The following is a 57377-nucleotide window of genomic DNA, read 5'->3' as shown; positions in this document are numbered from 1 at the left end:
GGTCGACCCCGTGATGGCGCTGTGGAAGCGCACCATGGTCTTCGCCAACCCCCCGCTGCACACCCGGATGCGTCGCCCGGTGGCCGCCACGTTCACTCCCCGGCACGTCGACGAGCTTCGCGAACGCGTCGTGGCCCGGATCGAGGGACTGCTGTCCACGCTGGCCGAGGAGCCCGGGGCCGACTTCGTCAGCCGGTTCGCCTCCCCGCTCGGTGCGGACGTGGTCGGCGACATGCTCGGCGTCCCGCAGCCGGACCGGGCCGAGCTGGCCCGACTGTCACCGGAGTCGATGAAGGTGTTCGACCCGATGACCGCCAGCACCGACCTGCCGGCCGCCGCGCACGCCGCGATCGAGCTGGCAAACTACTTTGGCGACCTGGTCGACACGCGGCGGCGCGAGCCCGGCGCGGACGTGGTGACCCGGCTGGCCGGCGCGCTGGACCAGGGCGAACTGGAGCGGATCGAGGTGGTGGCCGCCTCCGCGAACCTGCTCAACGCCGGCAGCGACACCCTGGTCAACCTGCTCAGCAACGCCATGTACGCGCTGCTGACCAATCCGGATCAGCTCGCCGCGCTCCGGACCGACCCGGGGCACCTGTCCCGGGCCGTGGAGGAGCTGGCGCGCTGGGACCCGCCGCTGAACCTCAACCCGCGCACCGCGCTGGAGCCGTGCACGGTCGCCGGCGTCGACCTCGTCCCGGGTCAGATCGTCATCGGGGTGCAGGGCGCGGCGAACCGCGACCCCTCCCACTACACCGACCCGGACCGGCTCGACCTGGTCCGGGACGAGGGACCCTCCCTCTCCTTCGGCGGCGGGGTGCACTACTGCCTGGGCGCGCACCTCGGCCGGCTGGTGCTCGGGGAGGTGCTCCGCGTCCTGGCCACCTCCGGCACGTCCGTGGAGCTGGCCGGCACGCCGCGCCGCCGCCCCGGGCACAACCTGCGCGGATACCAGTACCTGCCCGTCGTCGTGACCCGGTAGAGGAGAGCGCCGTGCGCCTGCTGTTCCTGTCCACCCCGCTGGCCAGTCACGTCTACCCGATGGTCCCGCTGGCCTGGGCGCTGCGGGCCGCCGGCCACGACGTGCTGATCGGCACCACCGGCCCGGCGCTGGCCGTGGCCGACTGCGGGCTGGACGTCGTCGACTTCGATCCGGAGGGCCGCTGCCCGTCGCTGGCCCAGATCAACGCCACCCGCCCGGACATCGTCGCCACGCGCGCCAGCCACATCGACGACGGCATGGTGCTGCTCATCGAGGCGACCCGGCAGTACGTGGACCGGATGATCGAGCTGGCCCGGCTGTGGCGGCCCGACCTCGTGGTGCACTCCCAGTTGCAGGGCGGGGGGCCGCTCGCCGCCGCGGCCTGTGGCGTGCCGGCGGTGGAGCACGGGACGAGCCTGCTGCGCACCGGCGACTTCTACGACCGGCTCGACCGGCTCATCCCGGAGACCTTCGCGGCGCACGGCCTCACCGGCCTGCCACCGCGCCGGGCGCTGCTGGACGTCGCCCCACCGAGCCTGGTAACCGCCCAACCGGGGGCCTGGCCGATGCGGTACGTCCCGTTCAACGGCGGCGGGGTGCTTCCCGCCGAGCTGACCGTCCCGCCGGGCCGCCCACGGATCGCGGTCACCATCGGCACGAACATCATGGCTCCCAACATGGCCGAGCTGCTGTCCCGGCTGTACGCCGCCGCCGAGGGCGTGGACGCCGAGTTCGTCGTGCTGCTCAGCGGGATCGACGAGGGGGTGGAGGTCGGCGGTGGGGCGCCGGAGAACGTGCGGCTGGTCCGCGAGTGGCTGCCGCTGCGGGCGCTGCTGGGCACCTGCGGGCTGATCGTGCACCACGGCGGGGCCGGTTCCATCCTGGCCGCGCTGGACGCCGGCGTGGTCCAACTCGTCGTACCCTCCGGGGCGCCGAACTACATCCAGTCCGACGCGGTGCGCGAGCGCGGGGTGGGAATCACCGTGACGGCCGACGAGGTGGACGCCAGCCTGGTGGAGCGGACCCTCGCCGACGAGAAGCTGCGGGCGGCGGCGGTCCAGGTGCGCGACGAGATGACGGACCTGCCACCGCCGGCCGCCGTGGTGCCCCGGTTGGTGGAGCTGGCGTCCTGAGCCGGCCGTGACCGACTCACCGATGGTGCACGTCACGCCCGGCCTCGTGCCCCCACCCGCCGCCACCGGGCCGGAGCCGACCCTCGTCGGCCTCACCCTGTTCCAGGCGGGGGTGCGGGTCCGCGACCGGATCACCGTGGACGTGCACGGTGAGCCGTACCCGGTGTCGCCGGTGTCGGCGGGCTTCGTGGCGTTGCGGGCCGAGCGGCTCGCCGCCGACCAGCCGCTCGCCGCCGGTGCGCTGCGGCTGGGCCGGCCGGTCGTGCTGGTCGGCGCGGCGGCCGGGGCGGCCGCCGCGCTGGCCCGGGCGACCGGCAGCCACTGGTCGTGGACGGCGCAGCCGGAGGAGGTGCACTTCCTGACCCCGCCCGCCTTCGTCGCCGACCGGGCCGCCGCGATCCGCCGCCGGCAGGCCCCCCGACCGGAGGGTGACCTGCCCCCGCAGCGGGTCACCGCGGTGGGGGTCGGCCCCCGGCTGTACGGCACGGCCGGGGCGGTCCGGGCCGCGCTGGCGCGCGCCGGGGCGGTGGTGGGCACCGACTGGACCTTCGACACCACCCTGCCGGCGGCCGGCCTCCGGCTGCCCGCCGGGGCCGGACGACACGTCGTGCCGTACGACACCACCGACTACGACCGGACCATCCGGGGCGTCGACACGACGCTGACCGAGCTGCAACGCGACGGCGTCGGCGAGATCGCGCTGCTGGTCGAGGGCAACCCGGACACACTGGACGTGCTCGACGGCGTCCGTCTCGCCGGGCGCACGCTGGACCTGGTGCCGGGCATCCCGGTCGCGGTCGCGGCGGCCTGGGAGGTCGGCGCACGGCTGCGACCGCATCCCTTCGGCTCGGGGCTTGCCTACCTGTCGGGGCTGCCCGGACGACACGGGCAGAGCCAGACCCAGCTGCGCGACGAGCTCTCCCACCACCTCGACGGCGGGCTCTCCTGCGTGCTGGTGGAGATGACGTTCAGCGAGCTCGGCACGGCCGTCGAGGCGGTCCGCCGCGCGCCGGTGCCCAAAACGGTGGTGGTTTTGGCGGACTACTCGTCCCCGCGGGCACGGATGCGGGTGGCGCACGCCCTGTCGCCGGCCGAACTGCGCGAGGTCATCGTCCAGGGGCGTGGCGTGCTGAGCACCGTGCTGGTCTTCGACGACCCGGGCGGGGACCTGGCGAGAGCGCTGCGGTGACGGCCCCGGCCACGGTGGGCGAGGTCACCGGCCTACTCGAGCAGCGCCACCCCGCCGACCTGGCCGACCCGGCCGACCGGGTGGGCCTGCTGGCCGGCCGGTCCGACGCGCCGGTCCGCCAGGTTCTGCTCGCCGTCGACGCCGTCGACGCCACGGTCGCCGAGGCGCTCGCCTGCGGCGCGGACCTGTTGGTGACCCACCGCCCACCGGACCCGGCGACCCTCGCCCGGGCCGAGGCCGCCGGCCTCGCCCTGCACGTCGGGCACAGCAACGCGGCGGTCGCCCGGCCCGGGGCGTCCGACGCGCTGGCCGCGCGGCTCGGGGTGGGACCGACCGATCCCCTGGTGCCGGTCGCCCGCCGGCGCGACGTGCTGGTGGCGTTCGTTCCGCCGGCCGACACCGACCGGCTGATCGACGCGGTGGCCGCCGCCGGGGCCGGCGTCATCGGCGACTACCGCCGGTGCGCCTGGTGGGCCACGGGCACCGGCTCCTTCGTCCCGCACGCGGGGGCCCGGCCCGTCGCCGGCACCGTCGGCGTGGTCCACCTCGCCACCGAGGTACGCGTCGAGATGGTGCTGCCGAGGAGCCGCCGCGCGGACGTGCTGGCGGCGGCGCGGGCGGCGCACCCGTACGAGGAGCCGGCCTGTTACCTGTTCGAGTTGGCGGAGGTCCCGGACGGACACGGGCACGGGCGGGTGGGCGAGTTGCCCCGGGTGGCCACGGTCGCCGAGCTGGCCGCTCGGCTCGGGGGTTCCGGCCCGGCCGTGCGGGTGGCCGGCGACGTCGACCGTCCGGTTCGGACGCTGGCGGTGTGCGCGGGGGCGGGCGCGGCGTACGTCGAGGCGGCGGCGCGGCGCGGCGTCGACGCGTACCTCTCCGGTGACCTCGCCGCGACGGGCGGCGCACCGGTGCTGGTCGACGCGGGCCGGTGGGCCACGGTGCGGCCCTGGTTGGACGCGCTTGCCCGGGCGGTGTCCACCCGGTACCGCGGGCGGCTGCCGGTGCGCGTGTCGAGGCTCAACACCGACCCCTGGTTCACTTTAGAAACAGTTAGTAATATGGCCGCGGGGTTCCCGCCCGCGCCCTGTCCGGAACCGGGGGCTGACGCTTGGCGGCGCCCCGCCGTCGAAAAGGAGGCGCCATGCTGACCATCGGCATCGTCCAACAGGGGGCCTGGGACACCCCGCTGGAGTCCATGCCCCTCGCCGCCGGCTACCTGCGGGCCACCCTCCTCGCCGACCCCGACCTCGCTGGCGCGGTGGACGTGCGCATCCACAACTTCCGCGGCGGCGTGCCGCTGATCCGGATGGCCGCCACCCTCTTCGCCAGGCCGGCCCCCGACGTGCTGGCCTTCTCGGTGCTCGGCTGGAACTACCGCGCCTTCGGCAGCCTGGCCGAGACCTACAAGCAGCTGCGCCCGGACGGCTGCGTGGTGTTCGGCGGCAACCATGTCGCCTATCAGGCCGACCGGGTGCTGCGCGAGCACCCGGCGGTGGACGTGGTGGTCAACGGCGAGGGCGAAGCCACCTTCCGGGAGCTGACACGCGCCCTGCTCAACGGGGGGCATGCGGAGGGGCTCGCCGAGGTCGCCGGGTTGTCCTTCCGCTCGCCCGACGGGGGCGTGCGCACCACCGCCGACCGAGACCGCCTGACGGACCTGGACGCCATCGCCTCCCCCTTCCTCACCGGAGCCCTGCCGCTGGCCGACGCCACCGGGCGCTTCCGCTACGACGTGGCGCTGATGGAGACCAACCGAGGCTGCCCGTACAAGTGCTCGTTCTGCTACTGGGGCGGCGCGGTCGGGCAGCGGGTCCGGGCGTTCTCCCGGGAGCGGCTCGCCGCCGAGCTGGACTGTTTCGGCTTCCACCAGGTGCAGACCGTCGTGCTCTGCGACGCGAACTTCGGGCTGCTCGCGGGCGACGAGGAGTTCGTGGAGGACCTGATCCACACCCGGGAACGGCGCGGATATCCCCGGGCGCTGGAGACCTCCTGGGCGAAGAACAAGTCCGACCGGTTCCACCGGATCGTGCGGGACCTGCGCCGGCACGGCTTCCAGAGCTCCTTCACGCTGGCTCTGCAGAGCCTCTCCGACTCCGCCCTGACCGGCATGCGTCGGCGCAACATGCGGCTCAACGACTGGGAGGCCCTGGCCGCGTGGCTGGCCCGGGAGGGGCTGGACTGCTATGCCGAGCTGATCTGGGGCGCGCCGGGCGAGACCGTGGAGAGCTTCCTGGCCGGCTACGACCGGCTCGCCGAGAACGTCAGCCGGATCGTCGTCTATCCCATGCTGCTGCTGCCCAACACCGGCTACGCCACCGAGCGCGACCGCCACGGCCTGGTCACCGTGCGGGGCGAGCACGACGACTTCGAGTACGTCCTGTCCAGCGACGGGGCCGGCCTGGCCGAGCACCTGGCCATGCAGCGATTCATGTACTTCGCCCGGGTGCTGGGCGAGCACCAGTTCCTGCGGCACGTCTGGACGCCGGCCCGGGTGATCGCCGGGGTGCGCCAGTCGGAGCTGATCCGGTCCCTGGATGCCTGGCTGGAGGCGGCCGACGACCCGGAGGTCAACGCCTTCGCCCGGGACGTGCCGCCGGTCGCCGAGTCCGCGGCGGTCACCGCGGGGCTGCGCCGGCTGTACACCATTCCGGCGCTCGACCGGGCCCTCGCCGACTGGTGGTCGACCACCCTCGTGCCGCGCTTCCCGCCCGGGTGGCGTGCCTTCGCCGCCGAGCTGTACGAGTTCGAGCGGTGCAGCCGTCCGCGCTACCTGGCCCCCGGCGACCCGGTCCCGGCCGGCTGGACGCTGCGTCGCGGGGAGCACCCCCCGGCGTACGTGAGCACGCCGGTCGGCTTCGTCCACGACGTGCCCGCCGTCCTGGCCGACCTCCGCCGGGGCGTGGTCCGGGCGCCCGTGCCATGCCCCACTGCCATGGAGTTCGAGGCGCCGGTCGGCTTCTACGACCAGTGCGACAACCATGAGACGGCGGTGCACTTCGTCGCCCGACCCCGGGTCGTGCCGCCGCCCGCCGACGACCACCGCCCGAGGGCCGCCGGTCCCACCGTGGCCAGCGGTGCCGCCGTCGCACCGGGCTGAGCAGCGGCATCGGCACAAGGCGCCGGGCCGAGGTCTCCGACGGTTGGCCCGCGGTCCCACCGTCCACCGCTTGGGGGCGCGGGTGGGGTCAGCCGTCAGCCCGGGCCAGCCAGACACTGATCGCGTTGCGTCCGCAATAACTTACATAAGATATAGCAGTCGACACCGCGACACCATCGCCGCCATAGCGGGATCTTGACGCCACGTGGCGATGGCATCACAACGCGATGATCCCTGTTACTATCCCTTCGTGAACAGCCGCGTCGCGGTGGCGTCCATTGGTTGTCCCCCTCTTGCCGACGACCCGCCCGGCGCGGCCGGCGTGCGGCATGACAGAGAGGACGACCGTGGGCCCGAGCGCTGATCTGGCCATCGAGACGAGCCAACTCACCAAATCGTTCGGAGCAACCCGGGCGGTCGACGGCGTCGACCTAGCCGTCGAGACGGGCACCGTCCACGGGTTCCTCGGGCCCAACGGAGCCGGCAAGACCACCACCATCCGCATCCTGTCCACCCTGACCCGGCCCGACTCGGGAACGGCCCGGGTGTTCGGGCTGGACGTGGTGCGCCAGGCCGAGGCGGTCCGCGGCCGGATCAGCCTCACCGGTCAGTACGCCTCGATCGACGAGGACCTCACCGGCCAGGAGAATCTGGTCCTGTTGGCGCGCCTGCTGGGGCACGGCTGGTCCCGGGCGCGCTCACGCGCCGACGAGCTACTCACCGCCTTCGACCTGCTCGACGCGGCCGGCAAACCGGTCAAGTCCTACTCCGGCGGAATGCGCCGCCGGCTGGACATCGCCGCCAGCCTGGTAGTGACCCCCGATCTACTCTTCCTCGACGAGCCCACCACGGGGCTGGACCCGGCCAGCCGCAACCAGGTCTGGCAGGTCGTCCGGGCCCTGGTCCACGCCGGCACGACCGTGCTTCTCACCACCCAATACCTGTTGGAGGCGGACGTGCTGGCCAACCGGATGGCCGTCATCGATCACGGCCGGGTGATCGCCCAGGGCACGCCGGAGGAGCTCAAGTCCTCGGTGGGGTCGGCGACGTTCCAGGTCCGGCTGCGCGATCCGGAACAGCGGGCGGAGGCGGACCGGCTGATCGGCGGGGTATTCGCCGCGTCGACGCACCCGAGCAACGACCCGGCGACGCTCACCGTGTCGGTGACCGACCCGGACCTGGCCTCCCGGGCGTTGGCCGAGCTCTCCGCCGCCGGCATCCCGGTGGCCGACTTCTCCCTCGGCCAGCCGAGCCTGGACGAGGTGTTCCTGGCCCTCACCGGGCACCGACCGGAGACCGACCGGTCCGCCAAGGAGGAGACGGCATGAACCCGACCCACACGGCGACGACGGCACCGTCAGCGGTCGACAAGCCCCTGGGCGCGAGCCTGCTCTCGCGGGACCGGCCCGCCCGCCCCGGTCCCCTCGCGGCGTCACTCGCCTTCGGCTGGCGTGCGCTGTTGAAGGTCAAGCACAATCCCCAGCAGCTCTTCGACGCGGTCGGCTTCCCGGTGATGACCACGCTGGTCTTCACCTACCTTTTCGGCGGTGCGCTGGCCGGCTCCACCCGGGAATACCTCCAGTTCCTGCTACCGGGGATCGTGGTGCTGACCGTCGTGATGATCAGCATGAACACCGGCGTGGCGCTCAACGTGGACATCGCCAAGGGAGTCTCCGACCGGTTCCGTTCCATGCCGCTGTGGCAGCCGGCGGTGCTGGTGGGCGCCCTGCTCGGTGACATCCTGCGGTACGCGGTCGCGGCCACCGTGACCGTCCTGGTCGGGCTGGCGCTGGGCTTCCGCCCCGGCAACGGCGTCGGCGGGGTGCTGCTCGGGCTCGTGCTCGTCGTGGTGTTCGCGTTCAGCCTGGCGTGGGTGTGGACGGTGCTCGGCCTCGCCGCCAACAAGCCCGAGATCGTCATGAACGTCAGCGGGCTGGCCGTCTTCCCGCTGCTGTTCCTCAGCAACATCTTCGTCGGCCCGAACACCATGCCCGGATGGCTCGAGACCGCGGTCGAGGTCAACCCCGTCACCCGCGCGGTGACCGCAAGCCGGCACGCCATGGACGGCACCCTGACCGCGGGGGACCTCACCGCGTACGCCGTCACCTGCACGGTGCTCATCCTGGTCTTCGGCTCCATCACGGGGGTGCTCTACAACGGGCGACGCCACAGCTGACGTCGCCCACCCGGTCCGGCCGGGTCCCCGGCCGGCGGTCCCGAGGAGGTTGACGTTGTCCTCATCCATCACCGAGCCCGACCGGCCGCTCGCCACTCCCGCCGATCCCGATCCGACGGGCGAGCGCGCCCTGCTCCTGGCGTTCCTCGGAGACCTGCGGGGCCGGGCGGTGCTCGACATCGGCTGCGGCGATCCCGCCCTGACCGGCCACGCACTGCGCAGCGGGGTGCTCAGCTACACCGGCGTCGCGCCGGACGAGGGGACCGCCGACGGGGTGCGCCCCCTCCTCGACCCCGGCATCGGCCACCTCCGGGTCCGCGACCTCAACGCCTGGTCCGGCCGGGACGACTCCACCCGGGTCGACGTGGTGGTGTCCCGACGGGCGCTGCACCGGGTGCGCAACCTGCCGCGGTTGCTGGCGGCGGTGCAGCACGACCTGGTGCCCGGTGGGCGGCTGGTCTTCTCGGTGCCGCACCCGCTGGTGACGGCGGCCGTCGGCGGCGGGCACGGGCGCGGCTGGCTGCGCACCGCCGACTACTTCCGGGAGGGCGAGCGGCCGGTGAGCGACGCCCTGCCCGGGGGGGCACCCTGGCACCGGACGTTGGAGACGTACCTGCGCGAGCTGCGGCTGTGTGGCCTGCGGCTTGACGAGTTCGCCGAGGGCCTGACGGGGATGGACCACACCGCCGGCCCCACCGGCCCGGGCGACGGCCCGCGCTGGGCGTTGTTCCGCGCCGGGGGGGGGTGTGGTTGGGTGCCGCCGGCCCGGCGGGGGCGGGCCGGCCGACGTCTGTTCAGGACATCGCCTCGGTCAATTTGATCATCGAGTCGACGGCGTGGTCGATCTCCTCCCGGTTGTTGTAGAGATGCGGGGCGAGCCGGATCGCGAACCGCTCCGTGTCGGAGCCGCGCACCGGGAAGAACGTGAACCTCAGGTTCACCCCGTACTCGTCCTCCATCCGCTGCTCGAACTCGACGAACCGGTTCATGTCGAGGGCGTGCTCGGGGTTACGGAATGGCTGAAAGGCCACCATGCCGCAGTGCAGCCGCTCGTCGTGCAGCGGGCTGAACAGCGCCGACTCGCCCCAGTGCTCGGCGACGCGGTGCTTGAGGTGACGGCTGAGACCGTGCACGTACCGCTGGATGTTCTCCTGGCCGATGGTCTGGAAGATCTCGCAGGAGGCCTGGAGTGCCGGCCCACGCGACAGGTCGGCCGAGCCGGTCTTCTGGACGAACGTGCCAATGTCGTACGTCGGTTCGCGGGTGGTGGTCCGCGGCGGCAGCTCGCCCTCGATCGGATACCACAGCGAGATGATGGGCCAGAACGTGGGCAGCGGCAGCGGGTTGTGCTCGGGCAGCACCTTGTTGCGGGCGTAGAGGATGCCGGTGCCCATCGGCCCGCACTGGTACTTCGAGCCGGAGCCGCTGAGGAAGTCGACGCCCAGCCCGTGCAGGTTCAACGCGAACTGGCCGGGCAGGTGGGCACCGTCCACCACGCTGATCAGCCCGTGCCGCTGGGCCAGCTCCGCGAGGGCCCGGGTGGGCATCGTCGTGCCGACGGTGAAGGTCACGGCTGCCCACTGGAGCACCCGGGTCCGGGGGGTGATCGCCGCCTCGAACATCTCGACGATCTCCTCGACGCTCTGGTCCGGGCCGAGCTTCGGGGTCAGCTTGCGGACCACCACGCCCCGCCGGTTGTGCAGCAGGTTCAGCGGCGCCTGCATCGTGTAGCACTCGTGGGTGGTGGTGACGACCTCGTCGCCCTCGTCGAGGTCGAGGCCGTTGAGGATGCGGGAGTTGCCGTCCGTGGCGCCCTGGACGATCGCGATCTCGTCGGGGTCGCAGCCGTAGGCGGCGGCCAGCACGGCCCTCGGCTCGGTCATCGTGGTCGGTGGGTACGGGTCGCGCGGGTGGCGGGCGAAGTCGCCGTCGGCCGTCCTGAGCATGTCCAGCACCCGCTTCGGGACGGAGCCGATGGTGCCCACGTTGAGGTGGGTCAGCCGCGGGTCGATGGGGAACAGCTCGCGCACTCGCCGCCAGTTGGCCTCCTCGTCGAGGGGTCCACGGGGGACCTCGGGAAAGCCACGGCCGGGCGCGCCCACCGCGGCTGCCGCCCGGCGCGCCTCCGCCTCGGTGCGCTGGCGGGCCAGCACCGCGGCGATCGACTCGTTCTTCGCGCTGGTGTCCTGGGTCACGGGACTTCCCTCCGTCGTCGGGCTGGCGACCATGGGGCACTACGCCTTCCGATAGTCGCCAGGGGAACACTGCCGGGGGCCGGGCCGACCGGGCTGGACCGGTCCGCCGATATCGAGGCGCCCGCAGGGGCCGGGCAGGGGCATCCCGCCGCACCCTTGGTTCACTATCGTATAGCTATTACATCGATGGCCGCCTAGACTCGGTGACGGTCCGCTCGTCCCAAGCCGTCGTCCAGGCAGATGGAGGTCGACAGTCATGGCCCGCACAGTCCAGCCTCTCGCCCCCACGAAATCCGCGCCCTCCCCTGGCGGGGACGACCCCCGGTACGGGGGCACCCTGCGGCTCGTGGGCCCGGGCGGGGTCGACCACATCGACACGGCCAGCGCCTACTACGCCACCTCCGCCCAGATCCTGCGGGCGCTCTCCCGTCAGCTCTTCGCCTATCCGGCCACCGACGACCTCTCCGCCCCGGAGTTGTCCTTCACCCCGTCGCCCGACCTGGCCGTCGAGATCCCCACCCTGGACAACGGTGGCCTCAGCGCCGACCGGCGCACCGTCACGGTGCGGCTGCGCGAGGGCGTGCTCTGGGACTCCACCCCGCCGCGCGAGGTAACCGCGCACGACGTGGTCCGGGGGCTCAAGCGGCTGCCGAACCCGGTGGCCGGTGCGGGGGCCCTGCCCTACTTCACCAGCACGATCGTCGGCTTCCGGGAATACTGCGAGCAGTACCGGGCGGCGTTCGCCGACGCGGAGATCACGCCGGCGGCGCTGGCCGACTTCCAGAACGGTCACGACATCGCCGGCCTGCGGGCGGTCGACGAGCACACCCTCGCCTTCGAGCTCCTCCGCCCGGCCAACGACTTCCTGAACATCCTCGCCACCGGCTTCACCACGCCCGCCCCGGCGGAGTACGACGCGTACCTGCCCGACAGCATGGAGTTCCGCCGCAACACCCGGTCCTGCGCCCCGTACCGGCTGACCCGCTACGCCGAGCAGGGCCTGGAGATCCGGATGGAGCGCAACCCGGTCTGGCGCAAGGAGACCGACCCGATCCGCAACCAGTACGTCGAGGACATCCACATCACCGTCGCCTCGGACGTGCCGGTGACCGAGATGGAGCGCCGGATGGACGCCGGCGAGGTGGACCTGGCCTGGTCCTACACGGCCGTGTCATGGGACCGGCCGAAGCCCGGCCAGGATGCCGCCCCCCGCACCTACCCCGGGTTCGCGCTCAACCCGTACCTGGTGTTCAACCTGCGCAGCCCCAACCAGGGCCGCGCCACGTCCGACCTCAGGGTGCGCCAGGCCATCGCGTACGCCGTCGACAAGGTGGCCATCGGCGAGATCCTCGACGCGCTGGACGCCCCGAACGAGCCGCTCGGGTCGGTCATCCCCCGGGGCAGCGTCGGGCACCGCGACGACTTCGACCCGTATGCCACCCCGGGTCACCGGGGCGACCGGGAGCGCGCCCGCCGACTGCTGGCGGAGGCCGGGCACGGCGACGGGCTCACCCTGATCGCGGCGGTCCGCGAGATCGGCATTCACCGCAAGGTGATGGACTCCATCGCCGCAAACCTCGCGGAGATCGGCGTCGCCCTGGAGTGGCGGACCTTCAGCCAGGCGGAGTACTACGGCTCGGCGCTGTCGGACCCGGAGGCGGGCCGGCGCGGCGACTGGGACATCGCCGAGCCCGGGTTCACCCCCGATTGGTTCGGCAACAACGGCCGGGTGATCGTCCAGCCGCTGTTCGAGACCAACGACATGCCGGGCACCACGAACTACGGCGGGTACACCAACGCGGAGGTCGACGCCCTCATCGAGCGCGCCTTGGAGGAGCCCGACGAGCGGCGGGCCGAGAAGTTGTGGCACGAGATCGACGTACGGGTCATGCAGGACCTGCCGGTCGTGCCGATCCTGTCGTTCGCCGCGATGACCTCCCGGTACTACGGCAAACGGGTCCGCAACGCCGTGCACGTGCCGCAGATCGAGTTCTTCGACATCACCAACATCTGGCTCGAACCCGCGAACTGAACCACCCCGGCGGCCGGCACCCCGGTGTCGGCGTCGGCCCGTCGCGCCCGAACACCCTCTCGCCGGGCGCGACGGGCGGGCCAGGTCCGAACCCCCGGTCTGGCCCGGTCGCCCGGCCGTTACGGTGGGGTGATGGTTAACCCGACCCGCTGGGCCACCGACACCGGCCCCGAGCACTCGCAGTGGTACATCGACCGTTTCCGTCGGCTGGCGGCCGAGGGCGCCGACCTGGCCGGGGAGGCCCGACTGCTGGACGCGCTGGTGCCGCCGGGCTCCCGCGTCCTCGACGCCGGCTGCGGCACCGGGCGGGTCGGCGCGGCGCTGCACGCCCGCGGTCACACGGTGGTGGGCGTGGACGCTGACCCGGCGCTGGTCGAGGCCGCCCGCGCCGACCACCCCGGCCCGCACTGGCTGGTCGGCGACCTCGCCGAGCTGGACCTGGCGGCGGCCGGCGAGGCCGAGCCTTTCGACGCCGCCGTGGTCGCCGGCAACGTGATGGCGTTCGTCGCGCCCGGCACCGAGCGGGAGGTGCTCCGCCGCATCGCCGCCCACCTGCGCCCCGACGGCGTGCTGGCGGTCGGCTTCGGCACCGACCGGGGCTATCCGCTGGCCGACTTCGACGGCGACGCGGTCTCCGCCGGGCTGCGCCGGGAGCACCGATTCGCCACCTGGGACCTGCGCCCCTGGACCGACGACACCGACTTCGCGGTCACGGTCCTGCGCCGCCCCGCCGACCCGACCGTCGGCTGACCCGCCCCGACCGCGGATGGGCCGGCCACCTCAGCTGGCGGCTTCCGCAGGAGGGCGACGAGTAGCAGGGCTACGGGGCAATCGGGGCGGGCCGGCAGCGGCCCCTGGCCGGATCGAAGCGGGCGAACCGCAGTGCGCGCAGCCCTCCCGGTCGGGGTGCGGGCTGGGTATACCCCCGCCTCAGCCGGACGCGGCGACGGCGCGGGCGGCGGCCGGGTCGAGCGGGCTACCGGCGGGCACCAGGCTCACCAGGCCGGCCGGCAACCGGACGGGCCGCACGCCCTGGTACCCGAGCATGCCGAGCACCTCGGGGTCGGTCAGCGCGTACCGCCGGCCGAGGTCGGTGACCACGCAGAGCACGCCGCCGGTGGCGCCCGGCGCGGCGACCGACTCCACCACGGCACCGCGCCCCGGCTCGACCACCACGTGATCGGCGACCGGTGCCGCACCCACGATCCGCGGGCTGCCGGTCAGGTCGGGCACGGCCGCGCCGAGCCGCACGTCGCGCGCCTCACCGTCACCGCTGACACCGACGCAGAGCGCCCCACCGTCCGGGGCGGCCAACCGGGGCGGGCTGGTCGGCGGGGCCGCCGGCCCGGTCGGCACCAGATCCGGCTGCTTGGGCAACGCGGCGAACCGGCCGAGGGTCAGCGCCTCCGGCCCGCCCTGGCCGGTGCGGGCGAGCAGCAGATTGGCCTGCAACTCGGTGATGCCGGCGAGGCCGTCGGACAGGGCCACGGCGTACTGCCGGCCACCGCCGGAGTTGCGGATCAGAAAGACGTCGCCGACCACCGCGCCGGTCACCTGGGCCGAGGGCCGCCCGAGGCCGGGCAGCTCCGGCGGGGCGAGGTCGGCCCCGGCCGGAATGCTGTCGATCAGGGCGGGTGCGGCGGGCACCGCGCGTTGCGGGGTGGCGGCGAGGGCGGCGAGCGACCGGCCGGTGTCCCGCAGCGGATACCGGCGGGCGTGCCAGAGCAGGTGCAGGCCGCCGTCCGGGTGCCGGAGCAGGACCGCCTCGTCGCCCGACGCCCGGCCGCCACCGGCCGCCACCCCGATCAGCACCACCGAGCGGGGGTCGGCCCGCTCGGCCTCGGTGGTGGCGACCGAGCAGACGGACCACGCGGCGGTGGAGAGCCGGGCCCGGTCAGGCAACGAGTCGGGGGCGTCGGAGATGCCCAGTGGCAGCCCGCGCGGCACCCCGTCGATCGCGCGGCGGGACACCAGCACTGTCTGCGGGCGCTCACCGCCGATGATCAGCAGCGCGGAGGCATAGTTGAGCACCGGGTGCAGCTTGCCCTCCCGGTAGACGAAGCGGGCGCCGGACTCCTTCTCCACGATCACCGCGCCGGCGTCACGCCACGTGCTGCCACCGCCGGTGAAGAGCCCGTAGAGGGCGAAGCCGCCGAGGGCGATCGCCGCGACCAGCACGCTGGCCACGCCGGCCCCGGCGAGCCGCCGAAACGGCGAACGCACGGGGTCGGTCTCCCGCATGACCAGGGCGGCGACCGCCCGCTGGACGGTGAACTGGTACGAGTGCAGCTGGTCCTGCCGCGACGGCATACGGTCCCCTCCGACGAGTCGGTCGGGGCACAGGATAAGCGGCGCGTCGATGTTCCGGAGACCCTCCGTGGCGCGACGGCGGCCGAGCGGCCACTACGGTGCTCCGGTGGCGTACGCTGAGCCGAGTGCCGCTGCGGCGCCGGCCGGCGGGTCGGGTACCTGCTCAAGGACCGGGTGGTCGACGTCGAGGAGTTCGCCGGGGCGCTGCGCCGGGTGGTCGACGGCGGCGGCGGCTTCGCGTACCTGAATGGTGTTGCTTTCGTCTTCTGGGCGCTGCCAGTATCGCCGTCATGTCTGCCGCCGGTCTGTCCGCCGAGGACGCTCTCATCGCGTTGCACGAGTCGCTGGCCCAACGGCGCCGGCCGGAGGAAGCGGCGCACCTGGTTCTCCGGGCGGTCGGCAACCAACTCGGGATCTGGGAACGGATGCAGCTGGGTCGCGGCGCCCGTGCCACATCCCGCTGGAACGGGTGGAGTTCGATGTCGACGGACTTCGCCCATCCGGTCGGGGGCGGGCGGCAGGTCGACGCGGCGCGGCGGCTGTTCGACCTGCCGCCCGACGGTGTCGACCCGGACGATCCCACGTCGTTGCTGGACTTCACCCTCCGGCTCGGCGAGTCCCTCGGGGCGGTCGACCCGCACCGGTTGGACTTCCTCCGGGACCGCCTCAACCGGGAAGCCCGCTCGGCCGCCGGGATCGAGCTGTCGAAGCGCCAGTACAACCGGCGTTTCCGGGTCACACAGCGGGTGGCGGCGAAGGCTGGCCGGTTGACGACGGAGCAGACCAAGCGGCAGCTGACCATCGTCGCCCGGGCCGGCTTCGCCGCCGGCATCGACCGGGCGGCGTTCCTGGCCGATCCGTGGGCGGCGAGCTTCGTCGCCTACTTCACCGCCAAGCGCAAGCTGCGCCGGGAGTTCACCCTGTCCGGGCGGGACAACCCGTATGACGAGATCGCCGACCTGCTGTTCCGCCGCTGTCTCAGCAACCCGGCCACGGACTGGTGGATGATCGCGCAGGTCCACCCGACCCCGCAGGTCCTGGCCCGGCTGTCCGAGGGGCAGCGCGGCGAACTGCTGGGCCGGTGGTGGGCAACGATGCGGCAGGTCGCCGCCCTGCTGAAGCAGGTCTGGTCGGCCAGCAGGTTCGACCGGGCCACGATGGTCGTGCGGCGTGGCAACGACTCCTCGACGTGGAACCTGCTGTGCGGGGCATACAACACCGCCCGGGGGGCGTGGATCGCCACCCTGGAGGCGTCGGGCAGCATCGGCCTGCTGGAGGCGTCCTGCCCGGGGAAGGCGATGATGCTGATCGCCGCGGACCTCGCCGCGTGGCACCGGTCCACCGGCGGCGGGTTGCACCCCGACATGGGCGTCTGGGCGCGACTGCCGCTCCCCTGGGACGTCCTCGACGGCGCGGCCACCTGCACCCGGCCGGAGGTCGAGGCGGCGTGCGCGGATGCGGGTGTCGACCCGGTCGGCTCCGGCTGGGTGGCACCGCGACCGGCCGGGGCCGTCGGAGCGTTCCGGCCGACCCCGGAGCTGGTGCACGGGGTGTCGGTCGCCGACCCCGTGTGGGCCTCGGTCCTGCGCTCCGCGGGAGCCTTCTCCGGCAAGGCCATGAAGGGCGGGCTCGATCGTGCTCACATCCCCGCCGACGTCGTGGTCAGCGACCTCCCGGAACCCACTGGACAAGCCGAAGGGTGATCGGGCAGCATCCTCGGCGACCCGTCGTAGCTCAGTGGTAGAGCGCCCGGCTCTTTACCGGGTGGACGCTGGTTCGAGCCCAGCTGCCGGGACGCGCGGAGATCCGTTGTAGCTCAGTGGTAGAGCAGCCGGCTATGGACCGGCAGGACGCCGGTTCGAGCCCGGTCGACGGATCTCCGCTCTCCGGGTGCCGGCGACGCACGGGCCACCGGACCTCAGAGACGACGCGCCGCTGCCGCTCGCCCTGGTCGCGTTGTGGCACGGCGATCGGCTGCTGCTCTGGTGAACCGTCCTGCGGTCACACCAGGCGTCGGTGGGCGAGCACCCGTAGGGCCACGACTCCGGGGATGGTGGGCAGCCAGAACGTCGCGAGTCGGTAGATCAGGACCGCGGCGACGGCCGTCTCCACGGTCAGCCCGTAGAGCAGCAGCCCGGACACGAGAGCCGCCTCGGTGGCCCCGAGCCCACCGGGCGTGGGGGCTGCGGAGGAGACACCCTCGCCGACGACGCACACCAGAATCACCGGGGGCACCAGCCTGAGGTCGACCGGCGCGCCGACGGCGAGCACCGCAAGGTAAAGACTGGCGCCGTAGCAGAGGGTGAGAGCCAGCGAGGACACGACCAGCCGGACCAGCCGGTGCTGGTGGGTCAGGGTACGCAGGGCCGACAGCACCTGACCGGCTGCGGCGCGTCCCTGCCGGCGCAGCCGGGGAATGGTGAGGGCCACCGCGGCGACCAGCAGCACCGCCACGACGGTCAGCAGGATGGGCAGCGCCTTGGCGCTGGCCTCGTGGGTCAGGGTGCTGACGGGCTGACGGGCGAAGGGCAGCAGCACGGGCAGCAGCAGCGCGACGGAGACGACGCCCGCGACGCGGGACACGGCCACGGCGGTGGCCGCCTCTGCCGTGGGGATCGCCTTCTGGTGCAGGTAGCGAAGGCTCAGGGCGGCACCGCCGACGCTGCCCGGGGCCAGCCGGTTGGCGAAGGACGCGGCGACCTGCACGACGGTCGCCTCCCATAGCGGAATCCGATCGGCGGCGGCGATACGCAGCACGACGGCGCTGAGCACATAGGTGGCCACGGAGGCGAGCAGGGCGCCGGCGACGGCCGCCGGGTTCGCATGAGCCATCAGGTGCAGGGCGGTGCGTACCTGTCCGACCTGGGGAAGGAGAAGGTGTACGAGCAGGCCGAGGATGAGCAGCAGCCCGATGCTGCGTGGAGTTACCCGCACGACACGGGCCAGCCGGTCGTCGCGGTCCGGGCAGTGCCGGAGGATCTCGCCGCGTACCTGTTCCAGCAGGTCGGGGTAGCCGCGTAGCGTGCTCCGTCCCGCCCGGGAGAGCACCGGCTTCTGTAGGTACGGCAGGCTGTCGGCGACGTGCCCGCCGCCGAACTGCGCGACGGCCGCGTCGACTGCGGCCCGAGGGGTGATCCGACCGGCGAGGGTTACCAGCAGTTCGACGATGTCCCGGGACTGCTGGTCGGGCGTGGCGTCGTCGGCGCCGAAGCCGAAGTCGACGAGGTACGCGGTCCGGCCACGGATGAGGATGTTGGCCGCGCGCAGGTCGCGGTGCGCGATCCCGGCGCGGTGCAGCAGCGCCACCTGTCGACAGACGTCGGCCGCCGCGGCGAGCGGCAGCGGTCCGAGCGTCGCATCCAGCGAGGCGGCGTCGGCGAACTCCTGCACCAGCAGGGCGTCACCGCGCTCGGTGATGGCGGTGGCGACGACTGCGGGCACCCGCGCCCCGGCGCGCTGCGCCAGCAGGACCAGATATGTTTCGTGCTCGTTCTTCTGCTTCGCGGTGGCATATGGTGGTTCGTCGGCCACATGCCGGTAGCGCAGTCGCCGGTAGAACTTGTACGCCCAGTCCGCGTCGCGCTGTTCACCGCCGGTCACCTTCACGAACATCCGGCGGCCGTCGGCGGTGTCCGCCCGCCAGGGCCGTGAACCACGGGCGTCCCCGGTGATCGGCTCCAGCCGTACGGCGTCGATCCCGCGCCGCGCGAGCACCCGGCGCAGCCGCGAGATGGACTGCTCCGGGCCGACCTCGCCGACGACCAGACGGGTCAGGCACACCGCCAGCCAACCGGCCAGGAATCCGCCGACCGCGTCGGCGGGCAGGTGCGCCCCGACGTGCACGCGGGCCAGTGCAACCAGGACGATCACCGCCCACAGCGGTCGGCGCCAGCGCGGATCGACAGCGCGGGCGGTGACGAGGCACAGGGCGGAGGCGACCGCGACGTGCCCGGACGGGTAGCCGAACGCTCCGGTGATCGTGTCGTGCGTCCGTACGTCGGCCAGCAGCGCCGCGGGTCGCTGCCGGGCCACTGCGGCCTTGCCCAGCACCGCGAGCCAGTACGCCAGGTTGCCAGCCAGGAGCAGATCGCGGGCGACCGCGAAGCGCCGCATGAGCGCGGCCACGGCGGCGACGACGAAGACGGCCACGTACGACCCGAGCTGCATGACCACGACCAGCCCGGGAGTCAGCCCGGCCGGCAGGCGGTTGAGCAGGGTGAACAGGTCCCGCTCCCAGCGGGCGACCGGGTGGTGGCCCACCGCCAGGCTCACCGCGACCAGCAGGCCGGTCGAGGTGAGCAGGCTGACCAGCAGCGCCGGTGACGGGCGGTGCGTCCGGGCCATCACCAGTCCTCGACTCCGACGGTCGCTCCCCGGAACCGGCTCCGGGCCTGTGGATCGACCCTACGGCCCGGGTGGGCTCCGGCACGCCGTTTCCCCCGCTGCCGGTGTCGTCGGCGTACGCGACAGCAAGGACCCCGCCGGCCCGGCCCTCACCTTCACCCCGACCGCCTGGCGTGACTTCGTCGCCCGCGTCGCCTCCCGGAGCTGACGGGCCGAAACTCGGCGGCGGCGGCAGGAGCCCCGGAGGTACGGTCCACCGATGGACGACGGCGACGGGCACTTCGGGGAGCGGATCGCGGCGCGCTATGACGACCCGTCGGACGAGAGGTTCGACCCGGGCGTCGTGACGGCCACGGTGAACCTGCTCGCCGCGCTCGCCGGCGACGGCCGGGCGCTGGAGTTGGGCGTCGGTACCGGACGGATCGCGCTGCCGCTGGCCGGTCGCGGGGTTCCCGTCCACGGCGTCGACCTGTCCCGGGCGATGGTGGCCCGGCTACGCGCCAAGCCCGGCGGCGACGCGGTCGGCGTGACCATCGGCGACTTCGCCACGACCAGGGTGGACGGGGCGTTCACCCTGGCGTACCTGGTCTACAACACGATCATGAACCTGACCACCCAGGCGGAACAGGTGGCCTGCTTCCGCAACGTCGCGGCGCATCTCGAACCGGGCGGCTGCTTCGTCATCGAGGTCGAGATGCCGCTGCTGCGCAGGCTCCCGCCCGGGGAGAACGTCGTGCTGTGGCACACCGGCCCGACCAGTTGGGCGTACGACGTCTACGACACCGCGACCCAGGCGACCAGTTCGAACTACGTCACGGTGGTCGACGGGCGTGGCGAGTTCCGGTCGATCCCCTTCCGGTACGTGTGGCCCGCCGAACTCGACCTGATGGCCCAGCTCGCCGGCCTGCGCCTGCGTGACCGTTGGGCGGGCTGGGGCCGGCAGCCCTTCACCCACGAGAGCATCGGGCACATCTCGGTCTGGGAGAAGCCTGCGGACTGAGGCTCCCTATCATTCCCCAATTGCAGCTACGATGGGGAGCGATGAGGGAAGAAATGTACTCCGTCGAGCAAGTGGCCGACCTGCTCGGCCTGCATGTACGCACCGTGCGGGGCTACATCCGCTCCGGCCGACTCGCGGCGGTACGGATCGGCAAGCAGTACCGGATCGCCCGCGCCGACCTCGACGCGCTGACCGGGCGGCCCCCCGAGCCGACACCGGCCCGGCCCACCGGCGCCGCGTCGGTGGAGGTGTCGAGCATCGTGCAGATCGACGGCGTCGACCGGACAGCGGCCGACCGGCTGGGCACGCTCGTCCTGGCCGGGGCGAACACCGGCCACGACCCCGGGCGCCCGTTGCGCGTCCAGACCGTCCACGACGAGGAACGGAACCGAATGAAGATCGTGATCCTGGGCGACGCCGCCACCACCGCCGACCTGCTACGCCTGCTCGACGCCGTGCTCGACGGCGACAACGGCCTGCTCGCCGGGGAAACCGATCATGCCTGACGAGATGCGGGAGCTGGCCGGGGTACCGGTGCTAATCTGCGACCCGGCCGGCCCGCCGGTGGTGACCGTGCAGGACGCGCTCGACCTGATCGGCGCGGCCTTCCTCGGCGCGGAGGTGGTGGCGGTGCCCGCGAGCCGGCTGGACGAGACCTTCTTCTCCCTGGACACCCGCTTCGCAGGCGAGGTGATGCAGAAGTTCGTCAACTACCAGCTACGCCTGGTCGTCCTCGGCGACATCACCGACCACCTGTCGGCCAGTGCCGCCCTACGCGCCCTGGTCTACGAGTCCAACCGGGCCGACCACGTCTGGTTCCTCCCCGACCTGTCCACCCTCGAAGCCCGCCTACACCCCACCCCCTAACCCCCTCCCACCCCCACTCCACCCACCCCGGAGACGACCCGACTCCCGCACATTCACGGAAAGGGTGGTTATTCGGCGCTGGATAAGCGCACTTTCCGTGAATGTGCGCGCCCCCGCCCACGGGGTGGCGGGGCCCGCAGGTGGCTGGTGGCGTATCGGGGGCGTGGTGTTGCGGCGGCCCCGCGTGGGCGGGCGGTAGCATCCGCTCGGACCGGAACCGGCCGAAGTGAGGAACCCCGTGGGCGTGCGATTCGAGGAACTGGCCTGGCGGGAGACCCCGATCGGGGAGATCAGCCTGCGGCGGCGGCACGATCCCGCGCTGGACCGCGAGGTGTACGAGGTCAAGCTGGGCGACGAGTTTCTGATGTCCAGCCTCTTCCCGGTGGCGGAGATCGAGTTGGCCCGGCTGGGGCTGGCACCGCTACCCGGCGACGCCCTCGACGTCGTGGTCGGCGGCCTCGGCCTCGGCTACACGGCCCGCACCGCGCTGGAGGATCCCCGGGTCCGTTCGCTCGTGGTGGTGGAGGCGATCGAGGACGTCATCGACTGGCACCGGCGTGGCCTGCTGCCGTTCGCGTCGGGGCTGGCCGACGACGCGCGTACCCGGTTCGTCCGGGCGGACTTCTTCGCGGCGGTGGCCGACGGGGCGGGCTTCGACCCGGACGAGCCCGGCCGGCGGTTCCACGCGATCCTGCTGGACGTGGACCACTCCCCCCGGCACGTGCTGCACCCGAGCCACGCCCCGTTCTACACCGCCGACGGCCTGCGCCGGCTCGCCGACCTGCTGCACCCGGACGGGGTCTTCGCGCTCTGGTCCAACGACCCGCCGGACTCCGACTTCCAGCGGGTGCTGACCGGGGTGTTCCCGACCTCCCTGGCCCACGTCGTCCGCTTTCCCAACCCGTTGCAGGGCCGGGAGTCCGCCAACACCGTCTACGTCGCCCGCCGGTAGCCGGCCAGGCGCCGATCACCGGCCCGACCCCGATCAGCGGCGGGCGCCGGTGGCGCGGCGGCCGGTTGGGAAGGCATGGCGCCGACCGGACCGGGAAAGGCGTCGGGGCCGGGCCGCCAACGCGGCGGGCGTCCGGCCTACGGGAGGTGGACATGCGGGCCATACTCTGGGTCGTCGGCGTCGCCGCCGGCGTGCTCATTCTGCTCGGGCTGCTCCTCGAAGCGGTCCGCTGGTTGGTGATCATCGGGGCGATCGCGCTGATCGCGCTCATCGTGTTCGCGTTCGTGCGGGGCCGCCAGGTGCTGCGTCACCAGCAGTCCCGGCGACGCTGACCGGCCCGCGGTACCCGCGGCGGGTAACCTACGAGACCGTAGGTTACCGACCCGTAGGGCTAGGCTGACGGACGGCCGGCGATATCGCCGTGGGCCGTCCGGACGCCCGCCCGACGAGGAGCGGGCCACCAACGACCGCCCCGAGGAGAGCCGAGTGGACCTGACCGCCGAACGCCCCTGGCTGCGCAGTTACGCCCCCGGCGTGCCAGCCACCGTCGCCGAGCCCGACGGGTCGTTGGTCGACCTGCTCCGGGACGCGGTCCGCCGGTTCGGCCCCCGGGTGGCGCTCGACTTCTACGGCGCCACCACCACGTACGGAGAACTTATGGACCAGGTGGCCCGCGCGGCGGAGGCGCTGCGCGGGCTCGGCGTCGCCCGGGGCGACCGGGTGGCGCTGGTGCTGCCGAACTGCCCCCAGCATGTGGTCGCCTTCTACGCGGCGCTGCGGCTGGGCGCGGTGGTGGTCGAGCACAACCCGCTCTACACCGCCCAGGAGCTCGACCAGCAGCTCACCGACCACGGCGCCCGGGTGGCGGTGGTCTGGGACAAGATCGCCCCGCTGGTGCGCGGCCGGGGCGAGGTGCAGACCGTGGTGGCGGTGGACCTCACCGGCGCGCTGCCCCGGCTCAAGCGGTGGGCGCTGCGGTTGCCGCTGGCCAGCGCCCGCGCGACCCGGTCGGCGATGACCGGCCCGGCTCCGGGCACGAGACGCTGGGCGGACCTGATCGCCGCCGCCGGGCCGCTGCCGGCCGACCATCCCGCGCCCGGCCCGGACGACACCGCGCTGTTGCAGTACACCGGCGGCACCACCGGCACCCCGAAGGGCGCAGTCCTGACCCATCGGAACCTGCGGGCCAACGCCGCGCAGGGCCGCGCGTGGGTGCCGGGCCTGAACGACGGCGCGGAGACGGTGTACGCGGTGCTGCCGCTGTTCCACGCGTACGGGCTCACGCTCTGCCTGACCTTCTCGGTGGGCATCGGCGCGACGTTGGTGCTCTTCCCCCGCTTCGACGTCGACCAGGTCCTCGACGCAGCCCGGCGCCGCCCGCCAACGTTCCTGCCCGCCGTCCCGCCGATCTACGAACGGCTCGCCGCCCGGGCCCGGGAGCGCGGCATCGACCTGACCTCCGTCCGGTACGCCATCTCCGGTGCGATGGCCCTGCCGCCGGCCACCGTCGAGCTGTGGGAGTCGGTGACCGGCGGTCTGCTGGTCGAGGGGTACGGCATGACCGAGTCCTCGCCGATCACCCTGGGCAATCCGGTCTCCCCCGCCCGGCGGCCGGGCACGGTGGGGGTGCCGTTCCCCTCCACCGATGTGCGCATCGTCGACCCCGACGACCCGTCCCGCGACCGGGGCCCCGGTGAGGCCGGCGAGCTGCTGGTGCGTGGCCCGCAGGTCTTCGCCGGTTACTGGCGACGCCCCGAGGAGACCGCGAAGGCGCTGCTGCCCGAGGGCTGGCTGCGCACCGGCGACATCGTGGTGATGGACGAGGACGGTTTCGTCACCGTGGTCGACCGGATCAAGGAGCTGATCATCACCGGGGGCTTCAACGTCTACCCGTCGGAGGTGGAGGACGCGCTGCGCCGGCTACCCGGCGTACGCGACGCCGCCGCGGTGGGCCTGCCCGCCGCCCACGGCGGGGAGGAGGTCGTCGCGGTGGTGGTGCCGCACCCCGATGCGCACCTGGACGAGGCCGCCCTACGGGCCGGCTGTCGGGAGCGGTTGGCCGGCTACAAGGTCCCTCGCCGGGTGGTGCTGGTCGACGACCTGCCCCGCTCGCAGATCGGCAAGGTGCTGCGCCGGGAGGTCCGCGAACGGCTGCTCGCCGAGCGGCCGCCGACGGGGGCTTAGCCGCACTCGCGGCACGTCGCTCAGGGACTCCCCTTAGGACGGTGCCGCCGTAATCGCGGGTTTCCTCCGATGGAGGTCGGGTGGCGACGGTGGCAGCGTGAGGGCCATGGCAACTCGATCCGGGCGAGGCTGGCGTCAGCTCGCCGTGTGGCTGCACGTGACGACCTCGGTGGGCTGGATGGCGCAGGCCCTGGCCATCTTCGTGCTGGTCACCACCAGTCTGACCACCCCGAGTCGGGACGTCGCGGTCAGCGCCACGGCCATGGCGCAGGTGCTCGACGGCAGGCTGCTCGCGCCGCTGGCCAACGCCTCGGCGTTCACCGGCTTCATGCTCGCCGCCGCCACCCCGTGGGGGTTCTTCCGGCACCGCTGGGTGCTGGTGAAGTTCGTGATCACCCTGGTCCAGCTCTACCTGGGCATCTTCGTCCTCAGCGATGCCCTGGCCGAGACCGCCTCGGCCGCCGCCGAGGGCCGCTCCGGGCCGGCGGTGCCGCTGGCGGTCGGCTCCGCGCTGATGGCCGGGGCCGTCGCGTTCCAGGCCTGGGTGTCGGTGGCCAAGCCCTGGGCGACCACCCGGTGGATGCCGAGGGACCGTCGTCGGGTCTCCCACGACACCGCGCCCCGCTGGGTCTTCGTCGCCACCGTCGCCGCGGTGACGGCGGACCTGGCCGTCGCCGCGCTGCTCGGCCACCCGGCCCCGCTGGTCTCTCTGGCGGTACTCGGCACCTGGCTGGTGCTGCGCCGCCGTCGCGGCGCCCCGGCCGCCCCGACCAGGCCCGCGCCGACCAGGCCCGCGCTGGCCGGGCCCACCCCGGCCGGGCCCACCCCGGCCGGGACGCCAACCGGCCCAACCGGCGCAACCGTGCGGGCGGGGTGACGTCCGGAGCGACCGGGCCGGCACCGCCCCGGCCTACGCCCGCGCCACGGTGACCGCCGTGCCTCGCGCTGCCCCGCACCGGGCGCGGCAGCTTGGTTAACAAGGGGCCCCTGCTATACCGAATGCGTTAACAGGGTGCCCTTCCTTACACCAGGGCGGGGGTGGGGGTGGAGCGGTCGTCGGCCGGGCGCGGGGCGGAGGTGGAGCGGTTCGGCAGGGAGAGCCGGATGACCTTCCACCACGCGGAGGCGACCTGCTTCGGCAGCGACCCGACGGTGTACGTCAGCCCGTACTTCGCGAACAGCGCCCGCACCTCCGGGGCGACCTCCTGATACCGGTTGCTCGGCAGGTCCGGGAAGAGGTGGTGCTCAATCTGGAAGGACAGGTTGCCGGTCATGATGTGCATCAGCTTGCTGCCGCTGATGTTGGCCGAGCCGAGCATCTGCCGCAGGTACCACTCCCCGCGGGTCTCTCCCACGATGGACTTCCTCGAGAAGGTCTCCACCCCCTCCGGGAAGTGCCCGCACATGATCACCGAGTGGCTCCACAGGTTGCGGATCAGGTTCGCGGTGAAGGTGGCGGCCATGGTGTGCAGGAACGACGGGCCGGAGAGCAGCGGGTGGATGATGTAGTCCTTGAGGACCTGGCGACGGATCTTGCGGCCGACCGCGCGGGCCCGGGCCCGGAACTCGGGGGCCTTGTGTCGGCCCCTCCGCAGGTTGCGGCCCAGTTCCAGGTCGTACGCGGCGATGCCGTACTCGAAGAAGCAGGCGTTGATGAAGTTCCACAGCGGCTGGCCGAGGTGCATCGGGTACCACCGCTGGTCCTCGTCGACGCGCATGATGCCGTACCCGAGGTCGTTGTCCTTGCCGATCACGTTGGTGTACGTGTGGTGCAGCTCGTTGTGCGAGTGCTTCCACTGCTCGGCCGGGGAGACGTGGTCCCACTCCCAGGTGGTCGAGTGGATCTTCGGGTCGCGCATCCAGTCCCACTGGCCGTGCAGGACGTTGTGGCCGACCTCCATGTTCTCCAGGATCTTGGCCACCGCGAGGCCCGCGGTGCCGGCCACCCAGGCCGGTGGGAAGAGCGAGAAGAGCAGCACGGCCCGGCTGCCCAGCTCCAACCGGCGCTGGATCGAGATCACCTTGCGGATGTACGCGGCGTCGGACTCACCCCGGCTGGCGATCACCCGGGCGCGAATGGCGTCGAGCTCCTCGCCGAGGGTCTCGATGTCCTCGGCGGTAAGGTGCGCGATCGGGTTGTGGGCCTTCTTCTGGATGACGGTCATGTCCGGTTCTCCTGTCAGAGGTCGATGTCGCAGGTACCGGCCGCCGCCGACACGCAGGTCTGGATGAGCACGCCGTCGCCGGGGACGGCGGTGGTGACGTCCCCGTTGCGCAGGTCGCGGACCGCGCCCTCGCGCAGCGGCACCACGCAGCCGTAGCAGATGCCCATCCGGCACCCGGAGGGCATCAGCACTCCGGCCTCCTCGCCCGCGTCGAGCAGCGCGGTGCCGCCGTCGGCGACGACGGTGACCCCGGCCCGGGTGAAGGTGACCGTGCCCCCGGTGCCCTGGGAGATCACCGTCGGCCGGAACCGCTCGGTGTGCAGCCGGTCGGGCGCCCCGTGGGCCGCCCAGTGCGCCTCGATCGCGTCGAGCAGGCCGACCGGGCCGCACGCCCAGGTCTGCCGGTCGAGATGGTCGGGCACCAGGTCGGCCAGCTCGGCCACGCCGAGCACCCCGTCGGTGTCGGTGTGCCGCTCGACGAGACGGATCGTGCCCCGCCCGGCGAGGCCGCGCAGCTCGTCGGCGAAGATCACGTCGGCCGGGGTCGGCGCGGAGTGCACCAGCACAACGTCGGCGGTGTCGTGCGCGCCGGCGCGCAGCATCCCCATCACCGGGGTGACGCCGCTGCCTGCGGTGACGAAGAGGATCCGCTCCGGGGCGGTCGTCGGCTGGACGAAGTCGCCCTGGGCCTGGTCGAGCTGGACCAGCGTGCCGGGCTTCACCCGGCGGACCAGGTGGTTGCTGACCTTGCCGTCGGGGATCGCCTTCACGGTTACCGAGATCAGCCCGTCGGGGCGGCCGGGGACCGAGGTGAGCGAGTACGCCCGCCACTGGCGGACCCCGTCGACGTCGACGCCGAGGCGGACATACTGCCCGGGGGTGTGCCCACGCCAGCCGCGCCCCGGACGGATGGTCAACGTCGCCGCATCCCGGGTCTCGGGGCGGACCTCGACGATCCGTCCGCGCAGCGCCGCCCCGGAGCGCAGCGGCGCCACCAGGTCGAGGTAGTCCTCGGGCAGCAGGGGGGTGGTGACCGTCTCGGCGAGCCGGAACAGTTTGTCCCGTACGGTGAGCCGGCCGGGTGGGCGCGGGACGGTAGTGGTCATATGACCAGCCTGGCGGCCCGATCGCATAACATCTTGGCCAAGAAAGGTGAATAAGCCGCAGGGTCTTGTTCTGGGGGAACAATTAGATGTCGGACGGGTCCGGGACCAGCCACCGTGCTGCCCACCTCGAGCTGGACGAGCAGATGGCCGCCCGGCTGCGCGCCACGCTGCCGCTGGTCGCCGAGCGGACGGTGACCGCGATCACCGCCGAGGTGCCCGCCTACTCCGGCACCCTCACCGGGCAGATGCGGGAGAAGATCGAGAACGCGGTACGCATCGCGCTGGGCACGTTCCTCAAGCTCATCGGTCGCCCCGAGGCGGCTGACCCGAGCACCCCGCTGACCCCGGCGCTGGAGGCGGCGTACGCCCTGGGCAGCGGCGAGGCCCGCTCCGGCCGCAGCATGGACGCGCTGCTGGCCGCGTACCGGGTGGGGGCGCGGGTGTCCTGGCGGGAGGTCTCCACCACCACCGTGCGCAGCGGGCTGCCCGCCGAGACCGTTGCCGACTTCGCCGAGCTGATGTTCGCCTACATCGACGAGCTCTCCGCCGCCAGCGTGGCGGGCCACGCCGACGAGCTGGCCACCGTCGGTCGGGCCCGGCGACGGTACCTGGAGCGGCTCACCCAGCAACTGCTGGCCGGCGAGGCCGAGGACGTGCTGCGTCGCAGAGCCGAGCGGGCAGACTGGCCCGCGCCGCAGACGCTGACCGTCGTGCTGCTGCCCCGCAGCAGTCTGCGCACCGTCCTGACCGCACTGAGCCCGCACACCCTGGAGAGCGGGGAGGACCTACCCGGGGTGGGCCCGGCCGAGGAGTTGGCCGTGCTGCTCGTGCCGGACGTGCACGGCGGTCGGCGGCGGCAGCTCACCCGGGTACTCAAGGGGCACCGGGCGGTGCTGGGGCCGGCCCGGCCGTGGCACCGGGTGGCCGGGTCGTACGAGCGGGCCACCCGGGCGCTGTTGCTCGGGCTGCGAGGCGACGACGCGGACACCCCGCTGGACACTGAGCAGCACCTCGCCGAGCTGCTGCTCAGCACCGACCCGGAGGCCCTGGCCGACCTGCGCTCGCAGGTGCTGCGCCCGCTGGCATCGCTGCCGCCGGCCACCGCGCACCGGCTCGCCGAGACCTTGCGCGCCTGGCTGCTGCACCAGGGCCGCCGCGACGACGTGGCGGCGGCCCTCTTCGTGCACCCGCAGACGGTGCGCTATCGGATGGCGAAGGTGCGGGAGCTGTTCGGCGACCGCCTGCACGACCCGGCGACCGTGCTGGACCTGACGCTGGCCCTGGCGGTCCTCCCGACCCCGCAGGAACCGGACTGACCGCGCCGACGGGCCGGCGGGCCGGTGTGAGCGTCGGGATCACGGGGCGCGCAGGATGAGCGCGACCGCCTCCCGGACAGAGGTGTTCCGCGTCGGCGGCCCGACCAGGTGATCGAGGACCCGGGCCCAGGACGGCACCACCAGCAGGTGGCCGGCGTCCGGGACGACCTCCAGTCGCGCGTCGGGCAGCGCGTCGCGCCACCACCGGCCGTGCTCCGGACGGGCGAGGGCGTCATCGGCGCCGTACAGCAGCAAAGTGGCCGCGCCCACCTGGCCGGGGGTGAAGCCCCAGGGGCGCAGCGCGTACCCGGCGATGTCGTCGACTATCCCCCGCACACCCTGCGCGAACGCCTCGGCCAGCATGTCGCCGAGCCGGTGGGCGGCGCCGGGGGCGTCCAGCGCGGCCTGGTCGGCCGGACCCGCCCCGAGCAACGTCCGGTACCCCTGCGGGTGCTGCGGATCGGCCGGGACCACGCCGGCCAGCGCGGCGTCGAGCTGGGCGCGGACCTGGTCGAGCGGCTGGCCACGCAGCGCCGCCAGCGTGTCCCGCTGCCCCGGGTCGATCCAGGGGAGCTCCTCGTCGGGGGCGGGGGTGGCCAGCACCACGAGCCGGCTCACCAGGTCCGGCCGGCGGGCGGCCAGCGCGAGGGCCACCCGGCCCCCGCCCGACCAGCCGACGACCGGCACCGGGCCGAGTCCCCGCTGGTCGAGCACGTCGGCGAGGTCGTCGGCGGCGGCCGGCACGTCCGCCCAGCCGGTGGCCGGGTCGGAGCCGCCGTAGCCGGGCCGGTCGAGCGCGAGCAGGGTGACCCGGGCAGCGCGGGTGGCGGCCGGGTCCGGGTCGAAGGCGCCCGACCCCGGGGCGGCGTGGCAGAACACCACCACCCGGTCGCCGGCCTCCGTCCCGAGCCGATGCACCGCCGCCCGACGGCCGTCCCTGAGCGTGACGATCTCCCCGGTGCTGGACATGCGGCCGAGTCTGGCAGCGACCGTCCGTCGCTGAGGCGCAACACCCGGTGGTCACCCGATCGGATGAACCCGCCCCGGGGCGTCGCCCGGCGGGTCGGGGCGGGTCAGGCCGGGCCCGCCCGACGGACGGCGGTAAACAGAGCGGCGACGGCCACGACCAGGCAGCCGCCACCGGCCAGGGCGAACGTGAGCGAGGCCCCGTGCCGCTGGGCCAGCCAGGTGAACCCCGCCGCGCCGATGCCGCCGAGCGAGAAGTGAATCGTCCAGAACGCGGCGGTGACCCGGCCGAGCAGGTGCTCCGGCGTCACCTCCTGGCGCAGCGACAGCGAGCAGATGCCGCCGACGCTCAGGCAGCCGAAGTAGACCAGCATCAGCGCGCCGGCCTCGACGGGCCGACGGGTCAGCGCCAGGGCCGCGACGGCGACGCCGGTGACCGCGACCGCACCGATCCAGCACGCGCCGAATCCGAACCGCCGGCGCAGCCGCGCGACGAGCAGCGACCCGGTCACCGTCCCGGCCGCCCCGGCGGTGAGCACCAGGCCGACCGTGCCGTCGGGCTGGCCGAGACCGTGCTTGAGGTGGTAGATCAGCACGTCGTCCATGCCGTAGGTGAACAGGAGGAAGACGGTCAGCAACCCGGTCAGCGGGCGCAGCACCGGGTGGCGGAGCAGGAACCGCGCGCCGGCCAGGAACTCCGCCCACGGCCCCGCCCGGTCCTCGGCGCCGGCGAGCAGGGCGACCCGCCGGGGCAGCCGCACCAGCACCAGCAGCGCCGCGGAGAGCCCGAAGCTCGCGGCGTTGACGGCGATCGCGCCCGCCGGGCCGAGCCAACCCGACACCACGCCGGCCAGCGCCGGCCCCGCCACGGAGGCCAGAGCGGTGCCGGCGTGCAGTCGGCCGTTCGCCTGGGTCAGCTCCGCGTTGGTGACCAGGCCGCGCATCGCGGTGACGGCGGCGACCTGGAACAGCATCCCGACCGCCGCGGCCAGCGGCAGCAGCACGAACAACGGCCAGATCGGCGGGGCCGGTGCCAGCCACCACACCACAGGGATCGCCGCGAAGAGCAGCATCCGCACCACGTCGGCACCGATCAGCAGCGCCCGCCGGTCGAACCGGTCCACCACGACCCCGGCGAAGAGGCCGGCGACCACCGCCGCCGTGCCGGAGGCACCGGTGAGTAGGCCGGCCGTGGCGATCGAGCCGGTCGCGTCGAGCACCAGCAGCGGCACGGCGAGCTGTGAGAACGAGTCACCGAGCACGGAGAGGATCTGCGCGGACCAGAACGCGTTGAAGCCGCGGTTGCGCCACAGCGAGACGGGTGCGGCCGGCACCCCCGTAGTGACCGTCACCGCGCCGAGCCTAGCCGGCCGTCGCGTGGTGGGCGGGTCACGCGCGGGGGTCGCGCAGCCCCACGCATTCCAGGCCTCAGAAGGCCGACGCGTTTTCGAGCGGGCAGGACGGCGATTCCACTCCTCTTTCGACTCGTCTTACGGAGTCGCATTTCTTACACAGGTCAATTCCTGGACCCACCGAATGTGGATTGTGCGAATACGATACTTGGGGTGAAGGAGATTCACGGGCGTCAGCCATGGCCGGTCCGCATCCGCGGGCAGAGCGGCCAGATTCTCGGCAGCGGGACACTCCTGGGTGACCGGCACGTCCTCACCTGTGCTCACGTCGTCGACAGCGCGGCCGGCCGCCGGGGCGCGGCAGCCGACGCTCCGCCCGCCACCCGCGTCACGATCGACCTGGTCCGCGTTCCCGGCCTGCCATCGCGGCGAGCATGGGTGACGGCCGGCGGCTGGGTGCCGCTGAACGCGGACGGTCGGGGCGACGTCGCCCTGCTCGAGCTGGTGGAGCCCGTCCCCGGTCAGCTCGGCGCCGAGCTGCGGCGACGGGAACTGTGGATGAGGCGCGTCTATTCCTTCGGTTTTCCGAAGGACTTCAGCGAGGGCGAGACCGTCCACGCCCTCCTCGACGGCCAGGCCGGGCCGGGCGGCGAGCAGGTGCAGATGACCCGCACGAACCGGGGGCTCTGGGTGCGCGGCGGGTTCAGCGGTGCGGCGGTGGTCGACGAGCAGACCGGTCAGGTGGTGGGCATGGTGGTCAACCACTACACCGATCCCGACGCCGGCCGGTCATACATGATCCCGGTCGAGACGATTCTGCACCACGTGCCCGCGGTCGGGGCGTGGGTGGTCGGCGGCTCGTCGGTGGACGAGGAACTCGCCTCGATGAGCGCGACCCACCAGGACGACAGGGTTGCCCTCGGGATCGCCCAGCTCTACGAGCGCCGCACCGCCGAGAACGTCCTGGTGATCGTCACCGGCCCCCCCGACTCCGCGGTCTCGGCCACGGTGAAGCGGGCCGTGGTCCTCTCCAACCGGCAGCTGGTGCCGGTCTCCGCCGGCCCACTCGCCGCCGACGAGGACCCGACCCTGCCTCCGCTGGGCAGCATCGACCTGGCGCTGGAGGCCTCCGGCAAGCGGCCCGAGGAACTGGTCGAGCGGATCCTGACGTACGTCGACGCGGAGGAACCGACGGCGGGCCCGGTCGGTGACCTGCTCGGCGCGGCGGTGCCCCGGTCGGTGCTGATCGACGGTGTGGACGAGTCCACCGACCCCGAGCTGCTCCTCGCCGACGTGGTCGGGCCGATCGTCGACCGGGCTGCCGACCGCGACCTGCGGGTGGTGCTGGGCTTCCGGGGTCCGGCGGTGGCCTTCCGGCTCGCCCTGCTCGCGCGCCGGATCGCAGGGCTGCGCGTTGCCGAGGGCCGGGCCCGCGCGCACCGCCACGAGTTGGAGGCGCATCTCACCGGGCTGCCGCGGGGGCCCGCCCGGGCGACCCGGCTGCGGATCCGGCTGATCGCCCTGCGCGCCGCCGCCGGGCAGCCCGACCCCGGCTCGCTGCCGCAACACCTGGCCGTCGTGGAGCGGGAGACCGACCGGGCCCTGCACGACGTGACGGGGCTGCGGCGGTTGCTGGCCGCGCGGGCGTCGGAGCACCAGCAGCTGCGGGGGCTGCTGGATGCACAACGGGCCCGTGCCCTGGGTGCCGGGCTGACCGAACACCAGGTCCTCGGGGCGTCCTACCGGCGGGCCCACGACCTGCTCTGGGTCGGCCCCTGCGACCTCGCCGAGGCCACCGCCGTCGTGCACGCGTACGCCGACGAGGTCCGCAGTGCCCTCGGCGACCGCCAGGAAGGAGAGCCTTCCTGATGCGCTGCCCGCGTACCCCGGGATGTCCCGGCACCGTCGACGCCGACGGCTTCTGCGAGGTGTGCGGCCTCGCGGCCCGGCCCGTCCGGCCTGCCCCGTCGGAGGCTTCGGGGGCCGCAGAGCCGGTCGGGGACAGCTCCTGGACCGTGGCGAACCTGGTGCCCCTGCCGGTGCTCTCCTTCCCGAGGCGCGGCCAGGTCTCGGCCCCGATGTCGGTGCCCGAGCGGCATCGGTCCTGCGCCCAGTGCGGCGGACCGGTCGGTCGGGGCGGTGCCGACCGGCTCGACCACGGCTACTGCCCTGCCTGCGGCACGCCCTTCGCGTTCGTGCCCGCCCTGCACCCCGGCGACCTCGTCGCCGACCAGTACGAGGTGGTCGGTTACCTGGCCCAGGGCGGCCTGGGGCAGGTCTACCTCGCGGAGGACACCCACCTGGACCGCAACCCGGTCGCGTTGAAGCGGCTGATCAACAAGACCAGCGCGGAGGCGCTGACGATCGAGGTCAACGAGCGGCGGTTCCTCACCACGCTGGACCACCCCAACATCGTCCGGATCTACAACTTCGTCACGGCCGAGGACCGGCTCTTCGGCGGGCGGACCAGCTACATCGTGATGGAGTACCTGGCCGGGATGTCGCTGCACGAGCTGCGACGGGCCGCCGTTCAGGACCGGCCGGGCGCCTCGCTGTCCCTGGTGGAGATCCTCGCCTACGGCCACGAGCTGCTGACCGCGCTGGAATACCTGCACGGCAAGGGGCTGCTCTACACCGACCTGCACCCGGGCAACGTCATCCGCACCTCCGACCGGATCAAGCTGATCGACCTCGGCGGGGTGCGCCGGGCCGACGACGACGTCAGCCCACGGATCCGCACTCCCTACCCGTACCGGGTCAGCGAGGAGGAGATGGCGACGCACGGGTCGACGATGCGGTCGGACCTGTACTCGGTCGGGGTCCTGCTGGAGGAGCTGAGCGCGGTCCTCCCCCGCCCCCTCGCCCCCGATGAAGAGGGCGCGGTCGGGGCGGAGTCCTTCCAGCGGCTGGTCGGCCGGGCCAAGGCACCGTGGCGTCGCCGCTTCGCCTCCGCCACGGAAATGTCCGAGCAGCTCAGGGGGGTGCTGCGCGAACTGCTGCCGGCTCTGCCTGCGGACCGGCCCCAGGAGCCGTCCGCCGTGTTCGCGCCGACCCCGGCGCTGCTCGACGCAGGTCTCGGCGCGGTGCCACCGCTGGCCGCCTGGATCGACCCGGCCGCCGGTGGCCTGCCGCATCACGGCCGGCCGGACCCGGCCGCGGTGGCCGTCGGCCTGCCGGTGCCCCGGCCCGCGACCGGCGACCCGGCCACGCCGACCCTGGCCCTGATCGGCCCCCTGGACGCCCGCGGCCTGCTGGCCCGACTCGCGGCCGTCGAGGCGGACTCGGTCGAGCTGCACCTGGCCCGCTGCCGGGCCCACCTGGAGCTGGCTGAGCCGGGCCCGGCCGGTAGGGCACTGGCCGCCGCCCGCGCGCTGCTCGACGAGGACGCCGCAGCCGACTGGCGGCTGGTCTGGCACGAGGGACTGCTGTCGCTGGCCCGCGCCGACGTGGCCGAGGCCACGAAGATGTTCGACGGGGCGTACCGCGAACTGCCGGGCGAGGTGGCGCCGAAGCTGGTCCTCGGCTACTGCGCCGAGCAGCGGGGCGAGACGCAGCGGGCGGACCGCTACTACCGCGAGGTGTGGCGTCGGGACCGGTCGGCGGCCAGCGCCGCCTTCGGGCTGGCCCGGCTATGGCTGGCCAAGGGCGACCGCACGACGGCGGTGACGTGCCTCGACGGGGTGCCCCCCGTCTCCCGGCACTACGACGCCGCCCGGATCGCCGCCGTCCGGGTGCTCGGGACCTGGCTCGGCGGCGAACCGCCCGAGGCGGCCCAGCTCAACGAGGCGGTACGCCGCCTCGACGACCTACGGCTGGACGGGGGCACCCGGCACGGGGAGACGCGGGACCGAATGACGGCGGCGATCCGGCAGGCGGCACTGGACCGGCTGCTGGCCCATGGGGCCGGCGGGCTGGCCGGCGGCGCGACGCTTGGCGACAAGGTGTCGGAGCGGTCCGTACGGAGGTTGCTCGAAAGGTCGCTGCGCGCCCTCGCCCGCCAGTCGCGCACGCCCAACGACCACGGTCTCCTCGTCGACCGGGCGAACGCGGTCCGGCCACTGACCAGACTCTGACCCGGTGAGGAGCAACACGGTGCCCAGCAGACTCGACTTCGACCTGAGGGTCGACCACGACCGGTTCCTCTCCACGAAGGACCGCCACCTGCACGCGATCCTCACCGTCGCCGCCCGGGCCGGTGCGGCCGACGCCGGCGGGCGGGCGGCCGGGGCGGGCCACGCCGAGGTGATCGTCATCGACTGCTCCGAGTCGATGGCCTACCCACGCACCAAGATCACCGCAGCCCGACGGGCGACCGCCGCGGCGGTCGGCACGCTTACGGACGGGATCCACTTCGCCGTGGTCGAGGGGACCCACGAGGCGCGGACGATCTACCCCCGCCAAGGTGGCCTTGCCGTCTCCTCTCCCACCACCCGGGCCGAGGCGCGGCAGGCGGTGGGCCAGCTCGTCGCGGCTGGCGGCACGGCGATCGGCACCTGGTTGGAGTTGGCTCGGGAACTGCTGGCAACGCACCCGACGGCGATCCGGCATGCCCTGCTGCTCACCGACGGCCGTAACGAACACGAGACGCCGCAGCGTCTGGCGGAGGTGCTGGCGGGCTGCGCGGGGCAGTTCGTCTGCGACGCCCGGGGCGTCGGCGACGCCTGGGAGCCCCGCGAGCTGATGCGCGTGGCCGAGGCGTTGCACGGCACCGCCGACGCGGTACGCCGGCCCGCCGAGCTGGAGGCCGACTTCCGGGAGACCATGCGGGCTGCGATGGCCAAACAGGTGGCCCGGGTCCACCTGCGGATCGACCTCGTGCCGCCGGCCCGGGTGCTGTACTGCCGGCAGGCGCACCCCACGGTGATGGACCTGCCTATCATCCCGCTCGATGCCCGGACCGCGGAGTGCGCGACCGGTTCCTGGGGCGAGGAGAGCCGGGAGTACCACCTCTGCCTGGAGGTCGACGGGACGGACCGGCCGAAGGGCGAGGACCTGCGGGTCGGCCGGGTCGACCTGCGGGTGGACGACGTCCCGGCCGCGCGGCCGGTGAACATCCAGGCGCACTGGACCGACGACCTGATGCTGTCGAGCCGGATCGATCCCCGGGTCGCCCACTACACCGGGCAGGAGGAGCTCGGCCAGCTCATCGCCGACGGGTGCGACGAGTACGACCGGGGCGACCGGGAGGCCGCGCTCGGGCTGTTCGGCCGCGCGGTCGAGCTGGCCACCGCAGCCGGGGACGCCTTCCACCTGGAACAGCTCGGCCTGCTCGTCGACGGCATCGGCACCGGCACCATACGGCTGCGCGACAACCTGACCCGGCTCGACGTGATCAATGTGGCCGTCCAGTCGTCGGTCACGATGCACGACGGTGGGCCGGAGTCGGTGCCGTCGCCGCCCGCGCGCGCCGATTCCGGCCCCCGGCTCTGCCGCTGCGGCCACCGGTCGCCGCCGGTGGCCCGCTTCTGTGAGCGCTGCGGTGAGCGGCTCCCGACCGGCGACGAGGCCGGGCCGGTGCCGGCGTGAGCGCAGACGGGCCGACCAGCGCCACCCGGCGAACGCTGCTGGGGCTCCTCGCCGCGCTCCTCGTCGGCACCGTGGTCGCGCTCGCCGGCTGCCTCGCGGTCTTCCTCGGGGTGCACCGGACCACCGAAGCCGCCCACAATCGATCCGTACCGGCGGTTCTGGCCGTGGACGACGCCAAGGTCGCCCTCCGCGAGGCGCACGGTGCGGCCCTGACCAGCTTCTCCGGCGGCACCCGCCTGCTCGCCGATGCCGGGGAGGACTACCAGAACCAGATCGCCCGCGCTGGCCAGCACCTCGCCCAGGCTGCCGAGGACAACGCCGCGGGGGAAGACGGCAGCCGGGACATCCAGGTGGTCGAGGCGTCGGTGGTCACCTACACCGGGCTGGTCGAGCGGGCCCACGCGCACTTCGCGGACGGCCGCAGCGCGTTGGGCACCTCCAAGCTGTGGGACGCGTCGACGTTGCTCGAGGAGATCCTGCGCCGCCTCGACCAGCTCCGGACCACGCAGCTCGACGCCCTGGGCGGCCAGGTCGACGGCACGTGGACCAAGGGGAGGATGACGCTGCTCTGGCTGGTGCCGGTGCTCGTCCTGCTCGCGCTGCTCGGAATCGCGCAGGGCTTCCTGCGGCGACGGTTCCGGCGCAGGCTCAACGTCCCGCTGCTGCTGGCGACGCTCGCGACGGTGCTGATGGGGGCCACCGCGGCGCTGAGCCCGTGGTCGACGCACCAGCTCGCCGACGCCCGGTCCCAGACCCAGCAGGCCACCCGGGACCGTGATGCGCAGCTCGCGGCGCTGGCCGCCCGGAACGCCGACAGCCTGGCCACCCTGCTGCGGGACGTCTGCGGGACGCCGGGCTGCCCGGACACGATCGCACTGGTACGGGCCGTGCGGCCGATGCCGGCCCCGTCCGCGAGCGGTCTCACCGCGGCCGACGCGGAGCAGGCCGCCTCCAGGCACGGTGGGGACGCCACCAGATCCGCCGAGCGGGCCGCCGACAGCCGGGGCGGGGTGGTCGTCCTCCTCGCCACGGCCCTGTTCGCACTGGCGATGGTGGTCCTCGGCCTCCTGCACCGCCTAGGGGAATACAGGTATCGACGGCGATGAGACGTTTGGCATTCATCCTGGTACCGGTCATGCTGGCCGCCGCCGGCCTCGCCGCCTGCGCGCCGATCCGCAGCGTGAGCATCGTCGCGTCCTGGACCACGGGCGACGACGGCGCCACCGGTGAGGAGGCCGAGCGTCTGCGCCGCGACAGCGAGGCCGGGCCCTTCCTCTCGGTCCTGGACGCCTTCACGAAGGAGACCGGGATCACGTACGACTACAAGGGCACCCGGGACGTCAGTCAGGTCCTCCGGGCCGGAGTCGACCGGGGCCGACCGCCCGACGTCGCGGTGCTGCCCCGCCTCAACGACCTGCAGACGTACGTGCAGAGCGACGAACTACACACGCTCGACGACGTCCTCGCCCCGGCACTGGCCGACATCGCGCCGCAGTTGCTGCGCCTGCGGGGCCCGCAGGACCCGGGCGAGCGGGTCTACGGCCTCTCCATCGCCGTCCACGCCAAGAGCCTGGTCTGGTACGCGTCGGGCTCCCCCGCCGCCCCGTCCCCGGCCAACCCGCCGACGACCTGGGCGGAGCTGATCGGGCTCACCCGCGACATCCAGGGCCGCGGGGGCGTGCCGTGGTGCCTCGGGATGGCCGCGCCGCCGCTGTCCGGCTGGCCCGGCACCGACTGGATCGAGGACATCCTGCTGCACCGGTCCGGTTACGCCGTCTACCAGAGCTGGGCGGCGGGGGCGCTGCCGTGGCGGTCGGCGCAGGTGCGGGCGGCCTGGCAAGCGTGGGGCGAGCTGGTGGGGTCCGGCCGGCACACCGGCAACACCCTGCTGACCAACTTCGACGTGGCCGGGCTGGGCATGTTCACCTCGCCCCCGACGTGCTTCCTCGACCATCAGGCGTCGTTCCTCGTCCGGTCCTACAAGCAGGCGCAGAAGCCGCCCGCCGGCCTCGACTTCTTCCCGTTCCCACCGTTCGAGCCCACGGCAGCCAGGCCGGCGCGGGAGATCTCCGAGGACGTGATGGGGATGTTCCGGGACACGCCCGAGGCCCGGGAGCTGATCCGCTACCTGGCCGGCGAGCCGGCCCGCCAGGTGTGGCGGGAGGCAAGCGGCCACCTGGCCTTCACCCTCAACGCCAACGCCTACCCGACGCGGTACCCGGAGGGCCTTCCGCGCCGGATCGCGCAGACCCTCACCGGTGGCACGCTCTGCCGTGATGCCTCCGACATGATGCCGGCGACGATGACCACGGCGTTCCAGTCAGCCGCCATGCAGTACCTGGACGATCCCGGGCTGCTCGACAAGCTCTTGACCGAGCTCGATACCGTGCGAACCCGAACACCGAAGGACAAGTGGCTGACGCTGAGCTGTCTGCACGCGCGGCGGTAGTCGGCCGAGGAAAGGACCTGATCGATGAGCGAGGTGGTCGAGTTCGCCCTCGACGGCGGCGGCAGCGTGCGGGTGGCCGTGGACGACACGCCGGGTATTGCTCCGGCCTCCGCCGATGACGTGCTCCGCAAGGCCGGAATGAGCTTCAACCGGGCGATCGGCCAGGCGCGCGACGCCGCGTCCGCCGCGTTGACCGAGTTCCGGTCAATGGCCGACCGGCCGGACGAGGTGGAGATCACTTTCGGGGTGCAGCTCACTGCCGAGGCGGGCGCGCTGATCGCCCGCACCGGCGTGCAGGGGCAGCTCCAGGTGACCGTGCGGTGGCACCGGTCACCCGGTGCCTGATCGACGATTCCGCACGTCGACCCCGACAACCGGGCGGAACCTCCCTTACGGGGACGGCGCGTCGACGAGTTCGGCCGGATCGAGCCGTAGTGTCGCGAGCAGCCCGACGTGCTTCTCAGATTCCATCCACTCCGGCAGCGAGAGCTCGACCCAGTCGGCCCTGGCATGCTGATCCCGCCCGCGGAGGGCCTCGACGACCCGATCTCTTGCGATCTTCATGGTCTACTCCTTCGTGACGCCGTGGAGACGGCCCTGGCTCCCTCCCGGTTCGGAAGGGGTAGCGGTGTGGCCCGCCTCGGGCGGTCCGGGGAACTCCTGCGCCGGCCGACGGGCCGCGTGGTCGAAGTGCCGTCGTGGTCGCCGACGGAGCTGGCGAGCGCTCACTCTCCGTCAGGGGCCGGTGGCTGGCAGGCCACCGGGGCTCGGGCGACATCACCACCGTACGCCTGATCGGGTGGCGAGGCCGGTCAGGGCCCTCGTCCTCGGTCAGGCCCGCGTGCTGCGAGATCGCCGCCCGCCACCGTGTCGCCGTGCAACTCAACCGCGAGGTGACGGAAATCGGACACCCGGAACATGGCACCGCGTCCGATCCGGTCACGCGGTGGAAAGCGGCTCGGCCGATCCGGCGAGAACGGTGACCCGCACATCCGCGCAGGCTACTCGGTCCGCTGACGCCGATCCGGTTGGTGGAGCGGAGCTGGATGCGAAGGTGATCTGGCCCACCGGTGGGGCCGAAATTGATGTCGATCGGGCGGATTCCGGCCGGCCGGGCGTACACAAGGGACGGTCGCCTCCTACGGTGACTTCCGGCACGCCGGAGGATGGACGCTACCGGGAATCGACCCGGTAGCGCGGTTCGGGCGTCTACAGGGGGTTCTTTCGATGCACGTTCGGAGCCGCGTCATTGCGGGTCTGGTTGTCGGGACTGTCGTGTTGGTGGGTCAACCGGCGGCGGGCAATCCCGTCAACAACATCACGCGCACTGCCGTTCATCTGGGCGCACTCGCGACCCAACCGGCGCCGGGGCACACCCGGCTGGTTCCGAGCACGCCGCGCAACGACGTACCGAGGATCACCGACGGTGAGATCACGGACATCGAGCTGATCGGAAACCGGGTCTTCATCGCCGGCTCCTTCACCTCGATCGCCAACGTCGGCGCGACGCCGCTGGCGCAGCCGGCGCTGGCCGCGTACAACATCGACACGGGCCTGGTCGACACCGCCTTCCGGCCGACGTTCGACGGATCCGTCGAGGCCGTGGAGGCCTCACCGGACGGCTCGGCGCTCTACGTGGCGGGGTCGTTCAACACGGTCGGTGGTCTCACCAAGCGTAAGATCGTGCGGCTCGACCCAGCGACCGGTGCGCCGGTCGCGGCGTTCACCGCCCAGGGAAACGGACGCGCGACCGCGCTGGCCGTGAGCGACACCGCGGTGTACGTGGGCGGCCAGTTCACGAAGGTCAACAACGTGACCCGCAACGGGCTGGTCGCGCTCAACCCGACCACCGGGGCGGTTGACGGCGGGTTCGACCTGCCCCTGTCCGGCGGCATCGGCGTCGGCGGCATGCTCACCGTGCAGCAGCTCAAGCTGACGCACAACGCCAGCAGGCTGCTGGTCGTCCACACCGCGCGGCAGATCGCCGGTCAGGACCGTTACGGCGTCGGTCTGGTCGACACCGCCACCAAGGCCCTCCTGCCGTGGCGCACCCGCCTGTGGGAGGACAACCTCTCCTTCGTCGGCGGCATCCAGCGGGTCTTCGCCGGTGACATCGCACCGAACGACTCCTACTTCGTCGTCACCAGCGGCTCGGGCGGCGACCGCCCGCCGATCAACGACACCGCGATGGCGTTCCCGGTGGCCGGCAACGACAACGTCGAGCCGATCTGGGTGTCCCGCCACTTCGACAGCATCTACTCGGTCGCCATCACCGAGGCGGCCGTGTACGTCGGCGGCCACTTCAGTTGGCAGGAGTCACCGACGTCGAACGTCCCGTGGCCCGGCCTGGACAACGTCGGCTACGGCACGGGCCAGGGGCTGAGCGGTTACGGCCTCGGCGACCAGGTGGTCCGCCGTGACCACCTCGGCGCGCTCGACCCGACGACGGGCACGGCGCTCGAGTGGAACCCCGGTTCCAGCTCGTACGAGGGGGAGAAGGCGATGCTGGCCACCTCGCGGGGCCTCTTCGTCGGCGGCGACGGCAACACCAAGAACGGCCTGCCGGTGGGTCGGGTCGGGTTCTTCGACCTCAGCCAGGAGCCGGCGGCATCTCCGGTCGACACGACGATCGTCACGCCCATCGAGGGGAGGGTCGAGACCGCCAACGCGTCGTTCGTGATCGACGGTCAGGCCACCGCGCCCTCCGGCGTCTCCAAGGTGCAGCTCGAGATCCAGAACCGCGGCTCCAAGAAGTGGCTGCAGGACGACCTCGTGACGTGGGGTGCCGCCAACACCATCCTGACGACCCTCGCGGCCCCGAACGCCTCCTCGACCTCGTGGTCCCTGCCGGTCTCGTTCCCCGTGGGCGAGTACCAGCTCCAGGCCAAGACCTTCGGCGTCAACGGCACGAGCGACGCCACGAAGGCCATCAAGAAGATCGAGACGTTCAGCTTCGACGACCTCCCTCCGACCACGAAGATCAGCTCCCCGGCCGCCGGCCTGCTCGCCACCCGCACCTTCGTCGCCACCGGCACCGCCACTGACGACAAGGGCGTCAGCGCCATGACGTACTCGCTGCGCACCCCGGACAACCGCTACCTCCAGGACGACGGGACGCTCGCCCCGGTCTACAACACCTTCCGCGGCGAGCCGGACGTCATCGGCGCGGTGTCGACCACCTGGCAGTTCGAGGTGGCCCTCCCCGTCGAGGGCGAATGGCGGCTGACCGCCACCGCCATCGACACCACCGGCCAGAGCGACCTGCGCGGCGACACCCGGGACTGGATCGTCTCGGCCACGGGTGTCGCGCCGACGGTGACCGTGAGCACCCCCGTGCCCATGACGCCACCCGTCGCCGCCGCACCGATCACCGTCACGCCGGGCGGCGCGATCACCTTCTCGGGAACCGCCGGCGACGACGGCACCCTCAAGTCCGTCGAGGTCTACCTGCGCAACAACTCCACCCGCGAGGCGTTGGCCGCCGACGGCACGTGGGGCGCCGACTCGGTCGCGGCGTACCACCGGGTCTCACCGACGAACCTGAACGCCGCGTCGTACAACTGGTCCTATACCTCGGTGCCGCTCACTGCCGGCGTGTACGACTTCCGGGTCCGGGCCACCGACAACCTGGGCCTGACCACGACGACGGCGAACCTGGGCCGGCTCACCGTCACCGCCCAGGTGCCCGGGGACGCCTTCCCGAACGGTCGGTTGAACTTCACCGGTGTCGACCAGAACATCACCGGACTCCACCTCGACCTGGCCGGCACCGCGACCGACGATGTGGGCGTGCAGGCCGTGCGGGTCGCGCTGCGTGACCTGGACACCGGCCGGTACGTGCAGCCCAACGGCACCATGGCGGCGAGCTTCGCCACGGTGACCGCCACGCTCGCCTCGCCCGGCGCGACGAGCACCACCTTCACCCTCTCGATCGACCTGCCCACCAAGGGCGAGTACAGCGTCGAGGCGTGGGCCGTGGACACGGCCGGTCAGTGGGACGGTTCGACCTCCGGCGCCACCGCCCGGTACCTGGTGTACCCGGGCGACCTCGATCCACGGCTGGAGCCGAGCCTCGTCCCACAGAACGGGGAGGTCTACACCGACTCGCGAATCGTGGTCACCGGACGCGCCGTGGACGACGTCGGAATGCTGCGGGTGGACGCCCAAATCGTCAACAGCGCGGGCCAGGGGATGAACGCCTCCGGCGTGTTCAGCACGCCGAACGTCCCAGGCAACTCCCCCTGGATCTCGACCTTCCTCACCAGCCCGGGATCCCCGGGGTCGAACTTCGCGTACACGTCACCGGTGATCCCGGCGGGCACCTACACCGTCTCGATCAGGGGAACCGACATCTACGGGCAGGTGCAGCAGCCGCCAACGACGGTCTCCGTGACCGTCAGCTGAGCGATCGGCCGTGGACCGATCCGGGTGGGGAGTTGTCCCCCGCGGATCGGTCCGCGGTCAGCGGGCCGGAAGAGCCGTCACGGCGGGAAGCCGGGCGGCCGGGGCCGTTAAGAGGTCAGGCCGCGATCGACGAAGCCGATCAGCCACTCGAAGCTCTCGTCGACGTCAGTGTCCATCTCGAAGCCACCGGCAGCCTCGAGCACCACAAAGCCGTGCAACAGGCTCCGCAGCAGTCGCAGCGCGTGCACGGTGTCGGCCGGATCGAGCTGGTATCCCGCCAGCACCGCCGACAGGGAGTCGAGCACCCGCGCTCCCGCCGCCACGACCGGATCATCCGGCGAGTCGGCGTTGAGGCGGATCGTGGCGGAGTACCGCCCCGGATGCGCGATCACGTAGGCCCGGATCGTGCGCGCTGCGGCCGCGAGCGCGTCCCGCCCGGAACGCCCCTGGAGCGCGTCCCGCAGCGCGTCGCCCAGTTCCGTGAGAGCCAGCACGGCGATCCGCCGGTTGAGGTCGGCCTGGCTGCTGACGTGCTTGTAGAGCGACGGCGTGCGCACCCCGAGCCGCTCGGCCAGCAGGCCCATCGTCACGTTGGCGAGCCGGACCTCGTCGGCGAGCCCGGCGGCCGCGACGACCACGGCTGCCGGGTCGAGTCCGGCCCTAGGCACGGGCGTATGCCGTGAGGAACGGCAGCAGCAGCGCCACGGTCTCGTCGGGGAACTGGGTGTGCAGGTAGTGGCCCGCGCCCTCGATCACCTCGACCTTGCCGATCCCGGCCGGCATCGCCGCCACGATCGCCTCGCCCTCGGCGCGCGGGTCGGCCCAGTCGGGGTCGAGCGAGCCCTCGACGATCAGCGCGGGGCAACGGACGTTGCCGAGCTGCGCGCCTGCGTCGGCCGGCGCGGACCGGCCCATGCGCTGCATCGCCTTCATCCGGCCGGGCTCGCCGAGCACGGCCGCCATCCGCCGCAGTTGCTCGGCCCAGTCGTCCGGTCTGCGGCCCGGGAACGCGACGTCGAGATACCGGTGCCACCACTTCACGCTGCCCAGAGTGGCGGTCATCAACAGCCGGATCATGCCGGTGCGATAGCGCTTCACCCGCAGGTCGCCCAGGCGGATCGACTGCTTGCGGGTGAACGGCCCGAGTTCGATGACGCCCTCGATCAACTCCGGCGCCTGAGCCGCGGCGATGGTGACCGCGCCGCCCGAGAACGAATGCCCCACCAGCACGGCCGGGCCGCCGACGTGCCGCACCAGCGCGAGGAGGTCACCCGCGATGTCGGTGTGGGTGTAGGACAGCCACTCGGCGCTGGACTCGCCGCAGCCCCGCAGGTCGACGGCGGCCACGCGATAGCCGGCCGCGACCAGCAGGGGCACGACGAATCGGTAGGACGCGCGGCTGTCGCCTATGCCGTGTGCCAGGACGACCAGCGGACCGGCGCCGGTGACCTCGTACGCGATCGTGCCGCCGTGGACGGTGAGGAACTCGGACATGACAGCCCCCAGGATTGGCTAATTCGATTAGCTTTAAGCTAATGGCATTAGCCATACCTGTCAAGCTGCCTCGGCCGTCGGCGCACGAGCGGTTCCGCAACGCCGCACCGTCCAAGCCATCCAGCTAGGCCGCGTTTCAGCCGGTCGAGCCGAAGTAGACCTGCCGCATCTGCGGGCTCGCCAGGCACTCCTGGGGACCACCGTCGAAGACGACCCGGCCCCGGTCGAGCAACAGCACCCGGTCGACCAGCCGGGCGACCAGCTCCACGTTGTGGTCGACCAGGATCACCGCGTGACCCCGCCGCTTCACGGTCCGGATCACCTCGGCGATACCGGCCACACCCTGCGCGTCCGAGCCGGCGAAGGGCTCGTCGAGCAGTAGCACCACCGGATTCTGACCCAGTGCCCGACCGACCTCGACGAGTCGTTGCTCGCCCAGGGTCAGGTCGACCGCCTGACGGTCGAGATCCTCGATGCCCAGTTTGTGCGCCAACTGGCGGACGAACTCACGATCTGCCACCCGCTGCGGCCGCACCGCGCCGGCAAAAGCGCCGGCGACCATCCGCCACGGCGTCTGCTGCCGTGATGCCTGCCGACCAAGCAGCAGATTGTCCCGGACGCTCAGGCGCGGCGCCAGCTGCGGGTGCTGGAACGTGCGGCTGAGCCCGGCCCGGGCCCGACGGGAGGCCGGTCCGGTGAGCTGCTGCCCGCGCAGCAGCAGCTCACCGGAGGTCGCCGCCTGCGCCCCGGAGATCAGGTCCACCAGCGTTGTCTTGCCGGCGCCATTGGGCCCGACCAGCCCGAGAATCTCTCCGGCCCGCAGCTCGAACGAGACGTCCGCCAGGGCGGTCACCCCGTCGTACCGCTTGGCCAGACCCCGGCCGACCAGCAGCTTCGTCTCCTCCACCGGTACGCCTCCTTCGTGACAGCGCCAGCGCGCCCTGTCTCAACCTATCGGCGTAACCGATCACGCCCTTCGGCGCGGCCAGCATGATCACCAGTACCCCCACCACGAGCATCAGCGTGCCACCGGCCTGGATCGGCCCGAAGGCCGACGTCCCTGAGAAGGCCACCCGGCGTCCCGCCGCTCACCGACCGGTCGGCGTCCGTCCCAGGGCCCGCGCCGCGTTGTCGGTGGCCACCTGCCGGGCGTGGTCCGCGCCCCGGTGGGACACCGCAGCGGCCGGGTCGTCGGTGCCCATCGGAAACGGCCAGTCGCTGCCCAGCACCAGCCGGTCCGCGCCGAAGACCGACACCGCCAGGTCGACCACCGCCGGATCGTGGGCCAGGCTGTCGACGTAGAGCGCGCGTACCGCCTCGGCCGGGGTGGACAACAGCACCGGTACGCCGGGCCGGGCGCTGGTGTGCCCGCGCTCCCAGCGGCCGACCATCGCCGGCACGCAACCGCCGCAGTGCACCAGCACGAACCGGATTCCCGGGTAGCCGCCGAGCACCCCGCCGAAGACGAGTTGGGCCACCGCCACCGCCGTCTCCACCGGGTTGCCCAGCAGGTTGGCCAGGTAGTAGGGCGCCAACCGGGGGTCCGGCGAATGCCCGGGGTGCAGTTGCAGGGTGCGTCGGTCCGCGTCGAGACGCTGCCACAGCGGGCGCAGCGCTGGGCCGTCCAGCGCTGCGGCGTCCCCACCGGCGGCGCCGACCACCCCGGCGAAGCGGTCGTCGCCGGCGATCCGGTCGTACTCGGCGAGCGCCACCTCGGGATGTTCGAACGGCAGGTACGCCAGCGGGGTGAGCCGGGGCCGGTCGGCGACCACGGCGAGCAGGCCGTCGTTGACCGCGCGGACCCATGCCGCCGCCTCCGCCCCGGACAGACTCCGGCGGTAGAAGGGCGGCGGCACACTGACGATCGCCTCGTCCAGCCCGCCCCGGTCCAGGTGGTTCTCGAGCCGGTCCGGGTGGTACAGGTCGGTCGGGCCGACCCGTGCGCCGTCGAGAAGGGCCGCGCCGTCGCCATCGACCGCGACCCCGGGGAGGTTGGCCGGGCGCAGATCGGGGGCGAGGTGGGCGTGCATGTCGATGCGGGGCACTGGGGCTTCCTCACGGTCGACCCGACCGGCGGTCACGACGCGACGCGCCGACGGTACGGGATGGTCAATGGCGTGGCCGCCCACCCGCGCGGCGGGCTGCGGCGTACGGGAGAGCCGTCCCGCCGGGTGGCGGACGGCGTCAGGGCCGGCGGCGCTGGTACGGCGGCACGGTGCCACCGGCGGTCATCCGCCGGTACGCGCCCGCCCCGGTTCCCGGGCCGCGGGCACCGCTGCGGCGTCGGAGTTCATCTTGCCGATCACACGGTCGGCCGCGTGCTGGATGTGGACCCGCACCGCGGCGACCGCCGCCGCCACGTCGCCCGCCGCGCAGGCGTCGAGGATGGCCCGGTGCTCCCGGACCCGCTCCTCGTTCTGCCCGGTCGGGGTGACCGTGGCGAACCGGTACCGCTCGCTGTTCTCCCAGACCGGCTCCAGGCCGCGCAGCAGCCACCGCGACCCGGCCGCCCGGTAGATGGTGAAGTGGAACTGGGTGTGCGCCCGGCGGGCGGCCGTGGCGTCACCACGCGCGGACGCGGCGATGTGCTCGTCGAGTGCCGCCCCGGCCCGCCGGGCGTCCCCGGCGGTGAACCGGGTCGCCGCCCGCTCGATAAGCGCCGTCTCCATGGCGATGCGGGCCTCGTGGGTGTCGATCGCGTCCTCGACGGTCAGCGGCATGACCCAGGCGCCCTTGTGCTGGATCACCTCGACCAGGCCGATCGCGGCCAACCGCCGGATCGACTCCCGGACCGGGCTCATGCTCATGCCGAGCAGGTCGGCCATCTCGTTGAGCCGCAGCGGAGTGCCGGCGGGCAGCCGACCGGTGAGGATCGCCTCGTGCAGGATCGCGGTCGCCGAGTCGGCGAGGGTGCGATGCTGCCCGTCGGCTGCACCGGCACCGACCCGGCCCTCGTCGTCGGCGTCACTCAGGACGGTTCTCCGATGCGTTGTCGCCACGGTGTGCCTCCGGATCGAGCCGCTGGTGGATGCCGTCCGCGTCCCGTCATCGGGGCCGGGCTGGAGATGATCCTCGTTCGAGGGTGTCTCGGGTGATCCCACGAACGCACCGGCGCGCCCCGGAGAGGGTACCAATTTCGTCGCCGCGCGACGGCGCGGGCCGGTGCGCGCCACGCCACCGCGCGCCGCCGGCACGCCCTGACCGGGGATCAGTGCAGCTTCGTGAGCCGTACGCGGTTGCGCAACTCGCCCAGCCCTTCCACCCGGGTCACCACCAGGTCTCCGTCGTGGAGGAACACCTGCGGATCGCGGGCGTTCCCGATGCCGCTCGGCGTTCCGGTGAGGACCACGTCGCCGGCCCGCAGGGTCATCCCCCAACTCAGTTCGGCGATGATCCGGGCGAATGGGAACGCCATCTGCGCGGTCGACGCGTCCTGGAGCAGCACGCCGTTCACCTCGCACCGGATGCGCAGGTCCGCCGGGTCCGGCACCTCGTCGACGGTGGTCAGCCACGGCCCGAGCGGCATGGTGGCGTCGATGCTCTTGCCCTTGAGCCACTGACCGCCGTGCGCGCGCTGCAGGTCGCGCTGCGACACGTCGTTGGCGACGCAGAACGCCGCCACGTACGACATCGCGTCCGCCTCGCTCACCGAGCGGCAGTCCGCCCCGATGACCAGCGCCACCTCCGCCTCGTAGTCCCACTTCGCGGAGATCCGGGGGTCGTAGGCGATGTCGTCGTACGGGCCGATGACGGTGTCCGGGCCCTTGGTGAAGAAGGTCGGGTGCTCGGGGGGCGCCGCGGGGTCCTGCCCCTCCCGCTTGCCGTGCGACTCCTCGAAGTGGGCCCAGTAGTTCCAGCCGGTGCAGAGGATGTCGCGGTTGAACCGGCGCAGCGGCGCGTCGAGCCGGACTTCGGCCAGCGGCACCGTCGCGGCCTGCCGCGCCGCGGCGCGGACCGCGTCCAACGCCTCCGCGCCACCCCGAATCACCTCGTCGAGGCCGCCCAGCTCGGCGGGGAGCACGGCCACCGCGTCGCCGTCCACCACCCCGATCCGCCGGCCGCCCTCGGTGAGCACGCTGGCGAGCTTCATCGGGCGTCCCGCTCGTCGTCGATCACGGCGATCGCGTTGATCTCGATGAGGTAGTCCTTGTTCACGAACTTGGAGACCTCCACCATCGTCGAGGCCGGCGGCTCTCCGGTGAAGTACTGCCGGCGTACCTCGTGGATGGCCTGGAAGTCCTCCATGTTGCGGACGTAGACGTCCACCCGGGCAATGTCCTCCAGGGTCCCGCCGGCGGCCGTCATCGCGGCGCGCAGGTTCTGGCAGACCTGGTGGGTCTGGGCGGTGACGTCGCCGACGCCGGTGACCCCGCCGGAGCTGTTGCGGGCGGTCATGCCGGACACGAACACCATCCGGCCCCGGGCCCTGACCTGGGTGGCCTGGGCGAAGTGGCCGTTCGGCACGGCCAGCTCGGGGGAAACGATCTGCTGCTTGGGCATGGTCATCTTCTCTTCTGCGAGGGTGGGGCTAGTGGGCGTCCGCCGGGTCGGTGTACCACTGCGGCTGGGTCGGGTAGTGCGGCCCGTCGTAGATCTCCAGCAGGACGCTCTCCTCTTCGGCGAGCGTGGGCCCGTGCAGGCTGCCCTTCGGGTTCCAGTAGAAGGCGCCCGGGGTGAGGGTCAGCCCGGTGGACAGGTAGGTGTACCGGCCCGCGAGACAGAACATGAACTGGTTGGACGCGTGCGAGTGACGCAGCGGGATGCCGGCTCCCTTGCGGAACCGGATCAGCGAGATGGACGCCTCGGTCGACTCGTCGCGCCACAGCGCCTTGTGCGAGAGGCCGGCCAGGGTCTTGTCCGCCCAGTCCAGCTCGTCGGTCTGGAGCAGGATCTCGCGGAACCGGGCCAGCACCACCCCGCCCGGGGCGGGGACCAGCTCCTCGCGCGACCGGTCGGCCGCCTCCCCGCCGTAGTTCGACGGCTCGGAGAGGTTGTTGGCCCACTCCTGCGCGTCGACGCCGGCCGGCACCGGCGGGGCCGGCACGAGCGGCGGCAGGTCGCTCATCGGTCACCCTGCCCGGCCACGAGGTTCTCCCCCAGGCACTTCAGCTCGACGAGCCGGCTGTGGTAGCGGGTGGTGCCGTGGTTGGTGAGCATGTGGACCTCGCCCGGCTCGCGGTAGACCACCCCGCCGACGGCCTCGTGCACCAGGCGCGGGTCGCCGCCGGCCAGCGCGTCGATCCGGTTGTCGGCAGCCGCCAGTGCGATCACCAGGTACGGGTTGAGGTGGTGGTGCCAGGGCTGCTGCTCCCCCGGCTCCAGGCTGATCTCCCAGACCCGGACCTGGTCGTTCTCGAAGACCACCCGCTGTCCGACGGCGCCGAGCTCGACCTGGCTCCCGTCCGGGGCGGTGGCGTGACCATGGTTGCTCATTGTCATTCCTTTCGCGAAATGTGGGTGTGGTCGGGTCGGGTCACGCCGGCGGCGGGCAACCGGTGACCCGGGTGTAGAGCTGGGCTGCCGTGTCGACATCGGAGACCCGGTCGAACGGGACGATCGCCGCGACGTGCCCGTCCGGGCGGACCAGCACCAGGGTGTCGTCGGCGACGCCGAACCGGCGTCGTACCCGGTTCCCCGGGTCGAACAGCGCCCGGTCCCGCAGCCCGGAGTCGTGCGGCGCGTCCCACCGGCTCACCACGTAGTGTCGCAGCGCGGGCGAGGCCTGCGGCGGCAGCGCCGGTGCCCGGCGCGGGTCGGTGAAGTAGAGCGCCACGAACGCGTCGGCGGCCAGGTCGTGCAGGTGCACCGTGCCGGACTGGCCGAACAGCGGCAGGTCGGGGCTGCGCGCCCCGGCCAGCACCGGCAGCGGCTCGTCACCGGCGGCGACCATCGACCAGTCGCCCGTGCCGTCCACGTCGAGGCGTACTCCGAGCATGGCGCGGGTGAACGCGTTGCCCCAGTTGCCGGCGGTCATCACCCCCGGGTCGTCCGCCCGCCGGGCCATGTAGGCCCGGGCCGCGGCGGCCATCGACGCAGAGCCCTTGGTGGCGACCGGCTCCTGCTCGACCTGGTAGCCGTCGAGCAGGCTCTCCTCGGCCCAGCCGCGCAGCACCCAGGCCATCCGCCAGGGCAGGTTGGAGGCGTCCAGGACCCCGGTGTTCAGGCCCAGCGCCCACATCGGCGTGATCAGGTGCGCGGCGTCGCCGAGCAGGAAGACCCGTCCGTCCTGCCAGCGGTCGGCCACCCGCTGGTGGACGTGGTAGATGTTGGTGCCGACGATCTCCAGGGTCTCGGTGTCCCCAATGAACCGACGGGCCTTGTCGACCAACTCGTCCCGGCTCGGCTCGTCCTGCCCGGCCGGCAGCGGGTAGAGGAAGCGCCAGCAGTGCGGCTGGCGGACCAGGATCATCCACTCCTTCGGGTCACCGAAGTAGGCCAGGTACGGGTAGTCGCGGGGGTTCTCCACGTCCAGGTCGACCTTCAGGTCGACCAGCATGTACCGCTCCTGGTACGTCTCGCCCTCGACCACCGCGCCGATCTGCTCCCGGACAACGGACCGGCCGCCGTCGCAGGCCAGCAGATACCGCACGGGCACGGTCCGCTCCCCCTCGGCGGTACGCAGCCGTAGGTCCACCCGGTCCGGGTGCTGGGTGAAGTCGAGCAGCCGGTGTCCCATGTGCAGCGCGTCCGGGGCGATGGCCTCGAGCCGCTGCCGCAGGATCGGCTCCAGTTCGTGCTGCGGGATGTTGATGATGAACGGAAAGCGGGTGTCCTCGGTCAGGTCGCCGGTGCGGACACTGAGCGTCTGGGTGTTGGTGGCCCGGTCCAGCTCGCCGATCTCGTCGATGCGCAGCGCCCCGGCCAGCACGTCGTCCAGGGCGCCGTAGCGGTGCAACACCTCCAGGGTGCGGGTGAGGACGGTGCCGGCCTTGGTGTCCAGCGACAGCCGCTCGTCCTCCTCGAACACCACCACGGGCACCCCGTAGCGGGCCAGGCCCAACGCGGTGATCAGGCCGACCGGCCCGGCGCCGACGACGCCCACCGGCAACTGCTCGCTCGTGCTGCTCATTTCGCCTCGCTCCTCGGGTACGCCCGGTCCCGGGTCAGGGTGGATCCGGTCATGGTCGCGGCGGGCGAGAGCAGGAACATCAGCGGCCCGACCACGTCGGCCGGCGTGCCGATGCCGGTGGCCCGCTCCCAGTGCTCCCGTTCGCCGCCGGTCGGATTGGCCTGCTGGAACTGCGGGGTGTCCACCACACCGGGGAAGACGGTGTTCACCCGGATGCGGTGCTCGGCGACCTCGGCGGCCAGCGACTTGGCGAAGGCGACCAGCGCCCCCTTGCTCGCCGCGTAGGCCGACGCCTGCGCCCGGCCGGCGGTGGCCAGGCCCGAGGCGAAAACCAGGATCGACCCCGAGCGGCGGGCGATCATGTCCGGCAGGACCGCCTGCGCGCACCACACCACCCCGTCGAGGTTCACCGCCAGCGTGCGCCGCCACTGCTCGGGGTCCATGTCGACCACGTCGCAGCGGGGTTGTACCGCCGCGCCGGCCACCAGGGCGTCGATCCGGCCGTGTTCGGCGAGCACCCGGGCCACGGCGGCGTGTACCGCGTCCCGGTCGGACACGTCCACCCGGTGCTCGTGCACCCGCCCGCCGGGGTGCGGCCGGCCCGCTGCCACGTCGAGGACCACGGCGGTGCCGCCCGCGTCGGCGTACGCGTGGGCGAGGGCGGCGCCGATGCCGCTGGCACCCCCGGTGACCACGAGCACCTCACCGGTGGCGTCGAAACTGGCCTGCATCTCTTCCCTCCTCCTCCTTCGTGTGCGCCGGCCGGATCAGCCCGCGCTGCCGGGCGCCGACAGCGGCACGCCGAGCCCGGCGGCGACCTCCACCAGCCCGGCGAAGACCGACGGCTGGAGCGACACACCGTCGCGCGAGGCCCGCTCGTACCGGTCGGCCTCGATGTCACCGGGCAGGTGGACCCGCTCCGCCCCGGGTGCCAGCGCGGAGCCGAGCACCTGGCCGGCCAGGTCGTCCACCCGGCGGGCGATCTCCTCCGTGTCCTCGGCGAACGCCTCGGCGTCGAGGGCGAGGAAGAAGTGCGCACAGTCGTTGGGCACCGACACGTCGGCGTAGAGGCCCTGGACCCCCCGGCCGTACGCCCCGCCGGAAAGCACCCCGGTGAGCACGTCGACCATGAGGGCGAGGCCGTATCCCTTGTGGGCGCCCGACGGCAGCAGGAGCCCCTTGAGCGCGGCGGCCGGGTCGGTGGTGGGTCGCCCCTGCGCGTCGGTCGCCCAGCTCGCGGGGATCTGCCGGCCCGCACCGGCGGCCAGCCGGATCTTGCCGAGCGCCGCCTCGGAGAGCGCCACGTCGAGGATCACCGGTTTGCCGCCCGCGCGGGGCACGCCCACCGCGAGCGGGTTGTTGCCGACCACCGCAGAGGCGCCGCCCGGTGCGGGCATCAGCGGACGGGTGTTGGCCGCCGCGATGCCGACGCAGCCGTTGTTCGCGGCGAGCTCCACGTACCGGAACGCCCCGCCGAAGTGGAACGCCCGGCGGACGGTGACCACGCCGACGCCGTACGTCTGTGCCTTGGTCACCGCCAGCCGCATCGCCTGGTCGCTGGTGAGCTGCCCCAGCGCGTGGCCACCGTCGAGCACCGCGATGGCGCCCTTGTCCCGGACCACCTCGGCCCGTTCGGCCCGACTGACCGAGCCGGCCCTGATCCGGTCGACGTACATCGGCAGCAGCATCACCCCGTGCGAGGAGATCCCGCGCCGGTCGGCGTCCACCAGGGAGCCTGCGACGAGGCCGGCCGCGGGCGCGGAGAAGCCCAGGGCGCCGAAGACCGAGGTGATGGCGTCGGTGAGCCACCGGACCGGGACGGTCGGCGGAATCTCCGGTGTACTCATGACCGGTCCGCCCAGGGCACGAAGAACCGCTCGACCGCGGCGAGCAGGTAGAACAGCACGACGCTGAGCACCCCGAGCAGGATCATCGCGGCGAAGGCCAGCGCGGTGTCGGCGCTGGCGCCGGAGGCGACGATCGCGTAGCCCAGCCCTTCCGTGGCACCGACGAACTCGGCGATCACCGCGCCGATGACGGCGAGGGTGATGGCAAGCTTGAGGCCCACGAAGAGCTGCGGAACGGCGGCCGGCATCCGGATCAGGCGGAACGTCTGCCACCAGTTGGTCTTCAGCGACCGGCCCAGTTCCACCAGGTCGGCCGGCGTGGAGCTGAGACCGGCGGCGGTGGAGATGACGATCGGGAAGAAGCAGACCAGGAAGACCAGGAAGACCTTGGGGAACTGGCCGAAGCCCATCCAGACCACCAGCAGCGGCGCGACGGCCACCTTCGGTACGGCGTTGAGCATCAGCAGCAGCGGGTAGACGGTCCGCTCCAGCATCCGCGAGGCGGTGACGATCAGCGCCAGCGGCACCCCGACCGCGATGGCCAGTCCGAAGCCCAGCAACGTCTCGGAGAGGGTGACCAGGGTGTTGTCCCACAGGTAGTCGGCCTGCTCGGCCATGGCCTGCGCCACCTGCAGCGGGGACGGCAGGATGAAGCTCTCCACGTCGAAGACGACCGTGATCGCCCACCACAGGGCGACGACGGCCACGACGCCGAGCACGGGCGGGAGGTGTCGGGTCCAGTGGCCCTCCGCGCGTGGTTTGTCGGTGCGGGTACGGCGGGTCTCGGTGACCGTCACCGGGTCACCTCCTCGGGGGTCATGAGCAGGTCGTGCAGTTGGGCGCGCAGCTCGCCGAGCTCGGTGGAGTGGCCGTCGTGCCCCAGTGAGCGCGGCCGGGCGATGTCGATGTTCACGATCTGCCGTAGCCGGCCCGGTCGGGGGCTGAGCACGACGACCCGGTCGGCGAGCAGCACGGCCTCGTCGACCGAGTGCGTCACGAAGAGCACCGTCGAGGCGTGCTTCATCTGCAGTCGCTGCAGTTCCACCGAGAGGTCGGCCCGGGTGAGCGCGTCGAGCGCGGAGAACGGCTCGTCCATCAGCAGCACCCGGGGCTGCTGGATGAGGGCTCGGCAGAGCGAGACCCGCTGCTGCATCCCGCCGGAGAGCTCGTGCGGCAGGCGCTTCTCGAAGCCGTTCAGCCCGACCAGCTCGAGCAGGTCGTGCGCGCGCCTGCGGGCGTCGCGCCGGTCCTGTCTGAACACCTCGGTCGGCAGCAGCACGTTGTCGACGACCGACCGCCACGGCAGCAGCGCCGGGCGTTGGAACATGAAGCCGACGTCCCGCCGGGGCCCCCGGATCGGGGTGCCGGCGACGGTTATCTCGCCGGAGGTGGCCGGCTGGAGGCCCGCCACCAGCCGCAGCAGGGTGGATTTGCCGCAGCCGGACCGCCCGACGATCGCCACGAACTCGCCGTCGGCGACCTCGAGCGATACCTCGCGCAGGGCCTCCACCTCACCGGCCCGGGTGCGGTAGATCTGCGAAACGTTACGAATTTCGATCATGGTCGCGCCCCTCGCGGTGCGCACGGCAACGGGCCGCGCGCACCGCCGTCGAAGAGGAAGTTACGGCTTCGCGATGTCGTAGACGCCGAGGTCGTCGGCGCTCGGCGTCGTCTTGAGGGTGCCGGTGCCGGCGAGCAGCGCGATCATCGCCTCGACCCGCTTGCGGTCGAGCGTTCCGGCTGGCCCGCCGGCGCCCAGGACGTACGGGCGCATCTCGGTGAGCTCGGCGGCGGCGACCTTCTCGTCGGCCGTCCGGTCGTGCTTCTTGAGCAGCTGAGCGGCTTCCTCGGGGTGCTCCACCGCATAGACCAGGCCCTTGACCAGCGCTGCCGTGAACTTCTCGACCTGCGCGCGGTCGCCTTCGAGCTTCTTGGCGGAAACCAGCAGGGCGTTGCCGTACAGATCGGGCAGCTTGTCCGCGTACGGCAGCATGGTGACGGTCTTGCCACCGGCGGCCTTTTCCAGCAGCGGCTTGCCGGCGGCGAACTGGCCGATCGCGTCCACCGAGCCGGCGGCGAGCAGCTGCGGCAGTGACTGCGGCGAGGAGGGAACGAACGTCACCGACTTCGGGTCGATGCCGGCCGCCTTGGCGTACGCCGGGAAAATGATCATGTTGGTGGAGCCGGAGCTGTCCGCGATGGTGGCGCCGGCGAGCTTCTCCGGCGAGTCGATCGCCTTGCCCAGCGAGGCGATACCGGCCATCGACCGCTGGTGGATGGCGGCCACCGCCCGCACCGGCATCTTCTCCTTGGCCATCGTGGTGATGACCCCCGAGAGGTCGCCGGTGCCGTAGTCGGCCTGCCCCGACCCGATCAGCTTCATGACATCCACGGTGCCGGTGCCGGGCTTGATGGTGACGTTGAGCCCGGCCTCCTTGAAGAAGCCCTTCTCCAGGGCGACGTGGGCGTACGAGTCCCGCCCGAACGTCCCGAAGGAGGTCAGGTAGGTGACGGAGGCGGCGGCGGGGGAATCAGCCTCCTCCTCCTCACCACCACAGCCGGAGACGGTGAGCACGAGAGCCGCCGCGACGGCAGCCGCGACGAGACGATGACGACCTGACATGTGACCTCCTGCGTTGACAGGATTTATCAAATGTCAAACTTCCGTAGCCGTCAAGACCCCGATTCGATAACGCCGCCGGCCCACCGCCTCGACCCGGCCGGCCGCACCGACCTGCCCGGCGCTCGCCCGACCCCCCCGTACCGGCTGGTCGGAGCCGGCAACACCACGGCACCTCATCGACGCTGCTGGATCGCCTCGCGAACACGGGGCCACCGTCGTCGCCACCACGCTCAAGCTCGCCGCCCGGCAGTCCCCCCGCCGCGCACCCCGCAGACAGCGTGCGGGCGCACCAGTGCCGGGACGCTTCCGATGTCGCCACAGGAAGCGCCTCTCCGTCCCAAAGGACGGAGACTTCCTCCACGCTGCATGTGGAGCACGCGGCGTTCGAGTGGTTTACCGTTTTGCCGCGCGGTGCCGGGACGGGTCCTGATCTGACCCGTTATCGGCCACTGAGGACGCGGAGCCCTTGGACCGGAGGCATGGCCACCGTGCCGGTCCTGCGGCGGCGGACGTCCCGCACCGTCATCCGCACCCCTTCCGTGAATCCGACTGTCGGCTGCCAGCCCAGCAACGCCTTGGCCTTGCTGTTGTCCAGCGCC

At 72.8% G+C, this 57377-nt stretch carries 51 protein-coding genes, 2 tRNA genes and 1 pseudogene (2 of these 54 cut by a window edge); 30 read left to right on the top strand and 24 right to left on the bottom strand.

Going from position 1 to position 57377, the window contains the following annotated elements:
* The 8 genes from SNR22_RS09470 to SNR22_RS09435 form a co-directional block, all read left to right on the top strand.
* On the top strand, window positions 1-982 hold the 3' portion of the coding sequence (locus SNR22_RS09470) for a cytochrome P450 (RefSeq protein WP_320066131.1). Its footprint begins 254 nt before the window's first position; the window shows 982 of its 1236 coding nt (coding positions 255-1236); the start codon falls outside the window, past its left edge; the stop codon is at window positions 980-982.
* Between the two features lie 11 nt (window positions 983-993).
* Window positions 994-2115 carry a nucleotide disphospho-sugar-binding domain-containing protein gene (locus SNR22_RS09465; protein ID WP_320066130.1) on the top strand — a complete coding sequence of 374 codons (1122 nt, stop codon included), beginning with the start codon at window positions 994-996 and terminating at the stop codon, window positions 2113-2115.
* Between the two features lie 7 nt (window positions 2116-2122).
* Entirely contained in the window at window positions 2123-3304 is a 1182-nt protein-coding gene (locus tag SNR22_RS09460) for a hypothetical protein (protein WP_320066129.1), read from the top strand.
* On the top strand, window positions 3301-4452 hold the full coding sequence (locus tag SNR22_RS09455; protein ID WP_320066128.1) for a Nif3-like dinuclear metal center hexameric protein: 1152 nt from the start codon (window positions 3301-3303) through the stop codon (window positions 4450-4452). The genes SNR22_RS09460 and SNR22_RS09455 overlap by 4 nt, the downstream gene beginning before the upstream one ends.
* Window positions 4446-6401 (top strand): KedN5 family methylcobalamin-dependent radical SAM C-methyltransferase, encoded by a 1956-nt coding sequence (locus SNR22_RS09450; protein WP_320066127.1) that lies wholly within the window; start codon window positions 4446-4448, stop codon window positions 6399-6401. Before SNR22_RS09455 ends, SNR22_RS09450 begins: the two co-directional genes overlap by 7 nt.
* Before the next feature lie 329 nt (window positions 6402-6730).
* Window positions 6731-7729 (top strand): ATP-binding cassette domain-containing protein, encoded by a 999-nt coding sequence (locus SNR22_RS09445; protein WP_320066126.1) that lies wholly within the window; start codon window positions 6731-6733, stop codon window positions 7727-7729.
* Window positions 7726-8577 carry an ABC transporter permease gene (locus SNR22_RS09440; RefSeq protein ID WP_320066125.1) on the top strand — a complete coding sequence of 284 codons (852 nt, stop codon included), beginning with the start codon at window positions 7726-7728 and terminating at the stop codon, window positions 8575-8577. The genes SNR22_RS09445 and SNR22_RS09440 overlap by 4 nt, the downstream gene beginning before the upstream one ends.
* A gap of 55 nt (window positions 8578-8632) precedes the next feature.
* A complete protein-coding gene (locus SNR22_RS09435) occupies window positions 8633-9397 on the top strand; it encodes a class I SAM-dependent methyltransferase (RefSeq protein ID WP_320066124.1) in 765 nt (254 codons plus the stop codon).
* On the opposite strand, the gene SNR22_RS09430 is transcribed toward SNR22_RS09435, so the two are convergent.
* A complete protein-coding gene (locus tag SNR22_RS09430) occupies window positions 9372-10772 on the bottom strand; it encodes an aminotransferase class V-fold PLP-dependent enzyme (protein WP_320066123.1) in 1401 nt (466 codons plus the stop codon). The two genes, SNR22_RS09435 and SNR22_RS09430, sit on opposite strands and share 26 nt — an antisense overlap.
* Window positions 10773-11028: 256 nt before the next feature.
* Here SNR22_RS09430 and SNR22_RS09425 point away from each other — a divergent pair, with 256 nt between their 5' ends.
* A complete protein-coding gene (locus SNR22_RS09425) occupies window positions 11029-12804 on the top strand; it encodes an ABC transporter substrate-binding protein (protein ID WP_320066122.1) in 1776 nt (591 codons plus the stop codon).
* A 132-nt stretch (window positions 12805-12936) separates the two neighbouring features.
* Window positions 12937-13554 carry a class I SAM-dependent methyltransferase gene (locus SNR22_RS09420; RefSeq protein WP_320066121.1) on the top strand — a complete coding sequence of 206 codons (618 nt, stop codon included), beginning with the start codon at window positions 12937-12939 and terminating at the stop codon, window positions 13552-13554.
* A 180-nt stretch (window positions 13555-13734) separates the two neighbouring features.
* On the opposite strand, the gene eccB is transcribed toward SNR22_RS09420, so the two are convergent.
* A complete protein-coding gene (gene eccB, locus SNR22_RS09415) occupies window positions 13735-15114 on the bottom strand; it encodes a type VII secretion protein EccB (protein ID WP_320066120.1) in 1380 nt (459 codons plus the stop codon).
* Between the two features lie 135 nt (window positions 15115-15249).
* Here eccB and SNR22_RS09410 point away from each other — a divergent pair.
* The 4 genes and pseudogenes from SNR22_RS09410 to SNR22_RS09395 form a co-directional block, all read left to right on the top strand.
* A pseudogene (locus SNR22_RS09410) lies at window positions 15250-15342 on the top strand (DNA-binding response regulator); the annotation flags it as partial.
* 62 nt (window positions 15343-15404) lie between these two features.
* Window positions 15405-16817: a hypothetical protein gene (locus tag SNR22_RS09405; protein ID WP_320066119.1), complete on the top strand. Its 1413-nt coding sequence runs from the start codon at window positions 15405-15407 to the stop codon at window positions 16815-16817.
* A gap of 20 nt (window positions 16818-16837) precedes the next feature.
* A tRNA-Lys gene (locus SNR22_RS09400) sits at window positions 16838-16909 on the top strand.
* A 10-nt stretch (window positions 16910-16919) separates the two neighbouring features.
* A tRNA-His gene (locus SNR22_RS09395) sits at window positions 16920-16991 on the top strand.
* A 124-nt stretch (window positions 16992-17115) separates the two neighbouring features.
* Here the strand turns inward: SNR22_RS09395 and SNR22_RS09390 are convergent.
* A complete protein-coding gene (locus tag SNR22_RS09390; protein WP_320066118.1) occupies window positions 17116-19458 on the bottom strand; it encodes a lysylphosphatidylglycerol synthase domain-containing protein in 2343 nt (780 codons plus the stop codon).
* 49 nt (window positions 19459-19507) lie between these two features.
* Here SNR22_RS09390 and SNR22_RS09385 point away from each other — a divergent pair, with 49 nt between their 5' ends.
* From SNR22_RS09385 to SNR22_RS09350, 8 genes are all read left to right on the top strand, one after another.
* Window positions 19508-19666, top strand: a complete 159-nt coding sequence (locus tag SNR22_RS09385; protein WP_413775613.1) for a DUF397 domain-containing protein — start codon at window positions 19508-19510, stop codon at window positions 19664-19666.
* Between the two features lie 51 nt (window positions 19667-19717).
* Window positions 19718-20458, top strand: coding sequence for a class I SAM-dependent methyltransferase (locus SNR22_RS09380; protein WP_320066117.1), 741 nt, complete (start codon window positions 19718-19720; stop codon window positions 20456-20458).
* Between the two features lie 41 nt (window positions 20459-20499).
* Window positions 20500-20964 carry a helix-turn-helix domain-containing protein gene (locus tag SNR22_RS09375; protein WP_320066116.1) on the top strand — a complete coding sequence of 155 codons (465 nt, stop codon included), beginning with the start codon at window positions 20500-20502 and terminating at the stop codon, window positions 20962-20964.
* A complete protein-coding gene (locus tag SNR22_RS09370) occupies window positions 20957-21325 on the top strand; it encodes a DUF4180 domain-containing protein (RefSeq protein ID WP_320066115.1) in 369 nt (122 codons plus the stop codon). The genes SNR22_RS09375 and SNR22_RS09370 overlap by 8 nt, the downstream gene beginning before the upstream one ends.
* 244 nt (window positions 21326-21569) lie before the next feature.
* On the top strand, window positions 21570-22277 hold the full coding sequence (locus tag SNR22_RS09365) for a spermidine synthase (protein WP_320066114.1): 708 nt from the start codon (window positions 21570-21572) through the stop codon (window positions 22275-22277).
* 152 nt (window positions 22278-22429) lie between these two features.
* The gene (locus SNR22_RS09360; protein WP_320066113.1) at window positions 22430-22609 is read left to right on the top strand and encodes a hypothetical protein; all 180 of its coding nucleotides are present in this window, start codon (window positions 22430-22432) and stop codon (window positions 22607-22609) included.
* A 154-nt stretch (window positions 22610-22763) separates the two neighbouring features.
* Window positions 22764-24461: a long-chain-fatty-acid--CoA ligase gene (locus tag SNR22_RS09355; RefSeq protein WP_320066112.1), complete on the top strand. Its 1698-nt coding sequence runs from the start codon at window positions 22764-22766 to the stop codon at window positions 24459-24461.
* A gap of 106 nt (window positions 24462-24567) precedes the next feature.
* On the top strand, window positions 24568-25338 hold the full coding sequence (locus tag SNR22_RS09350) for a hypothetical protein (protein WP_320066111.1): 771 nt from the start codon (window positions 24568-24570) through the stop codon (window positions 25336-25338).
* 145 nt (window positions 25339-25483) lie between these two features.
* On the opposite strand, the gene SNR22_RS09345 is transcribed toward SNR22_RS09350, so the two are convergent.
* Together SNR22_RS09345 and SNR22_RS09340 are read right to left on the bottom strand one after the other, a co-directional pair.
* Window positions 25484-26626 (bottom strand): acyl-CoA desaturase, encoded by a 1143-nt coding sequence (locus tag SNR22_RS09345; RefSeq protein ID WP_320066110.1) that lies wholly within the window; start codon window positions 26624-26626, stop codon window positions 25484-25486.
* Between the two features lie 14 nt (window positions 26627-26640).
* Window positions 26641-27732, bottom strand: a complete 1092-nt coding sequence (locus tag SNR22_RS09340; RefSeq protein ID WP_320066109.1) for a ferredoxin reductase — start codon at window positions 27730-27732, stop codon at window positions 26641-26643.
* Window positions 27733-27818: 86 nt separating this feature from the next.
* Here SNR22_RS09340 and SNR22_RS09335 point away from each other — a divergent pair, with 86 nt between their 5' ends.
* Window positions 27819-29048, top strand: a complete 1230-nt coding sequence (locus tag SNR22_RS09335; protein ID WP_320066108.1) for a helix-turn-helix domain-containing protein — start codon at window positions 27819-27821, stop codon at window positions 29046-29048.
* Between the two features lie 39 nt (window positions 29049-29087).
* On the opposite strand, the gene SNR22_RS09330 is transcribed toward SNR22_RS09335, so the two are convergent.
* Window positions 29088-30017, bottom strand: a complete 930-nt coding sequence (locus SNR22_RS09330) for an alpha/beta hydrolase (protein ID WP_320066107.1) — start codon at window positions 30015-30017, stop codon at window positions 29088-29090.
* Window positions 30018-30121: 104 nt separating this feature from the next.
* A complete protein-coding gene (locus SNR22_RS09325; protein WP_320066106.1) occupies window positions 30122-31366 on the bottom strand; it encodes an MFS transporter in 1245 nt (414 codons plus the stop codon).
* A gap of 213 nt (window positions 31367-31579) precedes the next feature.
* Here SNR22_RS09325 and SNR22_RS09320 point away from each other — a divergent pair, with 213 nt between their 5' ends.
* From SNR22_RS09320 to SNR22_RS09295, 6 genes are read left to right on the top strand one after another with little or no spacing between them, the layout of a single operon-like run.
* The gene (locus SNR22_RS09320) at window positions 31580-33235 is read left to right on the top strand and encodes a serine protease (RefSeq protein WP_320066105.1); all 1656 of its coding nucleotides are present in this window, start codon (window positions 31580-31582) and stop codon (window positions 33233-33235) included.
* Entirely contained in the window at window positions 33235-35439 is a 2205-nt protein-coding gene (locus tag SNR22_RS09315; RefSeq protein ID WP_320066104.1) for a serine/threonine-protein kinase, read from the top strand. Before SNR22_RS09320 ends, SNR22_RS09315 begins: the two co-directional genes overlap by 1 nt.
* A gap of 19 nt (window positions 35440-35458) precedes the next feature.
* Window positions 35459-36892, top strand: a complete 1434-nt coding sequence (locus tag SNR22_RS09310) for a VWA domain-containing protein (RefSeq protein WP_320066103.1) — start codon at window positions 35459-35461, stop codon at window positions 36890-36892.
* On the top strand, window positions 36889-37998 hold the full coding sequence (locus SNR22_RS09305) for a hypothetical protein (protein WP_320066102.1): 1110 nt from the start codon (window positions 36889-36891) through the stop codon (window positions 37996-37998). The genes SNR22_RS09310 and SNR22_RS09305 overlap by 4 nt, the downstream gene beginning before the upstream one ends.
* Complete coding sequence (locus tag SNR22_RS09300) at window positions 37995-39341, top strand: extracellular solute-binding protein (RefSeq protein ID WP_320066101.1); 1347 nt, start codon at window positions 37995-37997, stop codon at window positions 39339-39341. Before SNR22_RS09305 ends, SNR22_RS09300 begins: the two co-directional genes overlap by 4 nt.
* A gap of 24 nt (window positions 39342-39365) precedes the next feature.
* Window positions 39366-39686 carry a CU044_2847 family protein gene (locus tag SNR22_RS09295; RefSeq protein ID WP_320066100.1) on the top strand — a complete coding sequence of 107 codons (321 nt, stop codon included), beginning with the start codon at window positions 39366-39368 and terminating at the stop codon, window positions 39684-39686.
* Window positions 39687-39731: 45 nt separating this feature from the next.
* Here SNR22_RS09295 and SNR22_RS09290 read toward each other — a convergent pair whose 3' ends face one another.
* Window positions 39732-39905, bottom strand: coding sequence for a hypothetical protein (locus SNR22_RS09290; protein ID WP_320066099.1), 174 nt, complete (start codon window positions 39903-39905; stop codon window positions 39732-39734).
* Between the two features lie 717 nt (window positions 39906-40622).
* Here SNR22_RS09290 and SNR22_RS09285 point away from each other — a divergent pair.
* On the top strand, window positions 40623-43745 hold the full coding sequence (locus SNR22_RS09285; protein ID WP_320066098.1) for an Ig-like domain-containing protein: 3123 nt from the start codon (window positions 40623-40625) through the stop codon (window positions 43743-43745).
* A gap of 107 nt (window positions 43746-43852) precedes the next feature.
* Here the strand turns inward: SNR22_RS09285 and SNR22_RS09280 are convergent, their stop codons facing one another.
* The 16 genes from SNR22_RS09280 to SNR22_RS09205 all read right to left on the bottom strand — a co-directional run.
* Entirely contained in the window at window positions 43853-44413 is a 561-nt protein-coding gene (locus SNR22_RS09280) for a TetR-like C-terminal domain-containing protein (RefSeq protein ID WP_320066097.1), read from the bottom strand.
* Entirely contained in the window at window positions 44406-45239 is an 834-nt protein-coding gene (locus SNR22_RS09275) for an alpha/beta hydrolase (RefSeq protein WP_320066096.1), read from the bottom strand. The genes SNR22_RS09280 and SNR22_RS09275 overlap by 8 nt, the downstream gene beginning before the upstream one ends.
* Window positions 45240-45375: 136 nt before the next feature.
* Window positions 45376-46146 carry an ABC transporter ATP-binding protein gene (locus SNR22_RS09270; protein ID WP_320066095.1) on the bottom strand — a complete coding sequence of 257 codons (771 nt, stop codon included), beginning with the start codon at window positions 46144-46146 and terminating at the stop codon, window positions 45376-45378.
* A gap of 181 nt (window positions 46147-46327) precedes the next feature.
* On the bottom strand, window positions 46328-47284 hold the full coding sequence (locus tag SNR22_RS09265) for an amidohydrolase family protein (protein WP_320066094.1): 957 nt from the start codon (window positions 47282-47284) through the stop codon (window positions 46328-46330).
* A 183-nt stretch (window positions 47285-47467) separates the two neighbouring features.
* Window positions 47468-48238 (bottom strand): GntR family transcriptional regulator, encoded by a 771-nt coding sequence (locus SNR22_RS09260; RefSeq protein WP_320066093.1) that lies wholly within the window; start codon window positions 48236-48238, stop codon window positions 47468-47470.
* A 209-nt stretch (window positions 48239-48447) separates the two neighbouring features.
* Window positions 48448-49329 carry a fumarylacetoacetate hydrolase family protein gene (locus SNR22_RS09255; protein ID WP_320066092.1) on the bottom strand — a complete coding sequence of 294 codons (882 nt, stop codon included), beginning with the start codon at window positions 49327-49329 and terminating at the stop codon, window positions 48448-48450.
* A complete protein-coding gene (locus tag SNR22_RS09250) occupies window positions 49326-49745 on the bottom strand; it encodes a RidA family protein (protein WP_320066091.1) in 420 nt (139 codons plus the stop codon). The genes SNR22_RS09255 and SNR22_RS09250 overlap by 4 nt, the downstream gene beginning before the upstream one ends.
* Before the next feature lie 22 nt (window positions 49746-49767).
* Window positions 49768-50304 carry a cupin domain-containing protein gene (locus SNR22_RS09245; protein ID WP_320066090.1) on the bottom strand — a complete coding sequence of 179 codons (537 nt, stop codon included), beginning with the start codon at window positions 50302-50304 and terminating at the stop codon, window positions 49768-49770.
* Window positions 50301-50672: a cupin gene (locus SNR22_RS09240; protein ID WP_320066089.1), complete on the bottom strand. Its 372-nt coding sequence runs from the start codon at window positions 50670-50672 to the stop codon at window positions 50301-50303. Before SNR22_RS09240 ends, SNR22_RS09245 begins: the two co-directional genes overlap by 4 nt.
* Before the next feature lie 40 nt (window positions 50673-50712).
* A complete protein-coding gene (locus tag SNR22_RS09235) occupies window positions 50713-52308 on the bottom strand; it encodes an FAD-dependent monooxygenase (protein ID WP_320066088.1) in 1596 nt (531 codons plus the stop codon).
* Window positions 52305-53039 (bottom strand): SDR family oxidoreductase, encoded by a 735-nt coding sequence (locus SNR22_RS09230; protein WP_320066087.1) that lies wholly within the window; start codon window positions 53037-53039, stop codon window positions 52305-52307. Before SNR22_RS09230 ends, SNR22_RS09235 begins: the two co-directional genes overlap by 4 nt.
* Before the next feature lie 36 nt (window positions 53040-53075).
* Window positions 53076-54155 carry an Ldh family oxidoreductase gene (locus tag SNR22_RS09225; RefSeq protein ID WP_320066086.1) on the bottom strand — a complete coding sequence of 360 codons (1080 nt, stop codon included), beginning with the start codon at window positions 54153-54155 and terminating at the stop codon, window positions 53076-53078.
* Window positions 54152-54952, bottom strand: a complete 801-nt coding sequence (locus SNR22_RS09220; RefSeq protein WP_320066085.1) for an ABC transporter permease — start codon at window positions 54950-54952, stop codon at window positions 54152-54154. The genes SNR22_RS09225 and SNR22_RS09220 overlap by 4 nt, the downstream gene beginning before the upstream one ends.
* On the bottom strand, window positions 54949-55716 hold the full coding sequence (locus SNR22_RS09215) for an ABC transporter ATP-binding protein (protein WP_320066084.1): 768 nt from the start codon (window positions 55714-55716) through the stop codon (window positions 54949-54951). The genes SNR22_RS09220 and SNR22_RS09215 overlap by 4 nt, the downstream gene beginning before the upstream one ends.
* 60 nt (window positions 55717-55776) lie before the next feature.
* A complete protein-coding gene (locus tag SNR22_RS09210) occupies window positions 55777-56778 on the bottom strand; it encodes an ABC transporter substrate-binding protein (protein ID WP_320066083.1) in 1002 nt (333 codons plus the stop codon).
* A gap of 439 nt (window positions 56779-57217) precedes the next feature.
* Window positions 57218-57377 carry the 3' portion of an NAD-dependent epimerase/dehydratase family protein gene (locus tag SNR22_RS09205; RefSeq protein WP_320066082.1) on the bottom strand. 893 nt of this gene lie beyond the right edge of the window, so 160 of the gene's 1053 nt are visible here — the last part of the coding sequence; its start codon lies beyond the right edge, outside the window; its stop codon occupies window positions 57218-57220.

It is taken from the genome of Micromonospora sp. RTGN7 (assembly GCF_033804645.1).
Taxonomy (GTDB): domain Bacteria; phylum Actinomycetota; class Actinomycetes; order Mycobacteriales; family Micromonosporaceae; genus Micromonospora.
This window is presented reverse-complemented; position numbering and strand designations above follow the sequence as displayed.

Excerpts from the sequence above, each read along its gene's own strand:
- SNR22_RS09315 (WP_320066104.1), top strand. The coding sequence starts at position 33,235 with ATGCGCTGCCCGCGTACCCCGGGATGTCCCGGCACCGTCGACGCCGAC.
- SNR22_RS09450 (WP_320066127.1), top strand. The coding sequence starts at position 4,446 with ATGCTGACCATCGGCATCGTCCAACAGGGGGCCTGGGACACCCCGCTG.
- SNR22_RS09370 (WP_320066115.1), top strand. The coding sequence starts at position 20,957 with ATGCCTGACGAGATGCGGGAGCTGGCCGGGGTACCGGTGCTAATCTGC.
- SNR22_RS09345 (WP_320066110.1), bottom strand. The coding sequence starts at position 26,626 with ATGACCGTCATCCAGAAGAAGGCCCACAACCCGATCGCGCACCTTACC.
- SNR22_RS09420 (WP_320066121.1), top strand. The coding sequence starts at position 12,937 with ATGGTTAACCCGACCCGCTGGGCCACCGACACCGGCCCCGAGCACTCG.
- SNR22_RS09245 (WP_320066090.1), bottom strand. The coding sequence starts at position 50,304 with ATGAGCGACCTGCCGCCGCTCGTGCCGGCCCCGCCGGTGCCGGCCGGC.
- SNR22_RS09445 (WP_320066126.1), top strand. The coding sequence starts at position 6,731 with ATGACAGAGAGGACGACCGTGGGCCCGAGCGCTGATCTGGCCATCGAG.
- eccB (WP_320066120.1), bottom strand. The coding sequence starts at position 15,114 with ATGCCGTCGCGGCAGGACCAGCTGCACTCGTACCAGTTCACCGTCCAG.
- SNR22_RS09240 (WP_320066089.1), bottom strand. The coding sequence starts at position 50,672 with ATGAGCAACCATGGTCACGCCACCGCCCCGGACGGGAGCCAGGTCGAG.
- SNR22_RS09275 (WP_320066096.1), bottom strand. The coding sequence starts at position 45,239 with ATGTCCGAGTTCCTCACCGTCCACGGCGGCACGATCGCGTACGAGGTC.
- SNR22_RS09215 (WP_320066084.1), bottom strand. The coding sequence starts at position 55,716 with ATGATCGAAATTCGTAACGTTTCGCAGATCTACCGCACCCGGGCCGGT.
- SNR22_RS09350 (WP_320066111.1), top strand. The coding sequence starts at position 24,568 with ATGGCAACTCGATCCGGGCGAGGCTGGCGTCAGCTCGCCGTGTGGCTG.
- SNR22_RS09300 (WP_320066101.1), top strand. The coding sequence starts at position 37,995 with ATGAGACGTTTGGCATTCATCCTGGTACCGGTCATGCTGGCCGCCGCC.
- SNR22_RS09440 (WP_320066125.1), top strand. The coding sequence starts at position 7,726 with ATGAACCCGACCCACACGGCGACGACGGCACCGTCAGCGGTCGACAAG.
- SNR22_RS09375 (WP_320066116.1), top strand. The coding sequence starts at position 20,500 with ATGAGGGAAGAAATGTACTCCGTCGAGCAAGTGGCCGACCTGCTCGGC.
- SNR22_RS09255 (WP_320066092.1), bottom strand. The coding sequence starts at position 49,329 with ATGAAGCTCGCCAGCGTGCTCACCGAGGGCGGCCGGCGGATCGGGGTG.
- SNR22_RS09225 (WP_320066086.1), bottom strand. The coding sequence starts at position 54,155 with ATGAGTACACCGGAGATTCCGCCGACCGTCCCGGTCCGGTGGCTCACC.
- SNR22_RS09330 (WP_320066107.1), bottom strand. The coding sequence starts at position 30,017 with ATGTCCAGCACCGGGGAGATCGTCACGCTCAGGGACGGCCGTCGGGCG.
- SNR22_RS09290 (WP_320066099.1), bottom strand. The coding sequence starts at position 39,905 with ATGAAGATCGCAAGAGATCGGGTCGTCGAGGCCCTCCGCGGGCGGGAT.
- SNR22_RS09405 (WP_320066119.1), top strand. The coding sequence starts at position 15,405 with ATGTCTGCCGCCGGTCTGTCCGCCGAGGACGCTCTCATCGCGTTGCAC.
- SNR22_RS09230 (WP_320066087.1), bottom strand. The coding sequence starts at position 53,039 with ATGCAGGCCAGTTTCGACGCCACCGGTGAGGTGCTCGTGGTCACCGGG.
- SNR22_RS09360 (WP_320066113.1), top strand. The coding sequence starts at position 22,430 with ATGCGGGCCATACTCTGGGTCGTCGGCGTCGCCGCCGGCGTGCTCATT.
- SNR22_RS09335 (WP_320066108.1), top strand. The coding sequence starts at position 27,819 with ATGTCGGACGGGTCCGGGACCAGCCACCGTGCTGCCCACCTCGAGCTG.
- SNR22_RS09390 (WP_320066118.1), bottom strand. The coding sequence starts at position 19,458 with ATGGCCCGGACGCACCGCCCGTCACCGGCGCTGCTGGTCAGCCTGCTC.
- SNR22_RS09380 (WP_320066117.1), top strand. The coding sequence starts at position 19,718 with ATGGACGACGGCGACGGGCACTTCGGGGAGCGGATCGCGGCGCGCTAT.
- SNR22_RS09210 (WP_320066083.1), bottom strand. The coding sequence starts at position 56,778 with ATGTCAGGTCGTCATCGTCTCGTCGCGGCTGCCGTCGCGGCGGCTCTC.
- SNR22_RS09250 (WP_320066091.1), bottom strand. The coding sequence starts at position 49,745 with ATGACCATGCCCAAGCAGCAGATCGTTTCCCCCGAGCTGGCCGTGCCG.
- SNR22_RS09235 (WP_320066088.1), bottom strand. The coding sequence starts at position 52,308 with ATGAGCAGCACGAGCGAGCAGTTGCCGGTGGGCGTCGTCGGCGCCGGG.
- SNR22_RS09425 (WP_320066122.1), top strand. The coding sequence starts at position 11,029 with ATGGCCCGCACAGTCCAGCCTCTCGCCCCCACGAAATCCGCGCCCTCC.
- SNR22_RS09340 (WP_320066109.1), bottom strand. The coding sequence starts at position 27,732 with ATGACCACTACCGTCCCGCGCCCACCCGGCCGGCTCACCGTACGGGAC.
- SNR22_RS09295 (WP_320066100.1), top strand. The coding sequence starts at position 39,366 with ATGAGCGAGGTGGTCGAGTTCGCCCTCGACGGCGGCGGCAGCGTGCGG.